The 56,453-nt window shown below is 59.5% G+C and carries 57 protein-coding genes (2 of these 57 running past the window's edge); 33 read left to right on the plus strand and 24 right to left on the minus strand.

What is annotated here, in order from left to right:
* From PQR40_RS19305 to PQR40_RS19340, 8 genes are all read left to right on the plus strand, one after another.
* On the plus strand, positions 1-1,478 hold the 3' portion of the coding sequence (locus tag PQR40_RS19305) for a DUF3383 family protein (protein WP_408509633.1). It extends 337 nt beyond the left edge of the window; only the last 1,478 of its 1,815 coding nucleotides appear in the window; its start codon lies off the left edge, out of view; the stop codon is at positions 1,476-1,478.
* Positions 1,479-1,490: 12 nt separating this feature from the next.
* Complete coding sequence (locus tag PQR40_RS19310; protein WP_408509634.1) at positions 1,491-1,931, plus strand: tail tube family protein; 441 nt, start codon at positions 1,491-1,493, stop codon at positions 1,929-1,931.
* 3 nt (positions 1,932-1,934) lie between these two features.
* Positions 1,935-2,315 (plus strand): phage tail assembly chaperone, encoded by a 381-nt coding sequence (locus PQR40_RS19315; RefSeq protein WP_408509635.1) that lies wholly within the window; start codon positions 1,935-1,937, stop codon positions 2,313-2,315.
* A 71-nt stretch (positions 2,316-2,386) separates the two neighbouring features.
* Complete coding sequence (locus PQR40_RS19320; protein ID WP_408509693.1) at positions 2,387-2,524, plus strand: DUF6889 family protein; 138 nt, start codon at positions 2,387-2,389, stop codon at positions 2,522-2,524.
* Positions 2,521-4,179 (plus strand): hypothetical protein, encoded by a 1,659-nt coding sequence (locus tag PQR40_RS19325; protein WP_408509636.1) that lies wholly within the window; start codon positions 2,521-2,523, stop codon positions 4,177-4,179. The genes PQR40_RS19320 and PQR40_RS19325 overlap by 4 nt, the downstream gene beginning before the upstream one ends.
* Entirely contained in the window at positions 4,176-4,889 is a 714-nt protein-coding gene (locus PQR40_RS19330; RefSeq protein WP_408509637.1) for a phage baseplate protein, read from the plus strand. The genes PQR40_RS19325 and PQR40_RS19330 overlap by 4 nt, the downstream gene beginning before the upstream one ends.
* Positions 4,886-5,200: a phage baseplate plug family protein gene (locus PQR40_RS19335; RefSeq protein ID WP_408509638.1), complete on the plus strand. Its 315-nt coding sequence runs from the start codon at positions 4,886-4,888 to the stop codon at positions 5,198-5,200. The genes PQR40_RS19330 and PQR40_RS19335 overlap by 4 nt, the downstream gene beginning before the upstream one ends.
* Positions 5,197-6,153: a phage protein gene (locus tag PQR40_RS19340; RefSeq protein ID WP_408509639.1), complete on the plus strand. Its 957-nt coding sequence runs from the start codon at positions 5,197-5,199 to the stop codon at positions 6,151-6,153. Before PQR40_RS19335 ends, PQR40_RS19340 begins: the two co-directional genes overlap by 4 nt.
* Here PQR40_RS19340 and PQR40_RS19345 read toward each other — a convergent pair.
* Positions 6,150-6,584, minus strand: a complete 435-nt coding sequence (locus tag PQR40_RS19345; RefSeq protein WP_408509640.1) for a hypothetical protein — start codon at positions 6,582-6,584, stop codon at positions 6,150-6,152. The genes PQR40_RS19340 and PQR40_RS19345 overlap by 4 nt on opposite strands.
* A 10-nt stretch (positions 6,585-6,594) precedes the next feature.
* Between PQR40_RS19345 and PQR40_RS19350 the strand changes: the two genes are divergently transcribed.
* The 7 genes from PQR40_RS19350 (at position 6,595) to PQR40_RS19380 (ending at position 12,757) form a co-directional block, all read left to right on the plus strand.
* Positions 6,595-7,338, plus strand: coding sequence for a Gp138 family membrane-puncturing spike protein (locus PQR40_RS19350; protein ID WP_408509641.1), 744 nt, complete (start codon positions 6,595-6,597; stop codon positions 7,336-7,338).
* A gap of 2 nt (positions 7,339-7,340) precedes the next feature.
* Positions 7,341-7,694: a contractile injection system sheath initiator gene (locus tag PQR40_RS19355; protein ID WP_408509642.1), complete on the plus strand. Its 354-nt coding sequence runs from the start codon at positions 7,341-7,343 to the stop codon at positions 7,692-7,694.
* Entirely contained in the window at positions 7,694-9,130 is a 1,437-nt protein-coding gene (locus PQR40_RS19360) for a baseplate J/gp47 family protein (protein WP_408509643.1), read from the plus strand. The genes PQR40_RS19355 and PQR40_RS19360 overlap by 1 nt, the downstream gene beginning before the upstream one ends.
* 49 nt (positions 9,131-9,179) lie before the next feature.
* Complete coding sequence (locus tag PQR40_RS19365; protein ID WP_408509644.1) at positions 9,180-9,971, plus strand: GIY-YIG nuclease family protein; 792 nt, start codon at positions 9,180-9,182, stop codon at positions 9,969-9,971.
* Complete coding sequence (locus PQR40_RS19370; RefSeq protein ID WP_408509645.1) at positions 9,964-10,686, plus strand: DUF2612 domain-containing protein; 723 nt, start codon at positions 9,964-9,966, stop codon at positions 10,684-10,686. Before PQR40_RS19365 ends, PQR40_RS19370 begins: the two co-directional genes overlap by 8 nt.
* A gap of 63 nt (positions 10,687-10,749) precedes the next feature.
* On the plus strand, positions 10,750-11,496 hold the full coding sequence (locus tag PQR40_RS19375) for a gp53-like domain-containing protein (protein WP_408509646.1): 747 nt from the start codon (positions 10,750-10,752) through the stop codon (positions 11,494-11,496).
* A 505-nt stretch (positions 11,497-12,001) separates the two neighbouring features.
* Positions 12,002-12,757, plus strand: coding sequence for a class I SAM-dependent methyltransferase (locus PQR40_RS19380; RefSeq protein WP_408509694.1), 756 nt, complete (start codon positions 12,002-12,004; stop codon positions 12,755-12,757).
* Between the two features lie 105 nt (positions 12,758-12,862).
* Here the strand turns inward: PQR40_RS19380 and PQR40_RS19385 are convergent, their stop codons facing one another.
* The 4 genes from PQR40_RS19385 to PQR40_RS19400 form a co-directional block, all read right to left on the minus strand.
* Positions 12,863-13,516: a hypothetical protein gene (locus PQR40_RS19385; RefSeq protein ID WP_408509647.1), complete on the minus strand. Its 654-nt coding sequence runs from the start codon at positions 13,514-13,516 to the stop codon at positions 12,863-12,865.
* 107 nt (positions 13,517-13,623) lie between these two features.
* Positions 13,624-14,271: an SGNH/GDSL hydrolase family protein gene (locus PQR40_RS19390; protein WP_408509648.1), complete on the minus strand. Its 648-nt coding sequence runs from the start codon at positions 14,269-14,271 to the stop codon at positions 13,624-13,626.
* Between the two features lie 451 nt (positions 14,272-14,722).
* The gene (locus PQR40_RS19395) at positions 14,723-14,824 is read right to left on the minus strand and encodes a ribbon-helix-helix protein, CopG family (protein ID WP_408509695.1); all 102 of its coding nucleotides are present in this window, start codon (positions 14,822-14,824) and stop codon (positions 14,723-14,725) included.
* Between the two features lie 19 nt (positions 14,825-14,843).
* Positions 14,844-15,275, minus strand: coding sequence for a GIY-YIG nuclease family protein (locus PQR40_RS19400; protein ID WP_408509649.1), 432 nt, complete (start codon positions 15,273-15,275; stop codon positions 14,844-14,846).
* 83 nt (positions 15,276-15,358) lie between these two features.
* Here PQR40_RS19400 and PQR40_RS19405 point away from each other — a divergent pair, with 83 nt between their 5' ends.
* The 5 genes from PQR40_RS19405 (at position 15,359) to PQR40_RS19425 (ending at position 20,958) form a co-directional block, all read left to right on the plus strand.
* The gene (locus PQR40_RS19405) at positions 15,359-17,167 is read left to right on the plus strand and encodes a hypothetical protein (RefSeq protein WP_408509650.1); all 1,809 of its coding nucleotides are present in this window, start codon (positions 15,359-15,361) and stop codon (positions 17,165-17,167) included.
* A 56-nt stretch (positions 17,168-17,223) separates the two neighbouring features.
* Positions 17,224-17,484 (plus strand): hypothetical protein, encoded by a 261-nt coding sequence (locus PQR40_RS19410; RefSeq protein ID WP_408509651.1) that lies wholly within the window; start codon positions 17,224-17,226, stop codon positions 17,482-17,484.
* 8 nt (positions 17,485-17,492) lie between these two features.
* Positions 17,493-17,969: a lysozyme family protein gene (locus PQR40_RS19415; protein WP_408509652.1), complete on the plus strand. Its 477-nt coding sequence runs from the start codon at positions 17,493-17,495 to the stop codon at positions 17,967-17,969.
* 89 nt (positions 17,970-18,058) lie between these two features.
* On the plus strand, positions 18,059-18,484 hold the full coding sequence (locus PQR40_RS19420; protein ID WP_408509653.1) for a hypothetical protein: 426 nt from the start codon (positions 18,059-18,061) through the stop codon (positions 18,482-18,484).
* A 575-nt stretch (positions 18,485-19,059) separates the two neighbouring features.
* A complete protein-coding gene (locus tag PQR40_RS19425) occupies positions 19,060-20,958 on the plus strand; it encodes a hypothetical protein (RefSeq protein ID WP_408509654.1) in 1,899 nt (632 codons plus the stop codon).
* A 3-nt stretch (positions 20,959-20,961) separates the two neighbouring features.
* Here PQR40_RS19425 and PQR40_RS19430 read toward each other — a convergent pair whose 3' ends face one another.
* On the minus strand, positions 20,962-22,128 hold the full coding sequence (locus PQR40_RS19430) for an acyltransferase family protein (protein WP_408509655.1): 1,167 nt from the start codon (positions 22,126-22,128) through the stop codon (positions 20,962-20,964).
* A gap of 177 nt (positions 22,129-22,305) precedes the next feature.
* Here PQR40_RS19430 and PQR40_RS19435 point away from each other — a divergent pair, with 177 nt between their 5' ends.
* Genes PQR40_RS19435 through PQR40_RS19455 form a run of 5 tightly spaced genes read left to right on the plus strand, consistent with a single transcriptional unit; the run spans position 22,306 to position 24,474 of the window.
* Positions 22,306-22,872: a hypothetical protein gene (locus tag PQR40_RS19435; protein ID WP_408509656.1), complete on the plus strand. Its 567-nt coding sequence runs from the start codon at positions 22,306-22,308 to the stop codon at positions 22,870-22,872.
* On the plus strand, positions 22,869-23,072 hold the full coding sequence (locus tag PQR40_RS19440) for a hypothetical protein (protein WP_408509657.1): 204 nt from the start codon (positions 22,869-22,871) through the stop codon (positions 23,070-23,072). The genes PQR40_RS19435 and PQR40_RS19440 overlap by 4 nt, the downstream gene beginning before the upstream one ends.
* A complete protein-coding gene (locus PQR40_RS19445; RefSeq protein ID WP_408509658.1) occupies positions 23,069-23,386 on the plus strand; it encodes a hypothetical protein in 318 nt (105 codons plus the stop codon). Before PQR40_RS19440 ends, PQR40_RS19445 begins: the two co-directional genes overlap by 4 nt.
* 9 nt (positions 23,387-23,395) lie before the next feature.
* Complete coding sequence (locus PQR40_RS19450; protein WP_408509659.1) at positions 23,396-23,863, plus strand: hypothetical protein; 468 nt, start codon at positions 23,396-23,398, stop codon at positions 23,861-23,863.
* Positions 23,860-24,474 carry a lipase family protein gene (locus PQR40_RS19455; RefSeq protein WP_408509660.1) on the plus strand — a complete coding sequence of 205 codons (615 nt, stop codon included), beginning with the start codon at positions 23,860-23,862 and terminating at the stop codon, positions 24,472-24,474. Before PQR40_RS19450 ends, PQR40_RS19455 begins: the two co-directional genes overlap by 4 nt.
* An 86-nt stretch (positions 24,475-24,560) precedes the next feature.
* Here the strand turns inward: PQR40_RS19455 and PQR40_RS19460 are convergent, their stop codons facing one another.
* The 3 genes from PQR40_RS19460 to PQR40_RS19470 form a co-directional block, all read right to left on the minus strand.
* Positions 24,561-24,779, minus strand: a complete 219-nt coding sequence (locus tag PQR40_RS19460) for a hypothetical protein (RefSeq protein ID WP_408509661.1) — start codon at positions 24,777-24,779, stop codon at positions 24,561-24,563.
* A 25-nt stretch (positions 24,780-24,804) separates the two neighbouring features.
* Positions 24,805-25,134, minus strand: coding sequence for a hypothetical protein (locus PQR40_RS19465; RefSeq protein WP_408509662.1), 330 nt, complete (start codon positions 25,132-25,134; stop codon positions 24,805-24,807).
* A gap of 254 nt (positions 25,135-25,388) precedes the next feature.
* Positions 25,389-26,648: an MFS transporter gene (locus PQR40_RS19470; protein WP_408509663.1), complete on the minus strand. Its 1,260-nt coding sequence runs from the start codon at positions 26,646-26,648 to the stop codon at positions 25,389-25,391.
* 236 nt (positions 26,649-26,884) lie between these two features.
* Here PQR40_RS19470 and PQR40_RS19475 point away from each other — a divergent pair, with 236 nt between their 5' ends.
* Positions 26,885-27,250, plus strand: coding sequence for a BON domain-containing protein (locus PQR40_RS19475; RefSeq protein ID WP_408225137.1), 366 nt, complete (start codon positions 26,885-26,887; stop codon positions 27,248-27,250).
* A 164-nt stretch (positions 27,251-27,414) separates the two neighbouring features.
* Here the strand turns inward: PQR40_RS19475 and PQR40_RS19480 are convergent, their stop codons facing one another.
* From PQR40_RS19480 to PQR40_RS19500, 5 genes are all read right to left on the minus strand, one after another.
* On the minus strand, positions 27,415-28,563 hold the full coding sequence (locus PQR40_RS19480) for a DUF1501 domain-containing protein (protein ID WP_408509664.1): 1,149 nt from the start codon (positions 28,561-28,563) through the stop codon (positions 27,415-27,417).
* 5 nt (positions 28,564-28,568) lie between these two features.
* Complete coding sequence (locus PQR40_RS19485; RefSeq protein WP_408509665.1) at positions 28,569-30,131, minus strand: DUF1800 domain-containing protein; 1,563 nt, start codon at positions 30,129-30,131, stop codon at positions 28,569-28,571.
* A 74-nt stretch (positions 30,132-30,205) separates the two neighbouring features.
* On the minus strand, positions 30,206-30,748 hold the full coding sequence (locus PQR40_RS19490; protein WP_408509666.1) for a periplasmic heavy metal sensor: 543 nt from the start codon (positions 30,746-30,748) through the stop codon (positions 30,206-30,208).
* Complete coding sequence (locus tag PQR40_RS19495) at positions 30,745-31,164, minus strand: hypothetical protein (protein ID WP_408509667.1); 420 nt, start codon at positions 31,162-31,164, stop codon at positions 30,745-30,747. The genes PQR40_RS19490 and PQR40_RS19495 overlap by 4 nt, the downstream gene beginning before the upstream one ends.
* A complete protein-coding gene (locus PQR40_RS19500) occupies positions 31,161-31,736 on the minus strand; it encodes an RNA polymerase sigma factor (protein WP_408509668.1) in 576 nt (191 codons plus the stop codon). The genes PQR40_RS19495 and PQR40_RS19500 overlap by 4 nt, the downstream gene beginning before the upstream one ends.
* Positions 31,737-32,110: 374 nt before the next feature.
* On the opposite strand from PQR40_RS19500, the gene PQR40_RS19505 reads away from it, so the two are divergent.
* The 3 genes from PQR40_RS19505 to PQR40_RS19515 all read left to right on the plus strand — a co-directional run bounded on the left by PQR40_RS19505 (position 32,111) and on the right by PQR40_RS19515 (position 36,350).
* Complete coding sequence (locus PQR40_RS19505; protein ID WP_408509669.1) at positions 32,111-33,907, plus strand: phospholipase C; 1,797 nt, start codon at positions 32,111-32,113, stop codon at positions 33,905-33,907.
* A 202-nt stretch (positions 33,908-34,109) separates the two neighbouring features.
* Positions 34,110-35,561: a cytochrome-c peroxidase gene (locus PQR40_RS19510; RefSeq protein ID WP_408509670.1), complete on the plus strand. Its 1,452-nt coding sequence runs from the start codon at positions 34,110-34,112 to the stop codon at positions 35,559-35,561.
* A gap of 96 nt (positions 35,562-35,657) precedes the next feature.
* Positions 35,658-36,350 (plus strand): HAD family hydrolase, encoded by a 693-nt coding sequence (locus PQR40_RS19515; protein WP_408225161.1) that lies wholly within the window; start codon positions 35,658-35,660, stop codon positions 36,348-36,350.
* A 12-nt stretch (positions 36,351-36,362) separates the two neighbouring features.
* On the opposite strand, the gene PQR40_RS19520 is transcribed toward PQR40_RS19515, so the two are convergent.
* The 10 genes from PQR40_RS19520 to PQR40_RS19565 all read right to left on the minus strand — a co-directional run bounded on the left by PQR40_RS19520 (position 36,363) and on the right by PQR40_RS19565 (position 52,873).
* Positions 36,363-36,755, minus strand: a complete 393-nt coding sequence (locus PQR40_RS19520) for a carboxymuconolactone decarboxylase family protein (RefSeq protein WP_408339105.1) — start codon at positions 36,753-36,755, stop codon at positions 36,363-36,365.
* A gap of 155 nt (positions 36,756-36,910) precedes the next feature.
* Complete coding sequence (locus PQR40_RS19525; RefSeq protein WP_408509671.1) at positions 36,911-37,108, minus strand: CysS/YqeB C-terminal domain-containing protein; 198 nt, start codon at positions 37,106-37,108, stop codon at positions 36,911-36,913.
* Between the two features lie 116 nt (positions 37,109-37,224).
* Positions 37,225-38,655 carry a mannose-1-phosphate guanylyltransferase/mannose-6-phosphate isomerase gene (locus tag PQR40_RS19530; RefSeq protein WP_408225173.1) on the minus strand — a complete coding sequence of 477 codons (1,431 nt, stop codon included), beginning with the start codon at positions 38,653-38,655 and terminating at the stop codon, positions 37,225-37,227.
* A 59-nt stretch (positions 38,656-38,714) separates the two neighbouring features.
* Positions 38,715-39,398 (minus strand): GNAT family N-acetyltransferase, encoded by a 684-nt coding sequence (locus PQR40_RS19535; RefSeq protein WP_408225176.1) that lies wholly within the window; start codon positions 39,396-39,398, stop codon positions 38,715-38,717.
* Positions 39,399-39,413: 15 nt separating this feature from the next.
* The gene (locus PQR40_RS19540) at positions 39,414-40,751 is read right to left on the minus strand and encodes an aminotransferase class I/II-fold pyridoxal phosphate-dependent enzyme (protein WP_408225179.1); all 1,338 of its coding nucleotides are present in this window, start codon (positions 40,749-40,751) and stop codon (positions 39,414-39,416) included.
* Positions 40,752-40,793: 42 nt separating this feature from the next.
* Positions 40,794-41,708, minus strand: coding sequence for a UDP-3-O-acyl N-acetylglycosamine deacetylase (locus PQR40_RS19545; protein WP_408509672.1), 915 nt, complete (start codon positions 41,706-41,708; stop codon positions 40,794-40,796).
* Positions 41,708-49,354 (minus strand): SDR family NAD(P)-dependent oxidoreductase, encoded by a 7,647-nt coding sequence (locus tag PQR40_RS19550; protein WP_408509673.1) that lies wholly within the window; start codon positions 49,352-49,354, stop codon positions 41,708-41,710. Before PQR40_RS19550 ends, PQR40_RS19545 begins: the two co-directional genes overlap by 1 nt.
* Positions 49,351-50,886, minus strand: a complete 1,536-nt coding sequence (locus PQR40_RS19555; protein ID WP_408225188.1) for an LTA synthase family protein — start codon at positions 50,884-50,886, stop codon at positions 49,351-49,353. Before PQR40_RS19555 ends, PQR40_RS19550 begins: the two co-directional genes overlap by 4 nt.
* On the minus strand, positions 50,887-51,672 hold the full coding sequence (locus tag PQR40_RS19560; RefSeq protein ID WP_408225191.1) for an SDR family NAD(P)-dependent oxidoreductase: 786 nt from the start codon (positions 51,670-51,672) through the stop codon (positions 50,887-50,889). It lies immediately after the preceding gene.
* Entirely contained in the window at positions 51,665-52,873 is a 1,209-nt protein-coding gene (locus PQR40_RS19565; RefSeq protein WP_408509674.1) for a capsule polysaccharide biogenesis protein, read from the minus strand. The genes PQR40_RS19560 and PQR40_RS19565 overlap by 8 nt, the downstream gene beginning before the upstream one ends.
* 447 nt (positions 52,874-53,320) lie before the next feature.
* Between PQR40_RS19565 and PQR40_RS19570 the strand changes: the two genes are divergently transcribed.
* The 4 genes from PQR40_RS19570 to PQR40_RS19585 form a co-directional block, all read left to right on the plus strand.
* A complete protein-coding gene (locus PQR40_RS19570; RefSeq protein ID WP_408509675.1) occupies positions 53,321-54,487 on the plus strand; it encodes a KpsE/RkpR family capsule polysaccharide export protein in 1,167 nt (388 codons plus the stop codon).
* A gap of 12 nt (positions 54,488-54,499) precedes the next feature.
* Complete coding sequence (locus PQR40_RS19575; RefSeq protein ID WP_408509696.1) at positions 54,500-55,291, plus strand: ABC transporter permease; 792 nt, start codon at positions 54,500-54,502, stop codon at positions 55,289-55,291.
* The gene (locus PQR40_RS19580; protein ID WP_408509676.1) at positions 55,288-55,941 is read left to right on the plus strand and encodes an ABC transporter ATP-binding protein; all 654 of its coding nucleotides are present in this window, start codon (positions 55,288-55,290) and stop codon (positions 55,939-55,941) included. Before PQR40_RS19575 ends, PQR40_RS19580 begins: the two co-directional genes overlap by 4 nt.
* A gap of 118 nt (positions 55,942-56,059) precedes the next feature.
* Positions 56,060-56,453, plus strand: partial view of a glycosyltransferase family 4 protein gene (locus PQR40_RS19585; protein ID WP_408509677.1) — the 5' end (the start) only. It continues 800 nt past the right edge of the window; only the first 394 of its 1,194 coding nucleotides appear in the window; its start codon is at positions 56,060-56,062; its stop codon lies off the right edge, out of view.

Genomic DNA, 56,453 nt, shown 5'->3' on the forward strand with positions numbered 1-56,453 from the left:
CGGTCACGACCCCGGCTTTCACGATCACGATCAATGGCACGCCATACACGATCTCGCCAGCCAGTTTCGCGGGTGCGGTCAACCTCAATGGCGTCGCCGCACTGATCCAGACCGCACTGGCCGCTTCTGTCTCCGGCACAACGTGTGTGTGGAATTCGAGCTTCGCCCAGTTCCAGATCACGGACGGCGTGACCGGATCGACGTCGACGCTCAGCTTTGCGAGCGCGCCGACCGCTTCTGGCTCGATCACGTTCGCTCTGAATCCGAGCGCAGCGGCAACGATCACCATCGGCGGTACAGCGGTCACGTTTGTCACCTCGTTGACGACGGGCAATCAGGTGCTGATTGGCGCGACTCTTGCCGCGACTCTTGCCAACACCGTCACGTTCCTGAATGGGTCGTCTGACGTCAATATCAGCAAGGCTACCTACTCAGTCAATCAGGCTGGAACGGCGCTGCAGATCGTCTACAAGACGGCTGGTACGGCGGGTAACGCGCTCACGATCGCGGCCTCGGTGGCAACCCCTTCTGGCGCAACGCTCGCCGGTGGGTCGGGTACGGACATTTCCGTCCTGCTCGGCATGACCTCAGTTTCGTCGGGCGCGTACGTTGCCAACGGGATCAACGCCGAATCCGCGGTCTCTGCGGCGTCACTATTTGACAACCAGTTCGGCCAGCAGTGGTACGGCTTGACGGTTCCCCAGGCGGCTGATTCGGATCACCTTGCACTCGCCGCATTCATCGAGTCGACGACGAACAAACACTTCTACGGCGTGACGACGCAGGAAGCTGGCGTCCTGACCGCAGTTAGCACGACCGATATCGCTGCCCAGTTGCAGGCGCTTGGTTTCAATAAGACCTGTACGCAGTATTCGAGCAACAGCGCGTATGCAGTGAACTCGCTGCTCGGCCGCCAGTTGACGGTGAACTATGCCGGCAACAACACCGTGATCACGCTGCAATTCAAGCAGGAACCGGGTGTTGCTCCGGAAACGATCAATGCGACGCAGATCAGCGCGCTCGAAGGCAAGAACTGCAATGTGTTCGTCGCCTACAACAACGGCACGGCCATCATCGAGCCGGCGGTTGTTGCCTCGGGGCAGTACATCGACACCATCGTTGGTCTGGATGCATTCGTGATTGATGTGCAGACGGCGCTTTACAACGCGCTTTATACGAGCACGACGAAGATTCCACAGACCGATCCGGGGATGCACATCCTCGCGACAACCATCGAAGGCATCTGCCAACGGTACGTCAATAACGGCCTGTTCGCGCCGGGTACGTGGACGACTGGCGGCTTCGGCACGCTGAATCAGGGCGACTTTCTGCCGAAAGGCTTCTACGTGTACCAGCCCCCCGTCGCATCACAAACGCAGGCCAGCCGTGCCGCTCGCAAGAGCGTGCCGTTCCAGATTGCTGCAAAGCTGGCCGGCGCAGTTCATTCCGCCAACTTCGCAGTGTCGGTCAACCCTTAATCAAGAGCGATTATGAGTACGTACTCGTTTCAGAATTTCGCGCTCACCCTCACGGGGCCGGGCGGCTCGATAACGCTGGGCAATGGCGCAGGCGATGCCAAGGAGGGTGTGACCTTCGAATTTGTCGAAAACGCCAATACGATGGTCATTGGTGCAGGTGGCGAGCCGATGCACAGCCTGAATCCCAGCAAGGGTGGCAAGGCGACGGTGAGGCTGCTTAAGACCTCAACGACCAATGGCAAACTATCGGCCATGTACAACTTCCAGCGCATCTCTTCGGCGAACTGGGGGCAAAACGTGATGGCGGGCTCGGACATCGTCCGCGGCGAGCAGTATTCCTGCCAGCAGGTTGCATTCTCCAAGTTCCCGAACAACGCCTATGCAATGGAAGCGGGGACGATCGAGTGGGTATTCGACATCGGCATCATGGATGCTGCTCTGGCAGCGGTGTAAGCGATGAACGATACCGTTGAAGTGGGCGGCCATCAGTACCGAATTGGCCGCATCGACGCGCGCAAACAGTTTCACGTTGCGCGCCGGCTTGCTCCGTTGCTCGCTGGTATGGGCGGCGCCCCCGACAGGGGCGAGGGATTTGCTGCCTTCCTGGGGCCTCTCTCTGATGCTCTTTCCGGCATGTCCGATGAAGACGTCGACTATGTGCTGGACGCATGTCTAGGCGTTTGTCACCGGATCCAACCGAGCGGCCATCCCGCGCCAGTCATGACGCGCAGCGGCCTCATGTTCGAAGACATCGACATGGGCCAGATGATCCAACTCGCCATAAAAGTCATCCAGGAGAATCTGGGCGGTTTTTTTCCAGGCGCGGCAGCGGCATAAGCGCGAGCCAATCGCAAAACGTCTCGTTGCTCTCGCTGCCTGACGGTGAGGACTGGCTGCTTCAGCCGGTCATGGAAGGCCTGTGCAAGTACGAATCCCTGATAGATGGGACGCTGTGCCTTGAGGATTTGGCGATCCTTAACGATGCTATTGCCGTGCGCGCGGCCAACGAAGAAATACTCAGACAGCAAGCGGAGCGGGATAGATGAGCGATAACGTGCTCCGGGAGTTCCTCGTTAGTCTTGGATTTACCATCGATGAAGTGTCGATGAAGAAATTCACGACTTCGGTCGAGGCAGTTACCAAGTCCGTCAAGACAGTTGGCCTCGAGGTCGCTGCTGCTGCTACCGGCATTGTTGCCGGGGTGAAGATTATCTCCAATCAAATGGAGAATCTTTACTATGCCTCGCAGCGCACGGGTGCGACGGTCGGCAACATCATGGCCTTGCGTTATGCAGCTGGCCAGATCGGTCTGACTGCAGACCAGGCGCAAGGCGCACTCGAGAACTTTGCGCGCACGCTGCGCCTAAATCCTGGCTCCAGTAGCCTGCTAAATTCGCTCGGCGTCACCGGGAAAGACCCGGCAGAGAAGTTCGATAGTTTCATCGCGAAAGCGAGGATGATGCAGCCATACGTGGCGGCTGCATATGCGCAGTTGTTCGGCATCGACCCCGATACCCTGCTGATGCTCGATCAGGGTCAGGACAAGCGGCTTGCTGCGGAACAGCAGTATCGAAGCAATCTCGCGGCGTTCGGAATCGACCCCAATCAGGCGGCGAAGGCCGGAGTCGATTTCAACAATTCGGTCCGGTCTGTCAAGGACACATTTGCCGATCTGTGGATCGTCATTGAGTCCAAGCTTGCGCCGGTACTGGCGCCGCTGGTAGATGAGTTTGAGCAGTTCGCAGAGAACCATGCAGGCGAAGTCGCTCAAGGCATCGCTGATGCTGTGCAAAGCCTCGCGAACTGGATTCAGAGCGTCAACTGGAAGAAGGTTGGCGACGACATTGCCAGCGTCTATCACGCGATCGGCGGCCTGAAAGGCGTCCTTATTGCATTGGCTGCAATTCAGTTGGCGCCCCTGGTAACCGGCATCCTCAATTTGGTGGCTGCGGTGGCGCATCTCGGTGCCGTGGCTGCGGGTGGCGCTATCGCAGGACTGCTGAAGGTTATTGGGCCTGTTGCTCTGATGTTTCACAGCGAAGGACTGAATCAGGGCGAGGATGATTACCTGGCTAAAAGGCGATCGGGCGCACCAACGATCGATACTCCATCATCGCACCCTGATGAGCAATTTGGTCAAATCATAGAACTTCCGGCGCGCAACGCACCCCGCGGCATCCGCAACAACAATCCCGGAAACATCGTCTACGGCGGTTTCGCCAGGCAGATGGGAGCGACAGGTTCAGATGGCCGATTTGCTGTGTTCCAGTCAATGGAGGATGGAATCAAGGCCGCAATCAAACTGCTCGAAGGCTACGTTGCCAAGGGGTATAACACGGTTAGGTCCATCATCAACCGTTGGGCGCCACCCGGTGAGAATAATACTTCAGCCTATGTCGATGCTGTCGCCAAGAAGTTGGGTATCTCCGCGGATGCAAAACTGAACGGCGATCAACTAGGCGGCGTTGCTAACGCGATCTTTCAGCATGAAAACGGCCGCGCCCTTGGCAATGTCAACTCAATGAGTGGCGCGCGTCTTGGTGCTGGCGGTAGTTCGTCTCCGAGCATCAATATCCACCAGCAGAACACGTTCCACATTCCCGGATCATCAGATCCGCAGGGGACGGCTAGAGCAATCGGCGGCGAGCAAAGCCGTGTCAATGGCGACCTTGTAAGAAACTTCGCTGGAGCATTTAGATGAGCGTATTGGGAAACGCGGTTGCAGCAGGCCAGATACTGATTCAACTGCTAACCCAAAAACCTCAGCGTGGCTTTGATGATGGATCTGGTAATTTGTTCGTCCCGGATGCAACAATCGAAGAGGTCCATACAGACGATCTCGAGATAACAGACCATCCCGTAGAACAGGGAACTGCTATTTCAGATCACGCGTTCAAACGCCCGTCAGAATTGATCGTCACGGCCGGCTGGTCGGATAGTCCCAATAACTCCGGATTGGCTAATCAGATCATCGGTGCCGCAGCAAACGCGAGTTCTGCGCTGCAAACCATCATCGGCGCAGCGCGGACCATTGGCGGAATTGTCGACATGTTCGCCAGCAACGGCTCTGGTTCACCGTCCCAGGCTGCTTATCAGCAGTTGCTCGCGATGCAGGAAAATAGGACGCTGTTCACGATCTATACCGGTAAACGGATCTACCGGAACATGCTCGTCAAGTCATTGGCGACCACAACAGATGCAAAGACAGAGAACAGCCTGATCATCCGCATTGGATGTCGGCAGATCCTGATGGCGCAAACGCAGACTGTGACGGTTCCAGACTCGTCGAACATGGCTAATCCAGAGCAGAACGGGGCGACCGTAAATAACGGCGTGAAATATCCGCTACCGTCGCCCAACATCAATACCACTGCGCTGCCGCAGTTCAATTCATCGGGCCAGCAGGTATGACGACTCACTACGAAATACCGCTGTCACCCGAGCCGCAGACGTTCACCATCGCGCTCGCCGGCACGACATACGGCTTCACGGTAGGCTGGAACGCTCCCAATGCATCGTGGATGATCGACATCGCTGATGCCAGCGGTAACCCGATCCTGTCGGGAATCCCGATGGTGACCGGAGCGGACCTGCTCGAACAATATGGCTATCTGTCATTCGGCTTCGCCCTGGTTGCGCAGACCGATAATGCACCCGACGTGGTGCCGACGTTTGCGACGCTGGGTCAGACTAGCCATTTATACGCGATAACAAACCCATGAGTAACCAGTTCGGACGCAAGGCGAGCCTGATCGTCTCGACTGGTACGCAAGGGCTTGACCTGTCGCAGTTTAGGTTCACATTCAGAACAACGAACTCGGACGCCCAGACGCCCAACACGCTGTATGTGAGGGTCTACAATCTTTCGCCGCAGACGGTCGCGAAGATTGGGACCGAGTTCAATACAATTACGCTTCAGGCGGGATACGAAGCTGGAAATTTCGGCATTATATTTCAGGGGTCGATCAAACAGACGGCAACCGGGCGAGAGCGGAATGTCGACTCCTATGTGGATATATGGGGTGCCGACGGCGATGACTGGTTCAATTTCTCAGTCATCAGTCAGTCGCTATCAGCCGGTCAGACACCGCAGCAAGTCATTAGCGCGATCACTGGAGCGGCATCATCAAACGGAACGCCTCCCGTAAAATTAGCCAGCGATGCTGGCGGATTGATTGCGGGCTCTGTGGCAGGAACTGCTCAGGCACTCTCCCGCGGCAAGGTGATGTTCGGGATGAGCCGCGACTATGCGAGAGACTGGTCGAATAAATATGGCTTTCGCTGGTCGATCCAGAATGGCCAGTTTGTGCTTGTTCCTATCACCGGATATCGCCCCGGCGAGGCTGTCGTATTGTCCTCAACTACTGGACTGATTGGCGTTCCAGAGGCTACGCAGGACGGTGTTAGGGTGCGCGCCCTCCTCAATCCACTTATCCGCATTGGCTGCCTGGTGCAGATAGCGCAATCCGATATCAACCAGATAACGACTCAGCAACAAGGCTTGACCTATAACGCCGCAATTGCGACGGTCGTTACTGCCGCGGGATTTTACAGGGCGATGACAGCCGAGTTCAGCGGTGATAGCCGCGGACGGGACTGGTATGTCGACATGATATGCCTCGCGGTCGATGTGTCGGCAAGCAACCAGAGTCAGTCGGTCGCAGCATCCGGTTAGCGATCAATCATGTTCGGCAGTGTGACGCCTGAAAATGGCCGACCATCACTCATTTTCCCGGACACGACAGGGATTCCACCTTGCCATTTGACATTCACTGGCGTTCCTGTCGGAACAAGCCGGCATTGATAGTCGGATGGCTTGGGTTCTGCCCACGGATCGTATCCGTCTTTTAATTTCGTCAGTTGCCGCGCCTGCTCTGGCATATAGCTTCGAGCAACCCTCGCTCGTCCGATCTCCCTGAATAGCCAGTTCGCCTCGTCCAGTGATGGACAAACGATCGCGCCATCATCGACCGGGCTGATGCCTTTGGCTGTCGGTTGTCTGGGCTCCGACCTGGTGCTTTGTCCGGGCATCGTGAATATCTGGTGCTGCCCGAATACGGGTGCAATGCACATCAAAAGAACGACCACACAAGCGATTGTTTTCATCTGATACCTCATGCTCCAATTAGAACGCGTTAATGATGCTCAGGAAGCGCTTCGGCAGGTATTGGGTGGCCATCAAGCACAGGTCTGGACCGCGCTGCCGGGGATTATAGAGAGTTTCAATGCTGGCGCCGTGACGTGCGTCGTGCAGCCGTCGATCAAGGCCCAGGTCAGAGCCTCCGATGGCTCGATGCAATGGGTGGCGCTTCCCCTCCTGTTGGACTGCCCGGTCGTGTTCCCGCGCGGCGGTGGATGCACGCTGACTTTTCCCATCGCACAAGACGACGAATGCCTTGTCGTGTTCGCATCTCGATGCATCGATGCATGGTATTCGGCGGGCGGCGTGCAGGTTCAATCCGAGTTTCGGATGCACGATCTGTCAGACGGATTTGCGCTGCCCGGGCCATTCTCGCAGGCAACAAAGATCGGCAGCATAAGCACGAACAGCGTGCAGCTCCGCAGCAACGATGCAACAACGTATATCGATCTGAACCCGACTAGCCAGAAGGTCAAGATCGTCGCTCCAGGCGGATTCGAAGTGGATGCTCCGACGAATCTGTTCACTGGCGCGGTGACGATTCGGGGACTGCTGACCTGGCTTGCTGGAATGGCTGGCAGCACCGCAAGCGGTGTCGCCGCGACTATTACCGGCGTCATCAACTTCTTCGGTTCGCTTACTTCAAACAGCAAGTCGATAGATAGCACCCATACACATACGGCGCAAGGTGCGACCGCAATTACCACGCCCCCGGATTGAGCATGCGCTATCGAACTCTCGACGCCAACGGTGATTACACGTTTGGCCAGAACGGTGCCAATTTTCTAATCGATTCACCTTCTGCAGTTGCCCAAGCCATCCTCACCCGTCTCAAACTGATTCAGGGAGAGTGGTTTCTCGATCAGACAGCAGGAACGCCATACAACACGCAAATCCTTGGAACTGGCACGGAATCAACCCGCGATCTCGCGGTGCAAACGGTCATTCTCGAGACGCAGGGCGTAACTGAGATTGTCGACTACGCCAGTAATTTCGAGTCGTCCACGCGTACCTTTACGGTCGCCGCGACAGTCAACACGCAATTCGGCCAGACCACTATCACCCAGGCTCTCTGATGGCGACAACTTTTCCGCTTGCGACGTTGGCGTGCACGATCTCGTCGACGGGGATCAGCGCGCCCTCGTACAACGATATTCTTTCGAGCCTCACCGCCAGTTTTCAGAGCATCTATGGATCCGACATCTATATCGATCCAGATTCTCAGGACGGACAGTGGCTTGCAGTGCTGGCTCAGATGGTCAACGACGGTAACCAGGCCGACGTCACCACATATAACGGCTACTCTCCGACGTTTGCCCAAGGCGCCGCACTCTCGAGCCAGGTCAAGATCAACGGCATCCGACGCGATGTATCGAGCAACAGCACGGCAGTCGTCGACATCGGCGGCCAGGCCGGAACGCCTATCAACAATGGCGTGGTCGCTGACCAGAACAGCAACCTGTGGATGCTTCCCGCATCGGTGACGATCCCGATAAGCGGCACGATTGCAGTTACCGCGACTGCCATGGTCCCTGGCACGATAACCGCCATTGCCGGCGCGATCAACCAGATCAATACGCCGACGCGCGGCTGGCAGACTGTATCGAATCCCGCTGCTGCAGTGCCCGGCGCTCCTGTCGAAAGCGATGCCGCGCTTCGCCAGCGTCAGGCTATATCGACCTCTCTGTCAGCGCAAACGCCGCTGCAGGCGATCATTTCTAATGTTGCCAACACGCCTGGCATCGGCCGTAATGCGATCTATCAGAACGACACTTCGGTGACGGATAGCAACGGCATTCCAGACCATTCGATTGCCGTAGTGGTTGAGGCTGGCGATATTGTTACGATCGCCCAGGCTATAGCCGCGAAGAAATCTCCTGGGACCGGGACTTACGGCACGACCGACGAGACCGTATTCGACCCGTCTGGCGTGCCGATCACTATCAAGTTGTTTGATCTGACCGAAATCGGCATCCTGACGCAGATCACCATCGTCCCGTTGACTGGATATGTATCTACGACCGGCGCGCTAATCGTCAATGCTGTTGTGGCGTATCTGTCGGGCTTTGCCATCGGACAGGATTCTCTGCTCGGCAAACTGTTTGGGCCGGCGAACCTTTCTGGCGATGCAGCAACATCCAGTTCGGGTCTCACGCAGGCCCAGCTCGACACGTTGAGCAACACCTATAACCTGCCAGTGACGAACCTGTATCAGGGGCGTTCCGACATGCTGGTGACGGGTGGCCCATACACTGCTGGCGCGAACGTTATCAATATCGCCAACGTGGCAAGTCTTGCAAACGGCAAATCGATCATCGTCAACCAGACGGATGGCTCGCAACTGACCGCGGTCATAACGAACATCACCGGAAACGCCGCGACGTTCACACCCGCGATTGCTGCTGGCAAAACGATCAACGCTGGCGCGCAGGTTCTGGTTAATGGCGATCTGACTCTCGCATTCAATGAAGGCGCGCAATGCGTTGTTGGTGACGTAAATCTGGTGACGTGATGGATGATTCTTATTTCATTGCGTCCCCAACTTCGGCATAATTATTAATATGGAAGCCGAACTAAAAATCTTTTACGTCTATGCCCTATACCGAGAGGATGGCATCACGCCGTTCTATATCGGAAAAGGAAAGGGTGCGCGCTGGACTCATCATGAAAGATGGGCCAAGCGCGGACGCTCGCATAAAGACAACATCATCTGCGAGATTAAAGATCGCGGGGTCTCTGTGCCGCGTGTGAAACTTCACGAAGGCCTGACCGACATGGAAGCGCGTGCATTGGAAATCGAGTTGATTGCAAAGATCGGCCGATATCCTAACGGTCCGCTGACGAATCTGACCGCGGGAGGCGATGGCGTTATCGATCTTCCAAAGGAAGTTAGGCAGCGAGTTGGCGAAATGACGCGCCTGAGACAGCTTGGCGTGCCGTTATCCGTTGAGCATAGAGCAAAGCTTAGCGCCGCTAAAAAGGGAATTCCATTCTCAGAAAAGCATCGCGAGAACCTTAAAGCTGCTCGGGCTCTGGTCGTAATGAGCCCAGAAACAAATATGGCAAGAAGCAAAGCCATAGGTGCAGCACACAAGGGGCGCGTCATGACGGAAGAGCATCGGCGGAAGTTGAGCGAAGCCGCCAAGCGCCGAATGCAGAATCCCTCTGAATTGGAGAAATTCCGCGCAGCCTCCATCGGCAGAAAGCATACGCCAGAGGCTATAGAGAAGAATCGTTTGGCCCATGTTGGGAGGCGACATTCTACTGAGACATTGGCCAAGAAGTCAGAGGCAATGAAGCGAGTATGGGCGGCACGGAAAGGGGTTTCAGTGGATAAGGTGAAAGATGATTGATATCACGACCTACACTAACCTAATAACATCCGAGCATAACCAACGTCCACGTTTCATGGCGATGGTGTCGTTGTTGGCTCAGTGGGCAGTCGATCGGCAGAACATGCTGGCGTCGATCCCGGGGCTGTACGACATTGACGACGCGGTTGGCTCGCAACTCGACGCTATTGGTCTGTGGGTCGGCGCTTCACGCAATCTCGATCTACCACTGACTGACGTCTATTTCAGTTTTGATACGGCCGGCCTGGGGTTTGATCAAGGGACGTGGCTTGGGCCGTTCGATCCTACGAGTGGCCTCGTCGCGCTCCCAGATGCGCAGTACCGCATTCTGTTGTACGCCACCATCGCGGCTAATAGCTGGGACGGGACTGTGCCGGGTGCATACACCGCATGGAATACCATCTTTGCCCCGCTCGGGTATTCGATCCTGATTCAGGATAATCAGGATATGACCATGACGGTGGCGCTACTTGGGCCCACTCCGGATGCCATCACATATGCCCTATTCACTGGCGGCTATCTCAGCCTGAGACCTGCTGGGGTCGGCATTACCGGCTATTACCTACCGACGCTTCCAGGTGTGCCGCTATTCGGCTTCGATGCCGAGAACCCGTCCATTTCCGGCTTTGATGTCGGCTGCTGGGCGACTCTAAACCGATCCCCATCCCAATTGCTTGGCTTCACGTTCATCCTGGGCGAATCAACGCTCGGTTGAAGTAGCCAACGCATTCGCAAATAGAAACCGCCCTATGGCGGTTTTTTGCTTTCTGGAACTTCGATGCCCACTGAAAACGATTTTCTTGCGTTCGCCGTAGGCGGCAGCGCGAACGTTACCTCACAGACAGCCTACGCTGCGAATACGACCCTTACCCAGGGCGGATTTCAATCGGGTATCGCTAACTCCGCAGATCTGAATAAGGTCTGGCGTCAGTCGAGCATCATGAGTGCCGTGCTTGCACAGTTCATCGTCGCTCGCACAGGATCACCCGCGATAGACGACGGTACGACCGCAACGTTGCTGGCCAACCTTGAGTTATCTTCTGCTGCGGTCAATGGTGACTCGACCAAAACATTCAGCGTCGCCCCCGCCACCGCAAGCACGCATGCCGTCCAGTTCGGCCAGGCGACGAACACGACATCCCCATTGGCCCTGGCTACAACGGCTGCCACGGTCGCAAATCAGGCGGTCAACCTGGGGCAGTTGGCCGCCAGCCTAGCAAGCAGCGGATACTTAAAGATTCCAGTCATCTCTGGCGGCGTGACGCGGATATTCATTCTTCAGTGGGTTCGCAACATAACCGCAACCGCAAATGGAAGCGGACAAGCAACCATCAGCGCCGCCTTTCCAATCACATTCCCGAATGCTGTTTTGTCCTATTCCTATACGCCGGACAACGAATTCAGTAGTGTGGGCGCGCAGAGAATCGCGGCGCAATCACCGACCACATCTGGCCAAAACGTGAATATTGATGGCGTTACGGCCAGCGGTCCTTGTGCGATTTCTGGCTTGATAGTGGGGTATTGAGATGACGAAATTTTACTCTGCAGCGCAGAATGCATTTTTTGATGGCGATCTGGAGGCGGAATATCAGTCTGCGGACACGTGGCCAGCGGATGCGGTCGAGGTGAGTGATGCCGTATTTCAGGAGTTTGGATGTAGCAATCCTCCATCTGGTCAGGTGAGGGTTGCCGGGACGTCGGGAGGGCCTTCTTGGGGCGGCCCTCCAGCGCCAACCGCAGCGCAAGCATGGGCATCGTATCAGGCCAGCGCCTTGGCGGCTCTGGTAGAGTCCGACAAGACCATTTTGCGCTGTTATGAGAATACAGTCGCGGTGCCTGCTGCGTGGAGTGTTTATCGGAAAGCGCTACGCACGATTGTGGGCGCTACGTCTGGCGATCCGACTCAGCCACTCCCTGCTCGCCCAGCCTTCCCCTCGGGGACATAAAATGGCACAAAAAATCATGCTCGGAAAGTTTCGGTCGGGTAATATGTGATCCGTCTTTATATGCCGGACGCCTACCTCGTGAACATGAATCGATCTGAAAGACTTCTGTCATATGCCGACATATCAGCAGGTTGCGGTCTTGAAATTGGCCCCCTAGACAAGCCCCTCGTGAAAAGGGTTGCTGGTCGGAAAATATACTATTGCGATTATGCCGACAGGGAAACGCTCAGAGAAAAGTCGTCGGCTGATCCCAATGTATCAATTGATTTTATTCCAGAAATAGACTTCGTAACAACAAAAATCTCAAAGGACGTTTTTCTTGGGATCGAATTTGATTACGTAGTGGCGTCTCATGTCATAGAGCATGTTCCAAATATGATCGGATGGCTTGTGGCTCTGCTTGACATCATAAAGCCTGATGGCAGGATTATTCTCGCGGTTCCTGATCGTCGGTACACTTTCGACTATATTCGGCCACTTAGCACGGTTGGCGAGATTGTCCAGGCGCACCTGGAAAAACGTTCATCGCCCTCGTTCAGTCAAGTTTACGAGGGGTTCAGCAAGGCGGTGCGCGCAGATACTGGAGAATGCTGGAAAGGCACTGTTTATCCTGATCGTCTTGAGCATTACTACACAAAAGAATTGGCAATGCATCTCGCCACTGATGCATTTAACAATGGTAGCCACCACGATTGCCATTGCTGGGTATTCGAGTACGAATCATTCTTGGCTGCCATTTGCGAGATCAAGGAAATAGGCATGCTTGATGTTGAGGTCGTTCGAAGCAGCCCTCCTTTTTACGGGTCCAATGAATTTCATGTCGTTTTGGGGCGCGCATAAAGCGTGACGTCTAAATGGGAAAGCCATCGCATACCATTGGTGTGCGATGGCTTTGGGTCGGGGGCGGCAGAATAGACCTGCCGCCAACACCCGGTCTGCATTGTATCAAAACCGGTATCGCGCCATAAGGACGTGGGAGCCAGTCACCAGTCCGGGAAATGGATTCCATCGCTGGCTGACCTGGTAGTAACGATAGGACAGAGAGAGTGGCCCGCGTTCGATGCTCGCACCGACCACGTAACCGACCTGCGCGACGGTTTTGTGCGAAAGATTATCCCAGTGACCAGCCAGGTCGTAGACCGATTCATGCCAGGTCTGCCAGTAGATCCATGCTCCGGCCTCGGCACCTAAACGCCAGCCGCTATAGGTGTAGCCTACGTCAAGCGTGAGCGGAATACCCTGCACGTGCCCATGTCCGTTGAACGGACTGTAGCGCTCTCCTGCGTAGCCGACGATCTGGTGAGTGTTCGGGTTGTATTGGTCATCCGGAACGCCCATCACTGAGGCGCGCTGCTCGCCGAGGTAGGTATAGGCCAGATGCCAGCGAACGTCCCATCTACCGCTCGACCAGATCGGGCCAGTCGCGCCAGCCAGAAACGCTGGAAACGTCAATTTGACGTGATTGTCGGGCGATCCCTGCTGAATCCATGTGCCGTCGCCAATATCACTGGCTACGCCGAATCCGACGCCGGCCTCGAAATGGATGTAGTCGGAGACGCTATCGGCATGAGCAGATGCTGCCGCACAACCCAGAGTCATAGCGACAGCCGCCGTTCTCCAGGATCGGCATTGACGACGGAATGGTTTTTGAACGGATGAGCGAAGCCCGCGTCGACCGCGCGACGCCTGAATAGTGTTTTGCATGATTATTCCCCGATGACCTGTTGGATGAGCGGCGTAATCACAGCTACCTCGCGCTGTGCCTTGATCTGAAGCAGGTAGGCATCCGGGTATAAGCAGGACGCCATGTGATCTTCCCAGTTCGGCAGACTGCTGACATATGCGTACTGCGTCACGATCGGTACATTGAACTGCACTGCGGCATCGTCCATAGCTTGAACGTAGACTGCCAATTGAGGATGATTGCCATCGCATACCGGGCCGGATTCCTCCAGGACTGGAGTCTTACCGGCAGCCCTCACCGCGACGACCCATGCCGCGAGATATTGCCGATAGTCGTTGATCGTTTCACCGCCGAGCGCGTCATTCAATGTGTGGCTCTCGATGGCGTAGGACGCGCTGGACAACTTGATGCGATCTGCAAAAGGTGCACCGTTTCCGTCCATGCCCAACATTTCATTCATGAGGCTGCTCGATCCGCCGCCAGTCGCGTGATTTGCGACAGTAATGCCGGTATCGCTGAACTGGCTTTGCAGCAGTTCCTGAAGCGTCTGAGGCTCGTTGGGCGCAACGGTTGACCACAACCCCGAATCGCTGACCGTGAATCCCGCGATCCCATCGTCACCATAAACATCAATCAGCACGACCGGCGTCGATACCGGAACAGGTGCCACGACAGGCGTTGATGCAGGCTCAGGACTCGACGCCGCCACCGGTGCAGATGCTACCGGCGCTGGCGTAGTGGGATCGGGTTCAGTCGGTGCAGATGCTGCGACCGGTGCGGACGCGGGAATGGCGACAACTGGCGCGGTCGTTTTGGGCGCCGGACTTGATCCGCCTCCACAAGCCGCGAGACACGCTGTTAGTCCTGCTACTGCTGCCGCTCTCCATCGCGCTCCGCTTCCACGTGTGCGCCCATCTGTCGCATGCGATCGTGGATTTGCTCGATGTTCGCGACGTTTGGCTCTGGAGACCTGCTGAACGGCCCTGCAGGGCGTTATTTCTAGCCCGTCCGATGCTGTGATAAGCTTGTCCATGATTCGGTTTCCCTTCTTAGCGGTTGGGTTTCTGGGTCACTCGCGCCCCACCGGTTGCTGCCGGATGGGGCGTTCCTGTTTCTGCCAATCAAATACCGAGTTTCTTTAAAGCCACTTCGATTGCTCGGCGAACGAACTCAGCCATAGACATGCCTGTCGTTTCCGTTGCCTTCTTGAGACGCGCGAGCATCTCGTCGGTGAAATAGATGTTAGTTCGTTTCACGTTTGAAATCCCTGTAGGCCCTTGATATGTATAGGCTGTTGGGGGACATCCCCTCCGCCTTCGCAGAACTATACGCGGGTTGCCCGGCCCGAATTCGCATCATCGTCCTTTCAAGACGAGTTCCTGGCGCATCAAGAGCCGGTAGGCTTCCCGGCCAGTTCTTTGTCTTATTCAGACGCGGATCGAACTTCTTGATATAGAAACGTTCCAGCTCGTCCAGCTGGCTGGCGTCGTCTATCGCCATGAAATAGACCCTGGTGAACTTCTTCTCCAGCGAATGCACGCCAAGTCTGGAGGCGAAATTGGTGGACTTTCCTATGTACACGATCTCGCCGTCATCGATCAGGAAATAAACACCGTGCACGCCCTTAACCTGGATCGAGCGGCCGATGACTTCTTCTGGTGTCAGTGATTTCATGTCATACATCATTGTGTGTTGATGTATGCCAATATACATCACTTTCCCAAAACCACCAAGCAAAAGTTCAGACCAAACCACCCATGCTCAAACGCCTCCTCCTCTGCTTTCTGCTGCTCCCCGGCATCGCCAATGCCCAATTCACGAATGGCCAGGTACTCACCGCAGCGCAACTCAATAACGCGTTTGCGAATACGCTGCAACTCACTGGGGGCATTCTCACGGGGCCACTGTCGGTTACTTCGCTTTCGGTTACGAGTTCGCCGATTGGGGTGGCTTCGGGGGGCACAAATTGCGCCGCGGCGAGCGGTGCGTGTCTCGACAACATCACGGGGTTTTCGAGCACTGGCTTTCTGGAGCGCACTGGGTCGGGTGCCTATACGTTTGTTGCTGATCCGCTGCCGGTGGCGCATGGCGGGACTGGCTCGACTACGGCGACTGGCGCGCTCAATGCGCTTGGAGCCCTGAGCGCCGCAGGCATTTATGACGCCGTTACCGCTTATAGCGCAGACCCTACCAGCACCACTGATTCCACGACTGCCATCCAGAACGCGACAAACGCGTGCCAAGCTGGCGGCGGCGGCGTCATCTGGCTGCGCGCGGGCAATTATCAGATCGCCGGCACGATCACGAATAGTGGTGCGAACGTCTGCAAATATCAGGGTGCTGGGCCGGGCAATGCCACAGGCGGTACAAGTGGTTCAAGGCTCGTTTCTGCGAGCGCAGCGGCCGACATTCTTGACATTTCATCCAGCGGCGGCACGTATGTCGAAGGAGTCGGCTTCGATAGCTCTGTGACGCGAACAGGTGGCAATTTCCTGTTCCCATCTGGAAGCTCGAATAATGGACTGATCCGAAACGTTGCATTCTCGAATTACTTTCAGGGCCTGAATCTGTCCTGGAACAACGGAACCGTAGACCACGCACTTTTTTATAAGCCTGTCGCGAATACCGGGGTTGGAGTAAATATCGGCGGCAACAATGCGGGCTGCATTGTTCTGAATGACATTGAAATGTTTCCGCCCGGCTCAGGTAGCCAGCCGGCTTACGGGGTCAAAGTCACCAGTAGCCAGTGCCTGCTCATCAGCAATAGCGACGTCATACAGCAGGGAACTGATCTCGCATTGATACCGGGTAATGGGCAGGCCGTTTCGTCAACTTACGTATCCAATAGTTTCTTTGATACGGCAGTCAACGGCGTCATGATAAATGCTACCGGGACAGGCAACGTCATCCGCGCTGTATTTACGAACTCATGGGCCAGCTCTCATTCGAATGTCGGCGTGACCGTAGAGAATAACGGCACAGGCGTCGTGCAGGGCGTGCAGTTCGTCAATCATATTGGGATCAACAATACCAACTACGGATTCCAGATTAACGGCGGGACAGGCAATGCCACAGATATTGGCGTGGCAGACAGCCTATTCGCGAATAATGGATCCCACGGTATTGTTGTTGCGAATGGCTCGACGAGCGTAACTCTCTCAGGCGATCGATCAGGAGCATACGGCGGCGTTGCTGGAAATGGTGGATATGGGGTTTTTGTCGGCTCCAGCGTTACGAATCTGAACATTCTTGGCAATCAATTGGTCGGAAATACGTCTGGATCTATTTCCGACAATACCGCCGGCACAACGAAGACTATTAAGGCAAACACCGGTTATAACCCGCGACCCTCCACGTCGATCACCGTAACAGCGTCCCCGTTCACCTATACGAACAACACCGGCGACACCATCAATGTTTTCGTCACTGGCGGCACAGTGACTAATGTTGCGCTCGGAGGTAATACCGTTGCAGCATTGACAAACACTGTGATCCCCGTACCGCAAGGTGCGAGTGTTGTAGTCACCTATTCGGCCGCGCCGACGATGACCTACATCGGCTACTAACCACCACCGCCACAAACCAAGCCGCCTACGGGCGGTTTTTTATTTCCGGGATTCAGATGGACAACACGGTTCTCTACGTTGGCGGCGCAGTTGCATCTGGCATCGGTGCTGTCGCGTTCTGGATGCTGCGCAGTATGGTTGCGCGCATCGAGGCCGCCGAAAAGGAATTGGCCGCCTACAAACTGCATGTGGCCGAAGCCTATGTCACGAGCAACGAACTCGGCAAAGCGATCGATGCATTCAACAGATCCATTGACGCCATTTTCACGAAGCTCGACCGGATCGAAAGCAAGGTCGATAACAAGGCGGACAAGTGAGGTAAGCCATGGACTCGACCAATCTCGCATTGCTGGAAGCGGAGTTGCGGCGTGATGAAGACGTGCGGTATGTGCCGTACCTGGACACATCCGCTGTGCCAAAACGCACGGTAGGGGTTGGTCACAACATGGATGCATCGCCACTGCCTGCTGGTTGGGTATTCCCACTGACCGATGCGCAAGTAACTCAGTTGCTCGGCATGGACCTGCAAGCCACCTTCTCGGCGCTCGATCGGAACCTTCCGTGGTGGCATCAGATGGACCCGGTTCGTCAGCGCGTGATTTGCAATTGCTGCTTCAACATGGGTATCGGTACGTTGCTGACGTTCCACAACACGCTTGGCGCGATGCAGCGCGGGGCCTATGCCGTCGCGGCTGCTGGGCTTAAGGCAAGTAAGTGGTATGGCCAGGTCGGCGCTCGAGCGCAACGCCTCTGTCGGGCAATGGAGACCGGCGTTATGCCGGTTGCTGCTGGCGTCGCTTGAATATCCGTATCCCGCATATCCGCCGAATACCCGTAATCCGAATAAATCGAATGCCGCCTAGCGGCTTTTTTTACGCCTATAGGATTCTCATGGCTGTCACGACAGACTCTGGCGTTCCGACTTGGAACTTCACCATCAAGCAGAGCGCTGACTGGTCACCATCGCTCGCCTGGACGAATGACAACGGTAGCCCGGTGAATCTCTCTGGCTGCTCGATGAAGTTGATGATCAAGGCTTATGCGACCAGTGCCGTATCGATTCTGACGCTCTCCAGTGCGGCAACGTCCGGGAGCCGGATAGTGCTTGGCGGTACTACGGGGATATACACGCTCGTTTTCGCTCATGCGGATACAGCAGGACTCCCGGTGTCTGGTGCACCCGCGCTCAATCTCCTGCAAAGCGGCCTCCCAGCCGTCGCGCTCGGTGTCTATGACCTTCAATTCATCGACGCCAATGGCGATGTGGGATATCTGTTCAAAGGCAATGTTTCGATTGAGCCATCGGTGACCGAATGAGCGCAACAACGATCACCGTCAATAAGCCGACAGGAACAGTAGTTATTCAGGGATCCGGGCCGACACAAACGGTCAACCTGACGACCGGCGAAACGCAAATCGTCCAACTCGGCTCGCTGAGCGCGGCAGTCAATCAGCAGATCACGCAAGCTGTTTCACAGAGTGCGGCTAGTGCGGCGACGGCTACGCAAGAGGCGGGGATTGCAACGGCAGCCGCGTCTACGGCCACGACTGAAGCTGGCATAGCGACTGCTGCGGCAGCCACTGCTACGACTGAAGCGCAGGCCGCCGCTACGTCCGCCGCAGCCTCGGCGAATGCTTATAGCGCTATTGCGAATGGGACGGCTACAGACGCCGGAGCACTGACGGGCACAGAAACCGTCCCGATTTCGCGCAGCAATGGTCTGCTGCAAACCATATGGAATACTGTCGGCGCGTTTATTGCAAGCACCTATTCATGGGCGCTATCGTCATTTAGCCTGACGACACTGCGCACATTCATGGCACGCGCTTCTGATCCACCGGTTGCAATCGGTGAGTTCTACGCGACCGCGGGTACGACCGATGATCAGGCGTTGAGCGCTGCCCTGGCGAGTTGCGCCACGACAGGCAAGACACTGAGACTGACTCGTCGCGCGACGGCTTACGCCATCACCCAAACCAAGGTGTGGGATCCGACCGCGCACGGCATCGAGTTCGAAGCGGGCGCGACCATCGACGCCACGGGCATTCCAAGTCCTGCGAACTGGGTTGCGCCGACAACGGGTACGTGGGGTGCAGTTGCGCCCGTGCCCGCGATCTGGATTCGCGGCGTCTATAACACAGGAAATCTGAACCCGGTCTGGAGGACGCGCGTCAACGAGTTGTTGCGGCTGCACATCATGGGCGCGAAGAATGCCGGCGTGGTGGGTTTATTCTTCGGCGATCTGCCGGGCAGCACGACCTACGGCGCCGCTCACATCACCACGCATTCGATGAACGTCGAGAATTTCGATATTGGCGTGGGCTTTGGCAGCAATGCATATATCGAAGATTTTCACTCGCCGGAAGTATGGAATTGCAATACGTGCTGGTTCTTTCCAAAAGGAACGACCAACGCAGGCGAGAATATCAATATCCACGGCGGCGCAACGTACGATTCTGGCACGGGCTTCGACGTGTCTACTGCTGAATTTCACCTGTTCGGGCATTCGGTGGATTACTGCGCGAGGCATTACATAGCGCGCGGTGGCGCTAGTATTGACAGTCACGGAGGGCATACAGAAGGCAGCGGCGACGGCAACTACTTTGCGCAATCGATGGACTCCCTGTCGCTCATCTGCCTTCACAATCAGGTGGTATTCGTCACCGGCAACCGAACGCTGGAGCTGTTCAACGGGCAAAACAGTGATGGCGGCGTCTTTTTAACGGGCAAAAGTACAGTCCTCGTCAATGGTGGGCTTACGTATTCTCCTCGTACGTATATCTCAGGCTACGGGGACGCGCCTGATGAGGGATACTTCAATACCACCAGCCTGATCCGTCAAAAGCCTTATGCGCAGGATCGCAACATCCTCGCGGACGGTGGCTTTGAAGACTCGGCAAATCTGACGTACTGCCGCGCAGACTGGCGCATCATAAACACAAGCTACCTTGATTGGTCGCTGGATACGACGCATAAAGATCCTGCTTCCGGCACCAGTTCGCTAAAGATCAATCCCGGCACGGGGCGCGGCGTGACGCTCGTCAAAAGCGTGCCATGCGGGCCCGGGGCAATCGTTCGGCTTTCCGGCATGTTGCAGGGTATATGCTCGAATGCTACAGATAGCCTGAGCATCACTGTGCAATATTTTGACGTGCGCGGGCAGTCGCTTGTTAGTACGTTGTCTGGGCCAACCAATACCATCACTTTCAATCAGGCGAATGTCGCGACTTATGCGTCGTTCGCTGAGTTCGCAGCGACCGCCTTTACACGCGCGCCGGTCGGCACCGCATTTGCGCTCATAACGATCGCAACCAATGCGTCGGCCTATAACGGTTCGTCAACGTGGTGGCTCGATAACCTGATTCTAGAAGTGCTTGGCTCGGGCCCGGGAACGCGCAATGACGTGATCGGTGCAATGTCGACTTTCACGCCGACAATCAACGGCACCACTACCGCTGGTACGGCCTCCTACTCCACGCGGTATGCCAATTCATGGACGATTGGCGACCGCTGTTTTTTTGACGCAGCGATTGCGTGGACCGACGCAACGGGTACTGGCGGCCTGTCGGTTTATGGTCTCCCGCAGTATTCGCAACTTGCCCACGATACTGTGGTGTCTGTGTCTATATCGGGTGTACCGTTCACCGGCCCCGTAGTACAGGCAAGGGTCGGGGCAAGTAGCAAGTCGATCAAGGTCATGCAGGTAACCGCGGCGGGTGTCGAAAGCGCCGTACCCATATCTGCAAGTGGCACGATCTACGTAGCCGGGAATTTCCAGATTCAATATTAGACGCTACGCAGAGCCAACAAGAGCGCGCTCCCGTTGCTTCGAGGGAGCGCGCGAAAACTTGCGCGTAAGATATTGCCTCACCGGTTCATCGACGAATTTGGCGAGCACGGCCGCCGCTAAAAAGGTGACTGCTGCGGAAATCGCGACTGGCCACATAGTCCTCTGTAAGCTCGCCGGCATGAACATAAAAACCAGGCGCCCAATTGGGAAGTGCAGGCAATAAACAGGGTATGACAGCCACCCGAGAAATTTTCCAGCTTTACTGAGAATAGGTTTTTCATTCTGAATTGAAGCCCCCTGGAAAACCAGAAGTGGACCAACAACGAAAATGATAGCCATCGCGTATGCCCCACGTACTGCGAAAGGCGTGAGCACCAGGACGACGAATACTAGGTACATGGAAATGCTGTTTCCGAGCACTTTACTTGCCCCGAATCCCGGTCTGATGTGCGCGGCGAACTTATGTAGATCATGAAGCAGGACGCCCATGGTGAATCCATAGGTCACCCGAAACAAGCCGCTTACGAAATTTGATGTGCCCCATCCACCGCCGAAATATATGGCGGTACCGTGGCGCTCAAAGGCCAGCAGCAACCCGGTTGCTGTGAACGCCGTGCCGCTAATCAGGGCAATCCTGATGAGTGTGCCGCGTCCAAGTCGGGCAATGGAAACAAAAAATAGACTTGCCAATAGCTCGAAGAAGAGCGACCAGGCGGCCGGGTTGGCGGGGAATATTTCTCCCACTGTTGCATCCACTTGCGACGGCGCCACAAGGCTCGCCATATTGTGCGTGGCATAGCCGCCAAAGTATGGCGTGAAGAACAGGTTATAAAGCGAGGCAACCGCAGCGCTTCGACGCGGAAAATCTGAGAGCCCGTAACGTATCGCCAGAAACAATGCTGGAGTTCCAATGACCAGTGAGATCAAAAACATCGGGTAGAGACGAATCAGTCGCTTCCCCATGTAATCGACGGCGCTTAGACCATTGAGCAACCTTTCTTTGTAGGAGTGCGCCAGCACAAATCCGCTCAACATGAAGAAGAAATCGACGGATAGGTACGCGTTTTTGAATATCGGCGTTTGCGTATGCTGTAGATAGTGCATAAACATCACGCTGATAGCGGCCACGCCCCGCAGGCCGTCCAGCACTTCATATCGATTGTTTTGCATCCCCGACGCTTCCCCCCGTTCAATCCGGTCACAGAAGCGATATTTGTGCCAATCGCTCGATGGGTTACTGGTGGCGAGTTTCGCTCCATTGCGCGCAACTGTTCCCCGTAACACCCCACCACGTTACGCCCCGTTACCCCACACAACCGGCTTAGGCCAGTTTTTTCGTTTACGGCCATGACCGACGTTACCCAAATCCACGAAGAGAAAGAAACGATCGCCGTCGATGTGCTCTTGCCGGGCCACGCGCCGCGGAAGGCGACAGCACTTTTCGAGCATTCGCGAAAGCTGCTAATTGCGCGCGAGGATGGCCGCTGCTTTATCTCCGGCATGACAGCCGAGGAACTTGGCGCGCCCCTTGAGGCACATCACCACCCGATCGAGCGTTGTTTCGCAGAAGTCATCGACTGGAGCCACTTCTCAGTCGATTGCAAGGCGGGGAAGTGGGGGCCGCATGCACAGGCTTTTGACTGGGACGGCTTCTTCAAGGGCGCGAAGGTAATGACCGTCGCCGGCGCTACAGAATTGCATCCCGACGTGACGTATCTCGTGCCTGTCGATTCCTACCTGTTCGTCGATGACATGACGGTGAACGGGCTACTGCTCGGAAAGCAATTCCACACAGCAAAAGATGCCGGCATCCACATGCTGCCTTTCCCGATCTGGCTGGTCCAGAAGTACGCAATCGAGGGCTACCAGTTCACCCCCAACGAAGTCATTCATCACGACCCGGAGCACCTATGAACGATCTCATCAAGCCCGTCGCGGTCGGCCTGCTGTTTGTGTTTCTGGCTGTCTGCGACTTCCTGCACATCAACGACCCGATGCTGCGTGATGCGGCGTTCGGAATGATCGGCATCATCACCGGCTGGCATGGCGTGTTGAGCCTGCCTATCAGCATTGGTAAATCCGGCGCTCCGATCGCGCCTGCAGCCCAGCAATGATCCGCTCTCTGCTGTGCCTCTCGGCAGTCTTGCTGGCTGGGTGCGCAGGGGAGGCGACCTACGATGTCCGTCCGTTTTACGACGCCGCGTCAAAGCAGGTTATCTGCTGCGCGGCGAGCATTGCGAACGGGAAAGACATCTCGAGCGTAACCGTTCACGTCCAGAAGACTGCTGACGGGTACCAGCTCGACTTTGCCGAAACCGGTGTTGGTGCAACTGCGCCAATCGCGGCCAACGCAGCCGCTGTCACTGCCGTCGCCGGCGCTGTATCAAACGTCGCCGCGACGGCCGCGAAGTTCTCTCTCAAACCCTGAAGGTAAATCATGAAAAAGCTCGTTGCCGCTTTGGCGGTAGGTATCGTCGCGTCTGTGCTCGCCGCATGCGGCACTCAACCCGTCGTCAAGCTCACGCCGGCCCAGTTCGCAGCCATTGCCTGCCCTCCAGTTGAACAGGCTCTCGCATTGGCTCCGACGTTCGCATTGACCATTCCTGCCGACGTGCAAGCCAAGGTCGCTGACGCAACGCCGATCGTTACCGCATTCTGCGCCGCTGGTGCGACCGTCTCGGTTGCCTCGGTCTCGACGTTCGCCAATACCGTATTGCCGGCTGCAAGCGCGGTCGTGAGCGCTGCTCCTGCCAACGTGCTCGATGCCAATACGAAGGCGCAGATCGAAGGTGGTATCGCGCTCGCACAACTTGGCGGCGCTACGGTCACGGCTATTGCTGAAAATGCCGCGGCGGCACAAGCGGCATCGGCTCCGGTTGCCGCTTCGGCTGCTGCAAGCCAATGAACCTCCTGTCCGTCGATTACGCGCTGATCGCACAGGAGGCTTACTCGGCCAAGCCGGATATCGGTTCAGTGCCAGGGCCGTCCTGTGCGATTGTGCGAAACACGGCTGACGGACTTGTCATTGCGTTTCCGGGAACAGACAGTATCGCCGATCTGCTGACAGACTTCAATGTGACGCCTACCGCAGTTCCTGGACTCGGGCGCATCCATAATGGTTTCTGGCAGGCATGGTCTGCGATTGCGCCACAGGTAGAGAGTGCCGCTGGCGATGCGCCGGTCACGTTCGTTGGGCACTCACTGGGCGCGGCCTTGGCCATCATCGCGGGCGCCTCGCGCGTGGCGGCCGGCAAACCCGTGCAAGCTGTCTACGGGTTTGAGCCGCCACGCGTGAGTCCGGAGCCGACCATCGGTAATGTGCTTGCCAAGACGTCGGTCATCCTGTTCAAAAATGGTAACGACGCCGTGACAGACGTCCCGCCACTCTGGCCGCAGAGCGCGAAGCTGATCGGCATCGGTACGCCGAGATATCCGTGGCCCAATTTGCGAGACCATGCAATCGCGCGGGTGATTACGGCGCTACAAGCCATCGCAGGCTCTGGCGTACCCGCTTAACGCTCTACCCCGTCCGAGGCTTCGGCCTTGGGCGCACCCATCTACTTGGCCATTCGCGCCGCTTCAATCTCCCCTCTTCCACATCATCAAGCGCGCAAAACGGCGCGTGCAAAGTCAATCAGCGACGCCTCCGGAATACTTCCAGTCACATCACACTCGTAGGCGATATTGATGATTTGATCGTCTGTCGGCCTCGGCTCCGCTAGCGCCTTTCGTGCCGTCTCAAGTGCGGACAAAACGTGTTTCTCAAATATGCCACATTCGATCTCAGCGGCAAGAATTGATTGAATCTGGTCGATACTCATTTTCCTATCACTCCCTCGAAATCGGTCAAGCGATTGTCTTTGCCATCGCGGCTGCAGCACGAACAATTGCGCGCCGCGTGGCCGCATCGATGCCACCGTTGTCATCGGCATGTTCTTCGATTTCTCCGAAGTCGAAATGCCTAGCGCGAACCACATTGTTTTCGCCGGTATATGACTCGTTCATGAAGAACGAAATTCCGATTCCCAGCCTGATCGCCAGTCGCATCGCATCACCGTCATCGGCCAGCGGGTTCCAACGGCGACTATTTACGATAATCGAACTGTCTTCAAGAATTCGAAGTTCTCCATACCCCGCTGCCCTCGCCGCACTCTCCAGTAATTCCCTGTAATCCATCCCTTCCTCCAGCCTACTTAGGTAGCGCTATCCAAATTTTGCGGAAAAGACCCATATTTGCGGAAATATTTTGCAGCTTGCAAATCCTTTGAAACATCTGTCGCAGCTAGTCAAACTCCAATTCAATACGCCTAGCAGGCTGCGGAATTATAGTCCGGAGTGACGGCGCGCACGAAATCGGTGCGGGCACCTGGCGAAGACGTGTCTGAGCTGAAGTTGGACGCAGGCTTAAGCAGCTCAACGCAAACAGTGGCTCAGATTTCTTCTTTCGGCGCAGCGACCACCGGGCTGAAAAAATAAACCACCGCGCCGATCGCAAGCGGCACGACGGTCACGGCAAACAACGCCGAGTAGATCCCCGCGTTCGATAGATGCGCCTGTTTTGCCGCACCCGCGATCCAGCCGAAACAACTGCTGGTCAGCGCCACACCGAGAAAAACGAGGCTGTTGAGCAGGCCCAAACCGAGGCCGAGCCGGCGCGGCGCAATGATGGCGCGCGCTTGCGACATCACGAGCGGATGAATCGAGCCGACCGAGAACAACACGCATATCAACGCGACACTGACGAGCCAGTTGCCGTCCGGACTGACGGCGAGCACCAACGCCGCCAGCACGCCGGCGATCAGCCACAGCAGCGAAATAAGCTTGGGCGCGCAGAACCGCACGGCCACAGGAATACAGAAGGACGCGGCGATCCCGATCACGCTGGTGACGGTCATTGCGTTGCCGCGCGCGATGACGTCGAAGCCGTATACGTCGGCAAGATACGGCCCACCCCATGACGTACGGAACGTGCTGCCGACCGAGAGCGCGAGGCAAGCGGGCATCAAGGTCCAGAAACCGGTGCGCCGTTTCACTGCGCTTGCGGCGTGTTGCAATGCAGCGAGACTTTGTTCATGCGCGGCGGCATCGCGCCGACGCACGAAGCATACGACGCCAAGCGTCGCGCATAGCATGGCGAGCGCGGCAGTGACCATGACCGGACGCCAGCCAAAGCTCGCTGTTGCCCGGCTCAGCGGAAACGCGGCCAGCAGTGCCCCCGCCATGCCGATCGCACTCGCCGTCGTGACGGCGCGCACATTGCGCGTGCCGTGGCCGGAATGCAGGACGTAATTGAGCAGCCCCATGAAGATGGGCGCGCAACCCAGTCCGATGCCGGCTTGCGCGACGAGCGCAACGGTTGCGCTCGTCGTCATCGAAAGAATGCCGGCGCACGCGGCGCCGATGCCCATCAGAAGCGCGGTCGGTCCGCGCACGCCGTAGCGGTCGAACATGATGCCGACCGGCAGTTGCGCCATGGCGAACACGAGAAAAAACGAACCGGCGAACCAGCCGAACATTTGCGGCGAGAAATGGAAATCGCCGATCAACTGGGTGGAGATCACAGCGATATAGCTGCGAAAAAACTGGCTGAGCACGTAGCTGAAGGTCAATGCCCACAGGCCGTAATCGATCGACGATGCAGGGGCATCCGTGCGTGGTTCGTGGAGTTGCTGCTGTACGCCGTCAGACATCTGCGGAGCGCCTTTGATGATCGAAGCCGCCATGATAGGTGAATCGTGCACCGGGCGGATGGGTCAGTTTTTTCAACACGGGTGCGTTTGCTGGAGTATTGTTTAAGCGCGCTGGGAGCTTCACACGTCACTCTTCTACAAGACAGGGAACTCCATGTGGGCGGAAAAATGCTTGCAGGCGCGTGGTTTTTTGCATGCAACGATGCGACATCAACTTTTCGAGAAATGGAGAAAACGTGAAAACAGTCAATCTATTGAAGGCGCTCGGCATCGCATTGTGTGTGGCGACTGCGTCCAGCGCCTATGCCCAGTCGAGCGACGCAATGGCGTCGGGCGCCATGGCGGCGCCGGCTCCGAATACAAAGGCGATGAAGAGCACGGACCGCAAGTTGGGTCTGACCGTACGCAAGGCTTTGGCGAAAGCACAGGGTTTTGATGTGTCGAACGTGTTTGTCCGGGCGCGTGGCGGCGCAGTAACGCTGACTGGATCGGTGCCTGATGGTGCGCAGATTCCGCAAGCGGAGGAAGTGGCGAAGGGTGTTGCCGGCGTAAAGTCGGTGAACAACAAGCTGACGCTCGGCACGCAAGGCGGTGGGGGTTAATCGCGCCGGGCGCTTGATGAACGACGACAGGTTGCGATGGGTAGCGCCGCAAAAAACCATTTGTGGCGGTGCCTATCGTCCTCAGATTGTCCTGGTATTTGAAACCATCACCCAGGCACGATTGCGCGCAATCGACGTATTACGTGCCCATGGTGATAATCAGCTTATGCACGCACGAGGCCCGTCACCGGCCGCATTCCCGCGGTCTGGCCGAACAGCGTGCTAGCCGTGCGTTGCGGATCGAGTCCGAGGCTTTCGCTCGCAACGCCGGCGATCAAGGCATCCAGTGACATGGTGGGCTTGAGGTCGCGCGCTTCGTAAAGGTCGCCCGGTTTCAGGCCAGGCCAATCGGCAAGCACGCGTCCGCCCGCCACCGATCCACCCAGCACCATCGCAACCGAGCCGGTGCCATGGTCGGTGCCTCCCGTGCCGTTGGCGGCGGCGGTTCTGCCAAACTCAGTGGCCACCACCACGGTGGTCTTGGTCCACAACGGACCCATGCCGTCGCGCAACGCCGCAAGCATCGTATCGAGCGCTTTCAACTGATTGGCGAGGCGCGCGTTCTGCGCGGTATGCGTGTCCCAACCACCGGTTTCGATCATCGCGATACGCGGACCGTCGTCGCGCGACAGAAAACCGGCGGCGAGCTTGCCGAGGCTCGCCGGGTCCTGACGCGCACCGGCGTCGCCCGCGAGCCCGCGCGCGGTCATTGCCGACTCCCATAGCGGGCGCAATTGCGCATCCTGGTCGTACAGTTGCGCGACCCGCATGAGCAGATCGTCAGGCGCCTGCGGCAAGCCCGAGGGCGCGTACGACGTCACCGCCGCCTTGCCGCGCAGCGCCATCGGCACAGTCGGCGCGAAGGCGATCGCGTTCTCGCGCGTGGTGGGCATCGATGCGGCGAGCCGGTTCAGCCAGCCGTCCTTCATCTGATACGGCGACGTGCCGCCGGTCTCCAGCACGTTCTGCCCGTCGAAGTGCGAGCGATCGCGATACGGCGACGCCACCGCGTGGACGAACAGCGCCTGATGGTCCGCATACATTGCGGCGGTCTGCGTGAGCGAGGGATGCAACGCGAAGGTGCCGTCGAGCCTGGTCGCTTTGGATGGGTCGATCGCGAGCGCACCGCGCAGTGTCGCGTAGGCCGGTTCGGCATACGGTACGACGATATTCAGCCCGTCGGCCGCACCGCGCTGGATCACGAACACGAAACGGCGATCGGTTGCGACGCTGGCAAACGCGATCTGCGGCGACACGAGAATCGCGCCTGCGCCTGCAGCGGCGACGCTCAAAAATTTGCGGCGTGAAAGCATGGCGTTCATCTCCGTTGAAAATCGGGCGAAACCAGCAGCAGCGCAATCGCCGTCGACGCGCTTTCGGCTCGCGACACAGCCTCAGCAGTCGGCGCACTGAGCGAGCCGGCCAGCAAGGTCTGGCCGAGCGAGCGCGCATCGAGCCGGTCGCCGACGCGCGACGCGAAGCGCTGCGCCACTTCGACCCGGCGCACGAGCGCATCGGGCGCCGCCCAGCTCGCGGCGATGTCGTCGTAGCCGGCGGGCGAGCCCGGGCGCCATACCGGCTGACCGAGCTGCGTCAGAATGGGCGCGGTCTGCAGGTTGCCGACGTCCTGCCAGCCGAGCCCGCGCATCGAAGAAATGGTCCATTCCCACGGTGTCTTGAACTTCACGGCGACCGGCGACCACGCTTGCGGCATGTCGAGCAACGTCCGGTACACGGTCGGCAGATCGCCACCGCCGCGCGTGAACGCGTTCGCGAGCCGCTCGCTCACGTCCGGCGGCGGATTGTCCGCGACGAAGTGACGGGCGAGCTTGCCGCCAATGTGCTGTGCCGTCGCGGGTGCGCTCGCGAGGTCGTGCAGGATCGCGAGCGCCTGCTCTTCTCCCGGCTGGTCATAGCGACGGCCCATGATGGTTCTCGAGCCCGGTTCGTGCAGCGCGGTGCGAAACACGAACGTGCCTGGCGCTGCGTTCGGCGGCATACCCTGCCGAAGCGGGTTGCCTGGATTGTTCGGATTGCCAGGGTTGCCAGGGTTGGCGGCGAGACTCCAGCCGGTCAGCGCGCGGGCGAATTCGGTGACGTCGTCCTGGTTATAGCCACTGCGCACGCCGAGCGTATGCAGCTCCATGATTTCGCGCGCCAGATTCTCATTCAGACCACGTTTGACGTCAGGATTGCGCTGCGCGGCGCGCATGGCCGCCATGCTGTCCGGTCCGACGGAACGCGTCTGATCGAGAAACAACTGCATGGCCGGATGACGTTCCACCGCAACCAGCATGTCTTCGAAACGACCGAGCACGTGCGGGCGGATCGCTTCCGCTTCGAACGAGCCGGCCAGTGCCGCGACGCCAGGTTTTTCCGTCGATACTGCGAAGTGATTCGCCCAGAAATGAACCAGCCGTTCGATGAAAGGCGTCTGCGTGGTCAGCGCGCTTGCGACCCGCGCGTTCACCGAGGAACGGTACAGGTCGAGAACTTCACCGCGCAGCGCTTTTCGTTCGGCTTGCTTAGCAGTCTGGGCAGTGGTTTCTGGTGTACTTTGGCCAGTGGTTTGCGCATTGGTTGGTGCATTGCTTGGTGCATTGGCCTGCACATTCGCCTGATTGGCGCTTGCGCCTTCGCTGAGGTTCTGCGGATTCTGCCGGTTTAGCTGGTTCAGTTGCATGCGCTGCTGCGCCAGCTCGGTGGACAGCACCACCGAATCAGGCTGGCTCGCCCACGCGGCAGGCCGCGGCTGATATTGCTCGAACTGCGCGAGCAGCCATCCCTTCGGGTCGGTGGGCGGCGTGTCGTCGGCACGCGCACCAAGGCCGAAGCGGTTCAGCGCAATCGCCGCGGCATTCATGTTCGGTGAGGTAGCCATACCGTCCTCTTCGGCGTTGGATATTTCTTTAAACGACCGCCACGATGAAATCCGTCGCGCTCGCCCAGAATTTTTTATTCGCCGGAAGCTTCACTCGAAGTACCACTCGCAGCCGGCTTCTGCGGCTTCTGCGGCTTGTTCGGATTGGCCGCCGGCTGCGGCTCACGCCACTGACCGCGCAGCTTCAGGCTGTCGGCGAATTCGACGCGTTCCTCGGGCGACAGCGTTGCCGCAAAATCCGCCACACTGCCCTCCACTTGCGCACGCAAGCTGCTGTCGGCCTCACGCGTGCGGGCCAACGCTGCGTCCAGCGCCGCGCGATCGAACTGCGGCGCGGCAAGCAGACGCAATACGTCGTGGCGCCCTTCACGCCCCTCGCGGGCAAACTCCTTGCCCTCACGGCGTGCATTCCTCAAGCCGTCGATAAAGGCTTTCTGACGTTCGGCCGGCAGCGTTTCGGCGGCGAAGCGCAGCGCCGTGCGCTGCTGCGCCAGCACCGGCGTCATCACGCCATGCGCCGCGAACCATTGATAAGCACCACCCACAATCGCGCCCAGCAGAAACACGTTGAGCACCAGCGAAACCGCCAGCACGATTTTCCATGACCGGCCGTTCATTCGCCGCTCCAATCGGCGGAGGACCCACCGAAACTCGAAGTTAAGTAAGAATACTCGTGCGCTTGCGGAACCGCTCCCGTCAATACGAAGAACGACACCGCAAAAGCACCGGCCACGCCACCGAGCAGTCCCACGCCCGCCACGGCCGCGCCCGACCACCACAAGCGCCGGCGCGGCGCGGCCGGCCGCCGTACCGTTGCGCTGCCGATGATGCGCTGCTGCAACGCCGCGCCCGGCGGATCGACCTTGTCGGCCGCCAGCCACGCATCGATGCCGGCCGCGTCCGCCAGCAGCGCATCGGCCTCGACGCGATGCGCCGCGGCCCAGGCCTCTCCCGCTGCGCGTTCCTGTTGCGGCCAGCGGCGCGGATCGGCACCGTAGGCTTCGACGATCTGATGAAATCTTTCGGGCGTCATGACTTGTCCTTGCTAAGGCCGCTGCCGGCCAGTTGGGCGCGCAGATTGCGGCGCGCACGTGCCAGCAGACTTTCCAACGCATCGACCGTGATGCCCATCAGGGCGGCAGCGTCGATGTTCGACATCTCCTGGTAGTAATTGAGCACCAACGCCTCGCGCTGGCGTGCCGGTAATGCGGCGAGCGCCACGCGAACGCGCTCGTCCTGGGCGCGCGCTTCGAGGGTGGCGTCGGGCAACGCGGCAGGGTCGATCTCGTCGGGCATATCTTCGTACGGGACTTCGCGGCGGCCGCGCAAGCGGTCATAGCAAAGATTGAGCGCGACGCGATGCACCCACGTATCGACCTTCGCCTCGCCTTCTCGCCAGCGCGAAGCCTGTTTCCAGATCCGCACGAAGACTTCTTGCGCCACGTCTTCCGCTTCCATGCGATCTCCCAGCATGCGCGTGGCGAGCGCGAGCAGACGCGGCAACTTGCGCGCGACGAGCGAACGGACGGCGGCCGGGTCTTGTCGCGCAACCCCCGCCAGCAGTTCCGCATCGGGATCGCGTTCGCTCAAGGCATGCCGCTCCACATCATGTTGCTTTCTCCCACAAGAGTTGAAGCCCTAAGCGGCTCTGTTTCTTCTTGAACGCAGTAGCCGGAGAAATCCGTCGCTTTGATTGGCATGAGAGAGAAACGTGCCGATGCGTGCCAGTTGTAGCCAACAAAACGACCTTCACATCGCAGGCCAACGAAAGCTTAACGACAGCAAACGTTATTCAAATGAATGGCGACAGATAGGTAGCGTAATGTTCGCGCCCTCAAATCTTAATCAGCGGGTGTTTCAATGCGCGCTGTTTCTTGCGGTAAGACCACTAGCTGTATTTCTAACAATATCCCCAGCGAACATCCACACGTGCATCACTGGAAACGCTGAACGGCGAAGTCGAATCTGGAGCCAGTCACATGTTCCGTAGAACCCTCTTACCCATCCCGTTTGCTGCGATGCTTGCGCTCGCAGCTTGCGGAAACAATAGTGTGAGCTCGACGGCGTCGGCGCCGGCGACTGCATCGACACCGGTAATCACGGTGTCGGCGCAGGACGCTGTCACGACGACCACGCCGATCAAACACGTAGTAGTGATCTTTGGCGAGAACGTCTCGTTCGACCACTACTTCGCGACCTACCCGCAGGCCAGCAACCCGGTTGGCGAGCCGCAATTCACGGCAGCCACAGGCACGCCCGCGGTCAACAACCTCAGCAGCAACAACCTGATCACCGCGAACCCGAACGCGCTCGCGAGCTCGCCGAACACGGCAGGCCGCACGGTCGGCGCCGTGACGATCGCGGGCCTCGGCCTGCCGGCAGCCGATCTGCTGCCGTTCCGTCTCGATCGTTCGCAAGCCAATACCTCGAGCCAGAACCACGCGTATGCCGCGGAACAGCTCGCGTATAACAATGGCGCGATGGACTCGTTCCCGCTGTTCACTGCCTCAGGTTCGACAATTGCCGGCAGTACCGGCGCGTTCGCCACGAAGGGCCAGGTGCTCGGCTACTTCGACGGCAATACGGTCACGGCGATGTGGAACTACGCGCAGAACTTCGCGCTGAACCAGAACGCGTACACGGACACGTACGGTCCGTCGACGCCTGGCGCACTCGAAGTGGTCTCGGGCCAGAACAACGGCGTCGTGGTGACGGGCGGAACCTCGGCCAACGCGATTCCGGATTCGACCGGCGGCTTCACGATGATCGGCGACCTGGATCCGACCGGTGACGTCTGCACGATCGCAGCGGGCAGCGCGCCGACGGGCGCCATGTCGTCGAACAACAAGAACATCGGCGACCTGCTCAACGCGAAGGGTCTGACGTGGGGCGGCTTTATGGGCGGCTTCAATCTGACGACCACGAATGCCAACGGCACGACCGGTTGCGCACGTTCGACATTCTCGCAAGTGCTGAACGCGACCAAGGCCGACTACGTGCAGCATCACGCGTGGTTCCAATACTACCCGACCACGGCTAACCTCGCGCATACGCGTCCTTCGTCGGCGGCTGTGATCGGCGCGACCGATCCGCTCGACAACACCGCAACGCCGGTCCACCACCAGTACGACACCGACGACTTCTTCGCCGCGGTGAAGGCTGGCAACTATCCGTCGGTGAGCTTCCTGAAAGCGCCGGCAATCAGCGACGGTCACCCGGGTAACTCGGACCCGATCGACGAACAGGCTTTCGTCACGAAGGTGATCAACTTCCTGCAGCAACAGCCTGACTGGAAGAATACCGCCGTGATCATCGCCTACGACGATTCGGACGGCTGGTACGACCACCGCTACAAGGCGCCGACGAGCTCATCGTTCGACTCGACCACGGCGCAATCCGCGGGCGGCAAGACGGTGGCGGGCACCGACAACCTGAGCGGCACCGGTGCGTGTACGGCAACGGGTGCGGTTCAACCGCAGGGCGTGAATGGCGGCGCAGTGAATGGCCGTTGCGGCCCGGGTACGCGTACGCCGTTTATCGTGGTGTCGCCGTGGGCGAAGGTTAATTTCGTCGACGATACGCCGATCACCCAGGCGTCGGTTGTCAAGTTCATCGAGGACAACTGGCTCGGCGGTCAACGCCTTGGCAACGGTTCGTTCGATGCAGCGGCGGGCAGCATCATGAACATGTTCAACTTCTCAGGCTCCGGCAACAATCCGACGGTGTATCTGGATCAGAACCTGGGTACGAAGCTGTCCGCGCCGCCGGCCAGCTGATCCCGGCACGCGTGCGGACTGCCCTTCCGGTGCGCTTCCCTTCACGTCATGCACGAGCGCTGTTCGTGCATGACGGCACGAAGCGCGGCGCGGGGAGGAACAGGAAACACACCAAGCTGTAGTTAGGCGTCGAGCCAGTGCAAACGTGCTGGCTCGATTTGCTTTTTGATCACATCCGATCGAATTACTCGTCACCATCGCCATGAATCATCCTTCAGACGCCGTGCTGCCCTCGCATCTGCCTGCCGGCGGTGAGCCGGGTCCCGTCATTACCCGTCGCTCGTGGCTCAGGCTGCTCGCGTGGAGCGCCACCGGCATCGTGCTCGCGCTCGTCGTGGTTTGCGCGTACGCGCTCGTCTACCCGGAACGGATGCCGCCCGCAGTCGGCGCGATCGTCGAAGAAATCACCGGTGCGAATCCTCATCCGGTTCATTTGATGCGTCCGCAAGACGCACCGCTGAGCGCGGTTGCGCTGCTCGGTAAACAGATTTTCTTCGACCAGACCTTGTCGGCCTCGGGTACGCAGTCGTGTGCGTCATGCCACTCGGCGCAGCATTCGTACGCACCGGATAACGCATTCCCGGTTCAACTCGGCGGCGCGCACATGAATCAGGCGGGCTATCGGCCGCCGCCGTCGCTGGCGTATCTGTACCGCCAGGCGCCGTTCAGCATCGGGCCGGATCAGGGCGATACCGATGTGCCTGTGGATATGACGCAACTGGCGTCACAGGCGGCCGGTGTGCAGCGCGCGCAAAAAACGGCGCTGGCCGCGCCCGCCGCTCCGGCGATGGTGCCGCAAGGTGGACTGTTCTGGGACGGCCGCGCCGATACCTTGCAAAACCAGGCAATCGGCCCGCTGATGAATCCGGTGGAGATGGCCAACGCGACAGAAGCGGATGTCGCGCACAAGCTGCTGCAAACGAAGTATGTTGAGCAGTTCAAACAGATATTCGGCCCGGGCATCCTCAACAATCCGAGCCTGCTGATCTCCGAAGCCATGTTCGCCGTGGGACGGTATCAGACCGAAGATCAGTCGTTTCACGCCTTTACCAGCAAGTACGATTACTGGCTCGAAGGTAAAGCACGGCTGACGCATGCTGAATTGCATGGCTTGCAGTTGTTCAACGATAAGGACAAGGCTAACTGCGCGGGTTGCCATTTGAGTCAGCCTAGCAAGGATGGCCTGCCGCCGGTGTTTACCGATACGCAGTACGAGGCGCTCGGCGTGCCGCGTAATCCGGCCATTCCGGCCAACAAGGATCCGAAGTTCTTCGATATGGGCGTGTGCGGCCCGTTCCGCGATGACATGACGAAGGAAACGCAATACTGCGGAATGTTCCTGACACCGACCCTGCGCAACGCTGCCGAGCGTAAGGTGTTCTTCCATAACGGCGTGTATCACGATCTCAAGCAGGTCATGGACTTCTACAACCTGCGCAATACGGCGCCTGAGAAGATCTATCCGCGCGATGCGTCCGGGAAAGTACAGAAGTACAACGATCTACCGGCCCAGTATCACGCCAATGTCGACGTCGCCGATGCGCCGTTCGATCGCAAGTTCGGTGATCAACCGGCCATGACGGATCAGGATATTCAGGACATCATTGCGTTTATGAAAACGCTGAGCGACGGGTATAAGGCTGCGGGGTCCTGACCTCCACAGGAGGCGGTCACATAGCCATTGCGCAGCGTCGCGCGAGCCGGTGAGGTATCCTTGCTGGTTCCGCGACCTCTATCCGTACCCTGCCCGATGGCCGATTTCCCTTTCGACGCCGTACTCTTCGACTGCGACGGCGTGCTCGTCGACTCCGAACCCATTACCAACCGCGTGCTGACCGAGATGCTCGGCGAGCTGGGCTGGCAATTGACCGTTGAAGAGGCAATGCGCATTTTTGTCGGCAAGGCCGTCAAGGATGAAGCCGCACTTATCGAAGCACGCACCGGCTTCGCGATTACGGCGGATTGGCTCATGCAGTTTCGCGCGCGCCGTAATGAAGCGCTTGATCGCGAGTTGATGGCGATTGACGGCGCAGCGTCAGCAGTACGCGCGCTTTACACAACGCTTAACGGACGCATCGCGGTCGCGTCGGGCGCCGATCGCATCAAAGTTGAATTACAACTTGTGAAGGCCGGTATCCTCGACTGCTTCGAAGGACGCATCTTCAGCGGCCATGAAACACCGCGCAACAAGCCGTATCCCGATGTCTACCTCGCCGCGGCCGCGGGGGTCGGCATGGAACCGCAACGATGTGCCGTCGTGGACGATACCGTCACGGGCGTGACTGCAGGCGTGGCCGCCGGCGCTACGGTGTTCGGCTATTGCCCGAAAGAACTGAGCCACAGCAGCGCCACTGCATTGCATGGCGCGGGCGCGGTTCACGTGTTCCGGGACATGGCCGAATTGCCCGCCTTGCTCGCCGGCTGGCGTGGCGTGCAAGGCTGAGGGCACGCGCCGTTACTCGAACGCAGGGTCGATCGGTACGCGATATCCCACCGCGAGGCGGTTAGTCTCATTCGCCATGCCGACCACTGCCAGCAGCTCGCCGAACATCTCGTCGGTCATACCGGCGCGGCGGGCCGCAGCCGTATGGCTCGCGACGCAGTAAGCGCAGTTGTTCGTCACGCTCACGGCAACGTAGAGCAATTCCTTGATCAGCGGATCGAGCGCGCCCGGCGCCATCACGTCCTTCAGACTGTCCCATGTACGAGCGAGCGTAGGCGGATGCTGGGCGATGTATTTCCAGAAGTTATTGACGTCGTCGACCTGGCGGGTCTGCTTGATGTCGTCGTAGACAGCTTTGACTTCGGGCGAAGCTGCGGAATATTCGACGGCTTTAAGCTGGCTCATACGTCCTCCTTTGCTTGCTAACGGGAATCGGCGGGGAATCGGCGATTCGTGCGCGAGTGGCGCGGCGTTGCCTATTGTGCCCAGAATTCCGACGGATCGAGCGAATGCATTGCGCCGTTGGAACGCACGAGCACGGCCGCCACGCCCGGATATCGCTATTGCATCTTATCGAGCCGACGCAGCACCTGCCCACTCGCACTGTCTTCAACGTGCCAGCCCTCGGCTCTTAAATGGTCACGCAGACGGTCGGCCTCGTTCCAGTCTTTAGCGACGCGGGCCTTTTCACGCGCATTGGCGAGAAGCGCGATATCGGCGGGAATCGCAGACACAATATGAGCTAGTGCGTACCGCATCTCGGGTCGCATGTAATTCGTGGCTTGTACCTCTGCCGGGCGTCTCAACAAAAGCCAAAAGGCACACGGCAACTGTCTCTCGTCGCCGTGTGCACTACGATCAGTCGCGACTGCGTTTAAGCCTTCGCTACACGCCCATACGTATCTTCGAACCGTACGATGTCGTCCTCGCCGAGATAGGCGCCGGACTGCACTTCGATCAACTCGAGCGGAATCTTGCCCGGATTCAGCAAGCGATGCGTCACGCCGAGCGGAATGTACGTCGATTGATTTTCGGTCAGGATGATCTCTTTATCGCCGTTGGTAACGAGCGCGGTGCCCTTGACGACAATCCAATGCTCCGCACGATGATGGTGCATCTGCAAGCTCAGTTGCGCGCCGGGGCTGACAACGATGCGCTTGACCTGGAACCGGTCGCCACTGTCGATACCCTCATACGATCCCCACGGCCGCACCACGCGACGGTGTGTGACCGACTCGTGACGTCCCATCGCATTCAACTGCGCAACGATCTTTTTGACGTCCTGCGCCTGGTCGCGATGCGCCACGAGCACAGCATCGGCGGTCTCGACGATAACGACGTTATCCAGCCCGATCGCGGCAACCAGCCGGTGCTCGGCGCGGATGTACGAATTGGTCACGGCATCGGTCAGCACGTCGCCGAGCAGCGCATTGCCCTGCGCGTCGCGCTCCGCAATGTCAGCAAGCGCAGTCCACGAGCCGATGTCGTTCCAGCCGAGATCCGCGACCGCGACCACGGCGGCGCGCTTCGTTTTCTCCATCACGGCATGGTCGACCGAGATGTTGGGACAGGCCGAGAAAGTTTGTGCTTCGAGACGGACGAAATCGTTGTCGCGCTGCGCACCTTCCAGAGAAAGTTCAGCCTGCTTCGCGATTTCAGGTTCGTAGCGGCGCAGCTCCTCCATGTAGGTGGACGCTTTCAGCATGAACATGCCGCTATTCCAGTAGTAGTTGCCGTCCTCGAGAAAGCGCTGCGCTGTCGCTGCATCCGGCTTCTCGACGAACGAGTCGACCGCAAAGGTCGGCTCGCCTTCGACGAGACTCGCACCCGAACGAATGTAGCCGTAACCGGTATGCGGTTCGGTCGGCGTGATGCCGAACGTGACCAGGTAGCCGTCTTTGGCAATCAGGGCGGCGGCTTCGGCCGCTTTGACGAAAACCGCTTCGCCGGTGATCACGTGATCGGACGGCAGAACGAGCAGCAATGCGTCCGGGCTTTCGCGCAGTGCCAGCAACGCCGCGACCGCGATAGCCGGCGCCGTGTTGCGGCTGGCGGGCTCGAGCACGATCGCCGACGACACGACATCGACCTGGCGCAACTGTTCGGCAACCAGAAAGCGCTGTTCATTATTCGTCACGACGATCGGCGATGCGACGTCGGCGATACCGCTCAAGCGCAGTGCGGTTTGCTGAACCAGGGTGTTTTCGCCCGTCAGCTTGAGATATTGCTTCGGATATCCGCCACGCGACATCGGCCACAGCCGGGTGCCGCTCCCACCGCAAAGAATCACTGGATGAATATGCATGGTCTGTTCCTCTCTAGGTATTGTTTGAATTTGCGCGAGCCGATTCCCTCTGCCCCCATTCAAGCCCTGCGCATAAGCTGCATTCGCACCGATTCTAGTTCATGCGGCAAACGGCGCGAAATTGGCGCGCGGCGCGGCAGTTCGACAAAGCCGAGGCGTTGATACAAATCGTACGCGCGCCGATTGCTGACCAGTACGTCCAGGACGATCTGCCGATCCGGTTCGTCGTGCATCAGGCCCGCGCGCAACACGCTGGTAAATAGCGTGCTGAACACACCGGTACTCCGCATCTGTTCACCAGTTGCGCAATGTGCAATCAGTGTCTGCGACGACTTGGGCGCGGGCAATTCGCTCTCCAGCACCAAGCCGCGCAACAGCATGGCAACCGTACGGCGCACGCCAAAAAACATGAGCAGCATCAGCGCGACATGCGGATCGTCAAACCAGGTGTTCCGGCCGTCATGCATGGCAAGCACCGCCGCCACCTTGCCGTCGCCCGTCACGGCGACGTGGTGCCGCCGATAGGAGAAACGGCCGTGTTTCGACGTGAAGGCAAATTCCAGAAACTCGGCACACCGTTTGTCAGATTCACCGAGAAAGAACCCGAACTCCCGTACGCCCGAGGCGAAAATCAACGACGCGCACGCCTCGGCGTCTTCCGCTCGCGCGGGACGGGCCTGCAACGCGCCCGATTCCCGACCCTGCTGCTGCGCGCGAACGCGCTCTGATTGAACGGCGTACATGGCGGGTGTTCCTCTCTAACGAGGCAGGCGCTTGAGCGCCGCAATGGTTCGACTGATCTGTTCCGGCTCATGCGTCGAACAGATGAAAAACCGCAAACGCGCCGCCTTTTCTTCAACAGCGGGATAGAAAATCGGCTGCACGTTGATGCCTTCCGCAAACATCGCGTTGGCCCACTGCGCCGCCTTCAGGGTGCTACCGGTAATAATCGGCACGACCGCATAGCCCGCGCTTTTACCGGTGTCGAGACCGGCGGCCCGCGCCTCGTCGAGAAACTGTTTGCCACGCGCGCGCAGCAGCGCCACCCGCTCCGGTTCGGCAATCAGTCTTTCCAGCGCGGCAAGCGACGCTGCCGCCAGTGCGGGCGCGAGACCCACGCTATACAGAAAGCCGGGCGCAAGATGCCGCAAGATATCGACCAGCGCCTGGGAGCCGGCGATAAACCCGCCGCACCCCGCCAATGTTTTGCTGAGTGTACCCATCCAGATATCGACGTCGCTGCTCGCCACGCCGCAATGCTCACGAACGCCCTTGCCCTGCTCGCCCAGCACGCCGAGCGAGTGGGCTTCGTCGACCATCAGAAACGCGGCATGCCGGCGTTTGATGTCGACGAACTGCGCCAGATCGGGAATGTCTCCGTCCATGCTGTACAGGCCTTCGATCACAATCAGCACACGCCGGTAATCGTGCCGTACGCGTGCGAGCAATGCGTCAAGCGCCTGCCAGTCGTTGTGCGGAAAGCTCAGCCGTTTCGCGCCGCTCAATTGTGCGCCTTGCACGATGCTGTTGTGCGCAAGCGAATCGTGCACGATCAGATCGCCGGGACCGAACAGCGAACCGATCACCGTCACGTTGGTCGCATGGCCGCTCACGAACACGACGCAGTCGTCCACCTCGTACAACGCAGCGAGCGCCGTTTCGAGTTCGCGCTGCACGGGCCGTTCGCCCGCCACCATCCGGCTCGCCGATGCCGACGTGCCATAGCGGTCGATCGCCGCTTTCGCGCGCGCGGAAACGAGCGGATCGCCGGCGAGACCGAGATAGTTATAGTTCGCGTAGTTCAGATACTCCGCGCCGCCGATCTGCGTGGTCGCGCCCGCAATACCTTCGTGCACGCGAAAAAACGGCGACTGCACCTGCAGCTTCTCGCCCATCTGCCGCATTATTTCGACCTGCTGATAACCCGGCATGGTCTCAAAGCGGCACAGCGCAGCGCGCGAAGCGTCCTGAGCCGCGCGCGTGCCGCCGGCAGGCAACGGCGCGCCCGGCGTCTGCGCCTCTTCGGAGACGCGTTCCAGTTGCCGCATCAACGCCTTCGCGGCGAGTTGCTGGCGGATGTGATCACCCAATCCCATGCTATTCAGATAACCCTGTGAGGTGCCGGCCTGATGTCGATATCAAGCCGGAAATTCGGCCCATTCCCACGCGTCGCGCGTCGCGAGCAGTTCGGCAACCAGCCGGTAGTTCATTTCATGACTCGGCCGCAATGCGGTGACCCGACCGAGCAAGGGCGCGCCGGCCATCGCCATGTCGCCGACCAGATCCAGCACGCGGTGCCGCACAAATTCATCGGGCACGCGCATACCGCCCAGCACGCGGTTACCGACAATCGCAGCGGTGCACGATAGACGCGCGCCACGCAGAATCGGCATGCCGCGCACGTAGCCAGCGAGAATTGCGGGGATCGCCCATTTGACCCGTCCATATGAACGCGACGGAGCGATCTCCTCGGCAAAACTTGCTGGCGTTACCGCGCCGTCCCAGCGCAATGCGCCGAAGCCTTTCAGATCGTTGCGCACGGCCATTTCATAGTCGGCCGACGGCTCGATCGAGATACTGCGCTCGTCGCGTGTGCCCTCGCCGTCCGCAATTTTCACCGGACGCAGCACACGAATGAAGCGCTTGGCATGTGGTAATTCGGTGCGCCCGCACGCACGGATCGCGTCGATCCACGGCTGCGCGCTGCCGTCCAGAATCGGTACTTCTTCGGCATCCAGTTCGACGGTCGCGCGATCGATTTCGCAGGTCAGCAACGAGGCCAGCAGATGCTCGACGGTGCGCACGCGGACGCCATCTGCACTTTCGAGCATCGTGCAAAGCGGCTGGCCGCGCCGCAACGCCGGACTCACCGCGAGCTCGGCCAGCACGCCAGCGCCCCGCATCCGCCGGAACACGATGCCGCGCGGGCCATCGGTATCGGCCGGGAGAATTCGCACGTTCACGCGCCGTCCGGTATGCAGGCCGTGACCGCTTAACGCCAGCGGTCGCGCGAGCGTTCCTTCGCGGCGGCTCCAACCTGCGGGCGCGTTCATCAGACGAGCTCCGTCGCGGCTTGTGTCGATATCGGTGTTGTGGTGTCCGCTTGCCCCGACAACGCACCGGCCACATCCGCCAGCGCATGCGTGCCGACGTCGAGCGCATGTTGCGCGGCGAATGTCGCCACCTGAGCCGCGACGCCATTCGGCTCGGCGGCCTCGTTCTGCGTCTGGATCGATTCGACGATCCGTTGCGCCAGCGAATGCACCGTTGCACCTTCGGCCATCGTCATGATCGACAGCTTGACCTGGAAGCTCTCTTCGACAGCCATGCCGAGCTCCATGCCCATCAGCGAATCCATGCCCATGTCGAGAATCGAACGGCCGGTTTCGATTTTTTCCGGCGACATATGCAGGATGCGCGCGATCTGTGCCTGCAAGGTTTCTGCGACCAGTTGCAACGCATCCGCGAATGCCAGTCCGAGAATCTGGTCACGCATCTGCGCGCCGCCCTGACGCGCCGGTTCGTGACTGCCGCGCGCATGCATGTCCGTGTAGCGGCGAGCGCGCGCGGCCGGCATGCCGAGCGAAAGCGCCTGCCAGTCGAGCCGTACCACCGCTTCGCCCACGTTCATGTCGACAATCGCACGTTCCAATGCAGCAAGCGCTTCGGCCGACGTGATCGAGAGGCCGCCGATGCGTGACTGCAGCGCTTCACGAGTCTCCGCATTGCGTGCGAGGAAACCGACGTCGTCCAGCGGGCCCCATGCCATGTAGGTGCCCGGCAAACCGGCCGCGCGGCGTTGGGCAACCAGCGCCTCGAGGAAGGTATTGGCCGCCACATAGCTCGACTGCCCCGGATTGCCGAGGAAAGTCGTTGCCGATGAATAGACCACGAAGAAGTCGAGTGTCATGCCACGCGTGGCGCGGTGCAGGTTCCATGCGCCGGCCAGCTTCGGTGCGAGCACCGCTGCGAAACGGGCGTCGTCCAGGTTACGCACGAGGCCGTCGTCGATCACCATCGCCGAATGGAGCACGCCCTTGAGCGGTGTGCCGCGCGCGGCGATATCGGCGAACACTATGTCGAGCGCGGCTGCGTCGGTGACATCGCAGGCCGCCGTGTACACCTGTGTGCCATTTTCTTCACGCCAAAGCGCGGCCTCTGCGGCGAGTTCTGGTGCGAGCGTGCCTGAACGGCTCGCGAGCGTCAGATGGCGCGCGCCGCACGACATCATCCAGCGCGCGGAGGCGAACCCAAGCCCACCCGTACCGCCGACAATCAGATATGCCGCTTTCGGATCGAGTCGCAGCGCTTCCGCGCCGTCCGCCACGCGCGACGGATTCGGTGTGCCGGCTGGATACGTCACGAGGATCTTGCCGATCTGACGCGCCTGCTGCATATGACGGAATGCTTCTTCGACCCGTTCGGCCGGGAACGCGCGATACGGCAACGGATGCAGCACGCCGTCCGCAAACAGTTGCATAACCTCTTCGAACAGACGCGCGGTCAGATTCGGCAATGCGCTCATCAACTGATCGGCATCGATGCCGAAATAGCTGATGTTGTTGCGGAACGGCCGCAGACCAATACGGCTGTTCTCGTAGAAGTCGCGCTTGCCGAGTTCGAGAAAACGGCCAAACGGACGCAGCGTGTCGATGCTGCGCACCATCGCTTCACCAGCCAGCGAATTGAGCACGATATCGACACCCGCACCTTGCGTGCGTTCGCGGATTTCATCGGCAAATGCAAGGCTGCGCGAATCGAACACGTGGTCGGCACCGAGCAGGCGCACGAATTCGCGCTTCTCGCGGCTACCGGCGGTCGCGAAAACTTCCGCGCCCAGATGGCGCGCAAGCTGGATCGCCGCGATCCCCACGCCGCCCGCCGCGCCATGCACCAGCACGCGCTCGCCGCGGCGCAGTCGCGCCAACTCGCACAGCGCGTAGTACGCCGTGAAGAAGGTGGTCGGCACCGTGGCCGCTTCTTCGAACGTCAGACGTTCGGGCTTGTGAGCAATGGCCTCGGTCTTCGTGCGCACATGGCTCGCGAAGGACGCCGGCGCGAAACCGAGCACCGCATCGCCCGGCGCGAAACGCCGCACGTTACGGCCGACGCGCGCGACGCGCCCCGACAGCTCCATGCCGATCGTCGCGCCGGCAAAGCCGTTTTCGACGGCCTCGTCGGACAGCAAACCCATCGCGTACATCACGTCGCGGAAATTGAGCCCGGTCGCAACCGGCTCGATTTCGACTTCATCGGCGGCGAGTTCGTGTTGCGTGAGCGCGAACCATTCGAGATTGCGCAACGAACCGGGCGATGCAAAACCGAGCACCGCTGCTTCGTTCTGTGGACGTACCGCGGCAGATTCGCTGCGCAGTGCAGCGCTCGCCGCCGGCAACATGCGCGGCACGTAGCGGCCATGTGACGTGAGCAGCACTTCTTCTTCGCCGTCGGACGAAAGCAGTTCGTGCGCCAACTCGGCACCTGCCTCGCGGCACGCCGGAGACAGGTCGATCAAACGGCACGACAGTTCCGGATGCTCGTTGGCCAGCACACGGCCGAGCCCCCACATCGCGGCTTGCTCAGGACGCAGCGTCGCGGCATCGGCAAACGGTGTGGCGACCGGCGCACCGCCGCGTGTCACGATCCACAATTGCGGCTGCATCACGCCGGCAACCGCGGTGAGATCACGCACCAGTTGCGCCAGCGCGAGCGTGGTTTGCTGCTGAACGTGCATCACTTCCGCGCCATCCGCATCGGCGGACAGGGTGTGATCCGGCGCGATGAATACGACGTGATGCGGGCGCCCCGCCGGCGCCTCCAGCTTGCTCATGTCGTGACGCAGCGCCGCGAGCGTACTGCTCGACGTCGTGTGGCCAGCGGCCCGCAAGGCAGCGGTCAGGGTCTCGTCGGCTGCGGTTTCCGCTGCGTACAGTAAGGACCAATGCGCTGACGGCGCCTGCGCTTCGCTCACGTTGCCAGCAGAAGCGCCCGTACGCGGCTCGCGTGCAACGATCAGCGTCGGTGCGCCTTCGAGATCCAGACCCTGCTCCGTATGCCGTGCGACCTGTTCAAAGCCGGCTTCTTCGAGGTGTTTCGTCAACGCGACCGGCGAGAGCCATGCCGCGCGGCGCGCGTTGGCGTGCGCGGCGTCTGCGTCGAGATCGAACACGATATCGGCGAAGCGGCTATTGCGCGGCTCCGCGATCACCACCAGCGCGCCCGGCGCAAGCCAGCCGCGCAGCGCGGCGAGCAGCGCGCGCGGCTCGTTCTGTGCGGCAAGCACGTGGCTCGCCACGACGATGTCGTAACGCTCGCCGGCTTCGATTCCAGACAGACGCGGCGCGTCGCCGAACTCGATGTTCGCGATGCGGATAGACGGATGCTCGCTCGCGTCGAAGCCACTCAACTGCTCATGCGTACCTGCAATCGTGTAGTCGCAGCGTGACACCGGCACGTGAATCGCGAGCGGTTGAAGCACGTCGCTCAAGGGCGAATCGAGTTCGAGCACGCGCAAGCGGCGCGGTTCGCTCCACCCTTCGATCACGCGATGCAGGCAAGCACCGGTCAACGCATTGACATGCGCCCACGTTGGCGAAGCTTCAAAGAAGTGCTCGACCAGGCTGCTGCGCGAAGGCGGCAGGATCTGCGCGCCGCTCACTTCGCCGCGCAACACGGCGGGCAGCGCCGCGCCACAATGCGCGAGCAGGGTCAGTTCCGCCACGTGCGCGGGCGACTGCGCAAGCAGGTCGCGCCACAGTTCGTCGATGCCCGGGAGAGTTGCGCAGGCCGCGGCGTCTCGCACGAGACGCGTACCGTCGCGCTGCGCCAGACCATCTTCAACGACGATCTGCACGAGACGCGCCAGCAATGCCGGGTGTGCACAGTCCGGCAGCGCTGCTTGCGCAAAAATGTTCATCGCGTCGAGCGCGTTCAATGCGTACGCGCTGGCGAGCACGTCGAGCAGCGGCAGCATTTCGGTCAGATGGGCCTGCCGGCGCGGCTGATCTTCCTGCGTTACCAATGCCCCCACGCCGTCTTCGAGCAATGCAGCCGGCTCGGGCAACATGTGTGCGTCGAGGTCGGCGGCAAGTGGCCTGGCTTCGGCGATATACGCATAACGTGCAGGTGCATGCTGACGACGTCCCATCAGATCGACCCGGCGGAAACGGCATGCGCCGAGCCGCGCGATGATCGCGCCATGCGCGTCGGCAAATTCGAACGATGCCACCACCGAATGCGGACTGCGCCGTTCGATCCGGGCGACCACGTAGCGAATCGCGTCGCCGCGCAGATAGTCGATGCGTCCAATTTGCACCGGCACATACGCAGCGTGTTCGATTTCAGCCTGATCCGCTGACGCAAGCAACGCGAACAGCGGATGGAAACCGCTGTCCATCAATGCCGGATGAAGCGCATAGGCGCTCAGTGTGGCTTCGGTTTGCGCGAGTACGGCGGGGACTTCCACTTCGGCAAGCGCAATGTCGGCGTCCGTGTCGACGTGCACTGCGCGCACCCATTGGAATGCGGGGCCATAGCTCAGGCCGATCGCCGTGGTGTTTGCATACAGCGTTGCGCCGGACATGGCCGGCTGCGCGAACAGGTCGGTGAGCGTGGTGGCCGGCAGTGTGCCCGCGCCGCCTTCCGTACCCAGCGCGCAACCGCTCGCCAGCAAGCGGCCGGTGACGTTGAGCGACCACGCTTCGTCGGACATGCGGTCACGTGTTTCAATCGTGAAGCTCGCGGTGCGCACATCGACCGTGAAGCGGAACAGTTTCGAATGCTGCGGCTGGAATACGACCGGCAGACGGATTTCGAGGTTCTCGACCGCGCAGCTTTGCGTGCCGAAATGCACGCGCGCGGCCGCCAGCGCCATTTCGACGTAGCCCGCGCCCGGGAACGCCACGCCGCCATCGACCACGTGATCGGCCAGCATGGGCAGGCCGGCCGGATCGAGCTGATTTTCCCAGGCGAGCGCGTGCTCGCCAAGACGGTAGCCGAGCAGCGGATGTTCGCGGCGACGATTGACCAGGTTATAAGCCTCGGCGGTCGGGCCGACCCAATAACGTTCGTGCTGCCACGGATAGGACGGCAGCGCCACCCGCGCGCTCAACGGCGCGAAACGTTCGGCGTCCACGCGCGCGCCATTCGCGAGCATCGCGTAGATCGCGTGGTGGAGCATCTGCGCGCTGTCGTGATTGCGCTTGAGCGTGGGCAGCGAGCGGCCGCTGACGCGGGCCTCGTCGAGCGTCTGCGTCACATAGCTGCGCAGAATCGAATGCGGGCCGACTTCGAGGAACAGGCGCACGCCCGTCTGGGCGATCTGCGCAACGGCATCGCCGAAACGCACTGGTTCGCGAATATTGCGCCACCAGTAGTGCGCATCGAGTTCGGTGCCCGCGAGTTCGGCGCCTGTGACGGTCGAAACGAAGCTACGTGTTGCGGCATTCGGCGCGAGATCGGCGAGGCCCTGCAGCACGCCCGGCTCGATCGGGTCCATCTGACAGCTATGGAACGCGTAGTCCAGTTCCAGCATCTGGAAGAAACGGCCGCTTTCCTTCACGGCGGCTTCGAGCACCTGCAACGCGCCGAGCGGGCCGGCCAGCGTGACCGCCTGCGGGCTGTTGACACCGGCGACTTCAACCGCGGTGTCCACGCCGAGTTGCGCCATCAGCGCGCGCATGGCGGCTTCGCCGAGCCCGGCGGCGGCCATGCGGCCCGTGCCGCGCGTGCTTGCCTGTGCGCGGCTGCGAATCTTGATCACATGGACGGCCTGCGCCAGCGTCAGCGCACCCGACGCCCACGCCGCGGCGACTTCGCCGACACTGTGGCCGAGGCACACGTCATAGCCGACACCACGTGCTTCAATGACACGCACTACGCCCACCTGGATCGCAAACAACAGCGGCTGCGCGTGCTCGGTGGCTTGCAGCGTGGTGGCGGTAACGCCTTCGCGCAGCACCTCGACCAGCGAGGCACTGCCGTCGGCGCGCCACAACGCGTCGAGTTCGTCGAGCGCGGCACGGAACACCGGCTCCTGTTCGAGCAATTGCTTGCCCATGCCGGCCCACTGCGAGCCGTTGCCGGAGAACACCAGGGCGAGACGGGTATCGTCGCCCGGGGTTTCACCCTGCACGAATACCGGTTCTGTGTGATCCTGCGTCGGGTCGGCTAGCGCGGCAAGCGCGGCGCGCGCCTCGGCTGGCGTCGCCGGCGCGATGATCGCGCGGTGCTTGAGCCATTGGCGGCGGTGCGCCGCGTTCGATGCCAGGGTGCTCCACGGCGTGCCGTTATCGAGCATCGACAGATAGCGTGCGGCCAGCGCGGCCAGCGCGGCTACGGTGCGAGTCGAGAGAATCAGCGGCAACAGTGCCAGTGAGTCGTTTTCGGTTCGCGCGATGGCGCCTGCTGCCGGTGCTTCCCGCAACACGACGTGCGCATTGGTGCCGCCAAAACCGAACGAATTGACGCCGATCACCAACGGCTCCGTGCCACTGTCGAGCGGCGTCAACCGGTCTACAACACGCAAGCGGCCACCCACGAAATCGATCGCCGGATTCGGCGTTTCGAAGTGCAACGTCTTCGGCACAGCACGGTGCTTCAGGCACAGAATCGCCTTCATCAGCCCTGCCATACCCGAAGCCGTTTCGAGGTGGCCAACGTTGGTCTTCACGGAGCCGATCAACAGCGGTTGATCGATCGAACGCCCCGCCGATGCGACTTCCATCAAGGCGCGCGCTTCGATCGGATCGCCGACCGCCGTGCCCGTACCGTGTGCCTCGACATAGGCGAGCGAGCGCGGATCGACACCCGCGCGTTCGTAGACCGTGCGCAGCAATGCCGCTTGCGTCGCCGCGCCCGGCACGCTGATCCCGCCTTGCGAGTAGCCGTCCGAATTGACGCCCGAACCGGCGATCACCGCGTGAATCGTGTCGCCGTCCGCCAGGGCGCGCTCGAGCGTCTTGAGCATCACCAGCGCGCCGCCTTCCGAGCGCACGTAACCGTCGCCAGTCGCGTCGAACGCGCGGCAGCGCCCGCGGGGCGACAGCATCGACGCTTTCGAGAACGTCACGAAGCCGAACGGATGCAGCAGCAGATTGACGCCGCCCGCGAGCGCCACCTCGGCGTCGCCCGATTGCAGCGTCTGACACGCCTGATGCAAGGCGACCAGCGACGACGAACAGGCCGTATCGACCGATACGCTCGGCCCGCGCAGATCGAACAGATAGGACAGACGGTTGGACGCGATGCTGAGCGTATTGCCGGTAGCCGAATACGGGTCCACCGCGTTCAGGTCGTCGACGAAACGATTGCCATAGTCCTGGCTCGCGACGCCGATATAGACCGCGCAATTGCTGCCTTCCATGTCACGCGGGCGCACGCCCGCATCTTCGAAGGTTTCCCATGCGAGTTCGAGCAACAGGCGTTGCTGCGGATCCATCTGCTGTGCTTCGCGCGGCGAAATGCCGAAAAAGGCGGCGTCGAAACCGGCGACATCGTCGAGCACGCCGGCCGAGAACGTGTAGCTCTTGCCCGCTTCGCGTTTGGACGGGTGCTGGTAAAACTCCGTGCCGAAACGGTCTGCCGGTACTTGCGTGACCGCATCTTTTTCGTCGCGCAGCAACGCCCAGAAATCGTCAGGGCTCTCAACATGGCCGGGGAAGCGGCAGGCCATCCCCACAATAGCAATCGGTTTAGTCATCGTTCTGTTGTTGGGTGCAACGTGCGCGCCGGTTCACCGCTCGGCAAACCTGGTTCGAGTGCTCGAATCAGGGCGAGGCCGAGTTGCTCGGCACGCAAAGCTTCATTCGTGGCGGGCGCGTCGCCGTAATTGCGCCAGATAAAGTAGTCGCTGCGAGCCGGCTCACAGCCGAGTTCGCTGAACACGCGCGGCAGTGCCGGCACGTGATCGCCGTAAAAACACAGCACCGTGTCGCGGCGCCGTGCGCGCAGTGCGGCGAGCAGCCGGCCGAGCATCGCGTCGGCGTTGGCAAGGTGGCGCAGATAGGCGGTCAGATCGCGCCAGCGCGCGTCGTCACCCAGGGTGTGGAAGGCAGCGCCCTCGCCTGCCTGCACGAGTTCGAGGTGCAACGGACCGTGGTTTTCCATCGTCATCGCGAAGATGAAGGCGGGCTTGTCGCGCGGTTCGTCTAGCGCCTGGATGATCGACTCGGCCACCGCCATATCGGCGACATAGGGGCCGGCGCGCGGGGCATCGGCGAACGATTTGATGTCGAGAAAGCGGTCGATCTGGAGATGCCTGAAAGCGCGCTCACGACCGAAGAAATCTGCGTAGTACGGGTGAATCGCCCTGGTCTGATAGCCGCTGTGTTTGAACCACGAGGCGAGCGATGCGCAGGCACGGCGCACGAATGCGTACGGGTAGAAGCGCGCATAGCCGAGTTGCGCGCCCTCAATACCGGTCAGGACCGCGAACTCCGTGCGCATTGTATTGGCGCCCCAGGCAGGGACGACCAGTTCGCCGTGCTGGACAGACTCGCGGCGTGCGGTGTCGAAGTGATGCAGGATGGCCGGAGCGATCGATTCAGTGAGGCGACGTGCGTCGAAGAACGATTCGCTCTGGATCAGGATCACGTCGGGCGTTGATCGCGGCGCGCCTGTGGCAAACGGACCAGCGGCCAGCGCGAGGCGTAACTGGCGCGGCGTGGCCGGTTTCATGCCGTTCAGCAGATAAGCGACGAATACCGCAAAGAAACCATGACGCTTCTGATCGTCGGAGGGATTCAGTGTGAGCGGCAAGCGTGCGGCGAGCAGATAGCCGGCGGCCAGGCAGGCGGCCGCAGCAATCGCGATAGCCCCAATTGGCCTGCTGCCCATTGGCGTTTCCGCGACAAAACCGCCGATCACCACCGCGATACCCATGACGATCGCCACGACCGTGCCTACGCTGAGAAACGGCAAGTACAGACGCGGATGCGCGAACAACTGGCTGAACAGGCTCAGATCGGTGAAGACAAACGGCTCGCGTAGCGACGCATATTTGGCGTTACTCACGCCGGCGAGCAGCGCGACCAGCGCGATTGCGACAAATGCGGAAAATCTTACGCGCCCGGTGACCAGCAACAGGCACAGACAAATGAAAACGATTGCGGCGACGTGCAAAGCAAAGGCGATCGGCGAACGTCGCAACGACGCGCGCGGCACCGCGATCGCTTCCGGCAGAAACGCGAGGCCGGCGGCGACCGTGAAGCTGAGCGCGAGGGTCGTTTCCAATCAGCGCTCCTCGCGGGGCAAATAAGACAACCCGCCTAGAATCGCATCGGCCATGACCACCGGCAGCAACGGCAGAAGACGCATGCCGAAAGCAAGCAAACCGGGGAACGCGATTTCGGCGCGGCCCGCTTTCAGTTTGCGCTGGATGTGCTGCGCGGCTTTGTCGGCCGACCAGAGGAACGGTTTATCGCCGGGGAAAACGTCGCTCATTGCCGTCTTCACGAAGCCGGGCAAGACGATCGACATGCGGACGCCGTCGCGCGACAGGATCGGACGGACTGAATCGCCGTAGGCTTTGATGGCCGCCTTGCTGGCGCAGTAAGCCGGCGAAATGGCCATGCCGCGCAAGGCGGCGAGCGAGCTGATCAGCGCGACCTGGCCACTGCGGCGCGGGCGCATGCGGGCGATAACCGGCAGGGCAGCGTGCATCGCGCCGTAGAAATTGGTGTCGACGATGGCGGCTGTACGTTCGAGCTCTTCCCAGTCTTGCGCGGACGCAAGCGTGCTGGCCGCGCCGGCGTTGGCGATCAGAAGGTCGATTGGGTGGGCGTCGTCGAATTGGCGCAGCCAGGATTGCATCGCCAAGGCATCGCGGACGTCGATCAGCCCGGTTTCCACCGTCGCGCCTTTTGCACGGCAGGCGTTGGCCGATTCTTCGAGCCTTTTCTCGTCACGGCCGATGAGACCGAGAACCACGCCGGGCGCCGCATACGCCAGCGCGAGCGCGCGGCCAAGCCCCGCGCTCGCGCCGGTGATGACGATGTGGCGCGGGGCGGCGCTAGGCATACGCCGCCGCCTCGAGACGCTGCACGGCACCGGCTGTTGCCATGGCAATGCCGGAGCGGGTGTAGAAGTCGCCGTTGATCTGCGTGTGGTGGACGACGTAGTCCAGGAAGGCCTGGTATAGATTCATGTCCGGCTGCTCGCCGTGCAGCCAGAAATCGTCGAGCGAGCCTTGCCATGTCAGGCCCGGAATGCTGTAGATCGCCGTGCCGAGTGCGATCAGCGGACGGCGGTGATGCAGCGCCGACAAGCCGACCGTGCTGTTCACCACCACGGCACCGCGTGCGTGATCGAGCAGCGTCGGTAGATGGCCCGCGTCGATGAAACGCAGGCGATCGGCGATACCGAGCTCGCGGGCAAGCTGTTCGGCATGACGGCGGTAGTCGATCAGGCCAGTGTCGAGGGGATGGTTTTTAATCACGAGCCAGCTATCGGCCGGGGCCTGCCGCGCGAATGACTTGATGACTTTTGTTATTGCTTCACGCACACCGTCGAACGGCGAGTGGACGACGATCTGCGCGTCCGAGTTCAATTGCAGCGGGAAGATGTAATACGCATGGCCGGCGTCAAGCAGATCCCGCGTGACATTATCGGAATCGCGATGATGCTGGCGTTGACGCAATGCCCGCGCGGCGAGTCCTGAGTATTCGAAAAAACCGTTTCTCGGACGATGGCTGCGGTAATGCGGGAAGCGCGTAGCAAATAATGTGTTGGCGCTGCGATAACGAATGTCGTGGAAGGCGCGTTCGTAGAGGTTGTAGCCGGTGGGATGCCCTGCCGGGCTCGGCGGTATGACGCGGCGTTGATCCAGATACCACGCGGGATCGCGGGGTAACTGCGAACGGCCATTTACACCGTGTTTTTCCAATGTCAGCCAATGCGGGCGGACGTAGCCTTCTTCGAAGACGTGAACGCGCATCCCATTAGCTTGCGCAACAGGATGCATATGGCGATGAATTTCACGGCAGTCGCCGAACATTATGACATCGGTAAAACCGCCTGCTTTCACTCGATTGACATACCAAACTGTTAATTCGCTCGCTTGGTCGCGGAAATTCCAGGCGTCGCCATTACCGGCGTAAGCCAGATCACCACCACAGAAATTAACTCGACGTACCGCGTGACCACGCTCGCGCAGTGCAGTGGCAAGTCGGCTAAAGAACGGGGAAGCCGTGCCCTGCAGGGCGAGAAAGGAACGGTGCATGTTGGAACGTCGAAAAGCGGCCTGGGCTCTACCTATAGAACGCCGAACCCATGCGCCCTTCCCCCGGAGACCTTGGAATCGTTTGAATAGTTGCTGCTGGTCTTAAGCAAGGAACGAAGAATACAACATTGCGACATAAAAAATAAGTAACGGTAAGAAAAATAAGGAAATTTGTTGGAATGACACGAAGGTGGATGGCGCCTGAATTATCGGGTGGCTATAATCGGCCGCCCTGGTGCATTGACTGGGTATGCGCCACCGTTTTTCCTGTAAGGATTGCAACGCTCATCTTGCATTTGTAAACCCGAAAAAAAACGCCGCGTAAGGATTTGTATTGGCTCACGCAAAACGTTTGCGCCCGTCGTGGCTGCACACTTTTGTGGGTGCTTTCCCTTTTCCTTGGATTCGCCCAATGGGCACCAACGGAATTGAAAGAACTATTCAAAGTTGGATAAGACGTTGGAAACTGCATCTAGCAACAACGCGGCGCTGCCGCCCACGGGGAAGAAGAAAGGTCTGGTTGAGCGCATTAAGGGGGTCAACCGTATTTTTGCGTTGACTGTCGTTGTGCCGACTACGATCGCCGTGGTGTACTTCGGGCCGATTGCGTCAGATATCTATGTCTCGGAGTCGCGCTTTGTGGTGCGGAGCGCGCAAAGGCAGAGTCAGACCAGCGTGGTGGGTGCGCTGCTGCAAGGTACCGGCTTCTCGCGGGCACAAGACGATACGTACCCCGTGATCGACTACATTCAGTCTCGTGATGCGCTCAAAGAATTAAATCAGAGCGACTATATTGCCGATGCCTACGGTAATCACGGTGACTTGCTGAGCCATTTTTCGCGACACCTTGACGGTAGTTTCGAATCGCTGTGGAAATATTACGGCAAACATATCGTCACTGTCGATCTGGACTCCACCTCGGCAATTACGACCCTGCAGGTCCGCGGCTATACCGCCGACGACGCAGAAAAGATCAACGAAAAGCTGCTTGAGATGAGCGAGCGGCTGGTCAACCGCATGAATTCAAGAGCCGCGGCAGACACGGTTCAATTCGCACAGGCCCAGGTGGACATCGCCGCGGCCAAAGCCAAGGACGCTGCGGCAGCGTTGGCAACCTATCGTGATTCGTACACGGTTTTCGATCCAGACCGGCAGTCCGCGCTTCAATTGCAGCAAGTCACTGCGCTGCAAACTCAACTGTTCGCGGCTCAAACGCAACTGATCCAGTTGCAATCGATCGCCCCGCAAAACCCACAGATTCCGGTACTCAAGACCAGCATTACGACGCTTGAAAAGCAGATCGAGGGGACAAATGGCGGTGTGACCGGTGGGAAAAATTCGTTGTCGAATAAGGCGGCGATGTACGCGCGCCTGCAATTGGACTCGCAGTTTTCGGACAAGCAATTGGCTTCAGCCATGGCTGCGCTTGAGAGCGCACGGGCTGAAGCGCAGCGAAAACAACTGTATCTGGAAAGGTTGGTTCAGCCGAATACGCCGGACGTGGCGATTGAGCCGAAGCGGTTGAAGTCGATTTTTGAAGTGTTCGCGCTAGGGATGATCATTTGGGGCGTGTTGAGTCTGCTGCTTGCGGGCGTACGCGAGCACCACGACTAAGGATTGGAAACTGTGCATCACGACACACCCTTCCTGAGATCACTGCACATTCAACTGCGCGTTGTAGGCGCGCTTTTGATGCGTGAGATTTTGACTCGATATGGGCGGCATAACGTCGGCTTTTTGTGGATTTTCTTTGAGCCGATGATGTTTACGCTGGGGGTTCTTGGCCTATGGACAGCTACCAAAGCGACGCACGGGTCAACGCTTCCGATCACCTCTTTTGCGGTCACCGGGTACTCGTCCGTACTGTTGTGGCGTAACTGCGCAAATCGGTGCGCTCTTGCCATTCTGCCAAATCAGGCGCTCCTCTATCATCGCAATGTTCGCGTGATCGATTTATTCATGGCCCGGGTGCTGTTAGAAATAGCAGGGACCACTACGTCCTTCATTTTCTTAACCGTTTTCTTCGTGACCATCGGATTGATGCAACCGCCCCAAGACATCGCCTTGGTTATGGGTGGGTGGATTTATCTAGCCGTTTTCGGCAGTTCGCTGGGATTCGCAGTTGGGGCTCTCAGCGAACGGAGTGAAACGGTGGAGCGCGTCTGGCATACCGTCGCGTACCTACTGTTCCCTCTCTCTGGCGCCCTTTTCATGGTCGACTGGTTGCCAGCCAATTTCCAGAAGATCATTTTGCTACTGCCGATGGTGCATGGCACCGAGATGTTGCGTGGCGGCTATTTCGGCTCGCTGGTTAAGCCGCACTATGATGTCGGCTACATGGTTACGTGCGACTTAGTGTTGATGTTCATCGGTCTTTTTCTCGTAAACGACGCTAGTAAACGAGTCGAACCCGAATGATCGAACTCCAAGAAATTTGCAAGGAATATCACACGCGTCAAGGCCGCCGTCGCGTCCTTGACGGGATCAATCTACGCGTCAGTGCCGGCGAGAAAATCGGCATCCTGGGACGCAATGGTGCTGGCAAGTCCACGATGATTCGCATGATTAGCGGAGCAGAGTTGCCGACGTCGGGAAGGATCCGCCGCAGCATGAGTGTCTCTTGGCCTCTCGCATTCGGGGGCGCCTTTCAGGGCAGTTTGACTGGAATGGACAATCTCCGCTTTATCTGCCGGGTGTATGGGGCCGACGCGAAGGCCGCGGAGCCGTTTGTTCAGGAATTCTCCGAGCTCGGTTACTATCTGCGCGAGCCAGTCAAGAGTTACTCAGCCGGTATGCGCGCGCGCCTCGCCTTTGCCATCTCGATGGCAGTCGAATTCGACTGCTTTTTGATTGATGAAATCGTCGCTGTAGGAGATAGCCGCTTTCACGAGAAATGTCATCGCGAGCTTTTTGAGCGCCGCCGTGACCGCTCACTAATTATCGTTAGTCACGACGCCGGATATATCCGTGAACATTGCGACCGTGCTGCAGTGCTTGTTCAAGGCAAGCTTCATACGTTCAGCCAGGTCCAGGATGCCTATACGTTCTACCAGGAAAGCGTGAATTGAGGGGCATCGCGCCAGAAATCAAGTGCCAAAACTGATTAAGACATTCGCGGCAGTAGCTCTCCAGTTCGCCGCGATCTGGTGGTTACCATACTTCATAAAAGCCGCTAGGCGCGCGGTCATGGCAGTTCAGCCAAATGCCCCCGGCGAAGCGCAACCAGTTCGACAACTACTGGTAGATGTTTCAATCATCGCCTCTCATGATGCAGGCACGGGCATCCAACGCGTCGTTCGATCCTTACTGCTGCAACTTCTTGAAGCGCCTCCGCCCGGATTCGAGATTCGTCCGGTACGCGCAACGAGAAAGCAACCCTACCGCTACGCCAATATCTATCTCGCCTCGTTGACCTCGTCCGCGCTGCCCCACCAAGACGACGACGTTCGGGTATTTAACGGCGATATTTTCCTAGGGCTGGACTTAACCAGCCGCATTACACCTCGGCGACAGCTCGAACTTCTTAAGTGGCGAGCAAAAGGCGTGCGCTGCGCGTTCGTGGTCTACGATCTCTTGCCCC

The organism is Paraburkholderia sediminicola (assembly GCF_046026855.1).
Classification (GTDB): domain Bacteria; phylum Pseudomonadota; class Gammaproteobacteria; order Burkholderiales; family Burkholderiaceae; genus Paraburkholderia; species Paraburkholderia sediminicola_A.

What these genes read in the sequence shown, in the direction of transcription:
- PQR40_RS19345 (WP_408509640.1), bottom strand. Translation starts at nt 6,584, where the DNA reads ATGAAAACAATCGCTTGTGTGGTCGTTCTTTTGATGTGCATTGCACCC.
- PQR40_RS19540 (WP_408225179.1), bottom strand. Translation starts at nt 40,751, where the DNA reads ATGGGATTGGGTGATCACATCCGCCAGCAACTCGCCGCGAAGGCGTTG.
- PQR40_RS19315 (WP_408509635.1), top strand. Translation starts at nt 1,935, where the DNA reads ATGAACGATACCGTTGAAGTGGGCGGCCATCAGTACCGAATTGGCCGC.
- PQR40_RS19375 (WP_408509646.1), top strand. Translation starts at nt 10,750, where the DNA reads ATGCCCACTGAAAACGATTTTCTTGCGTTCGCCGTAGGCGGCAGCGCG.
- PQR40_RS19560 (WP_408225191.1), bottom strand. Translation starts at nt 51,672, where the DNA reads ATGCCTAGCGCCGCCCCGCGCCACATCGTCATCACCGGCGCGAGCGCG.
- PQR40_RS19455 (WP_408509660.1), top strand. Translation starts at nt 23,860, where the DNA reads ATGAACCTCCTGTCCGTCGATTACGCGCTGATCGCACAGGAGGCTTAC.
- PQR40_RS19460 (WP_408509661.1), bottom strand. Translation starts at nt 24,779, where the DNA reads ATGAGTATCGACCAGATTCAATCAATTCTTGCCGCTGAGATCGAATGT.
- PQR40_RS19465 (WP_408509662.1), bottom strand. Translation starts at nt 25,134, where the DNA reads ATGGATTACAGGGAATTACTGGAGAGTGCGGCGAGGGCAGCGGGGTAT.
- PQR40_RS19510 (WP_408509670.1), top strand. Translation starts at nt 34,110, where the DNA reads ATGAATCATCCTTCAGACGCCGTGCTGCCCTCGCATCTGCCTGCCGGC.
- PQR40_RS19495 (WP_408509667.1), bottom strand. Translation starts at nt 31,164, where the DNA reads ATGACGCCCGAAAGATTTCATCAGATCGTCGAAGCCTACGGTGCCGAT.
- PQR40_RS19470 (WP_408509663.1), bottom strand. Translation starts at nt 26,648, where the DNA reads ATGTCTGACGGCGTACAGCAGCAACTCCACGAACCACGCACGGATGCC.
- PQR40_RS19380 (WP_408509694.1), top strand. Translation starts at nt 12,002, where the DNA reads ATGAATCGATCTGAAAGACTTCTGTCATATGCCGACATATCAGCAGGT.
- PQR40_RS19490 (WP_408509666.1), bottom strand. Translation starts at nt 30,748, where the DNA reads ATGAACGGCCGGTCATGGAAAATCGTGCTGGCGGTTTCGCTGGTGCTC.
- PQR40_RS19550 (WP_408509673.1), bottom strand. Translation starts at nt 49,354, where the DNA reads ATGACTAAACCGATTGCTATTGTGGGGATGGCCTGCCGCTTCCCCGGC.
- PQR40_RS19565 (WP_408509674.1), bottom strand. Translation starts at nt 52,873, where the DNA reads ATGCACCGTTCCTTTCTCGCCCTGCAGGGCACGGCTTCCCCGTTCTTT.
- PQR40_RS19405 (WP_408509650.1), top strand. Translation starts at nt 15,359, where the DNA reads ATGCTCAAACGCCTCCTCCTCTGCTTTCTGCTGCTCCCCGGCATCGCC.
- PQR40_RS19400 (WP_408509649.1), bottom strand. Translation starts at nt 15,275, where the DNA reads ATGAAATCACTGACACCAGAAGAAGTCATCGGCCGCTCGATCCAGGTT.
- PQR40_RS19445 (WP_408509658.1), top strand. Translation starts at nt 23,069, where the DNA reads ATGATCCGCTCTCTGCTGTGCCTCTCGGCAGTCTTGCTGGCTGGGTGC.
- PQR40_RS19355 (WP_408509642.1), top strand. Translation starts at nt 7,341, where the DNA reads ATGCGCTATCGAACTCTCGACGCCAACGGTGATTACACGTTTGGCCAG.
- PQR40_RS19415 (WP_408509652.1), top strand. Translation starts at nt 17,493, where the DNA reads ATGGACTCGACCAATCTCGCATTGCTGGAAGCGGAGTTGCGGCGTGAT.
- PQR40_RS19580 (WP_408509676.1), top strand. Translation starts at nt 55,288, where the DNA reads ATGATCGAACTCCAAGAAATTTGCAAGGAATATCACACGCGTCAAGGC.
- PQR40_RS19350 (WP_408509641.1), top strand. Translation starts at nt 6,595, where the DNA reads ATGCTCCAATTAGAACGCGTTAATGATGCTCAGGAAGCGCTTCGGCAG.
- PQR40_RS19310 (WP_408509634.1), top strand. Translation starts at nt 1,491, where the DNA reads ATGAGTACGTACTCGTTTCAGAATTTCGCGCTCACCCTCACGGGGCCG.
- PQR40_RS19535 (WP_408225176.1), bottom strand. Translation starts at nt 39,398, where the DNA reads ATGTACGCCGTTCAATCAGAGCGCGTTCGCGCGCAGCAGCAGGGTCGG.
- PQR40_RS19320 (WP_408509693.1), top strand. Translation starts at nt 2,387, where the DNA reads ATGGAAGGCCTGTGCAAGTACGAATCCCTGATAGATGGGACGCTGTGC.
- PQR40_RS19440 (WP_408509657.1), top strand. Translation starts at nt 22,869, where the DNA reads ATGAACGATCTCATCAAGCCCGTCGCGGTCGGCCTGCTGTTTGTGTTT.
- PQR40_RS19430 (WP_408509655.1), bottom strand. Translation starts at nt 22,128, where the DNA reads ATGCAAAACAATCGATATGAAGTGCTGGACGGCCTGCGGGGCGTGGCC.
- PQR40_RS19520 (WP_408339105.1), bottom strand. Translation starts at nt 36,755, where the DNA reads ATGAGCCAGCTTAAAGCCGTCGAATATTCCGCAGCTTCGCCCGAAGTC.
- PQR40_RS19330 (WP_408509637.1), top strand. Translation starts at nt 4,176, where the DNA reads ATGAGCGTATTGGGAAACGCGGTTGCAGCAGGCCAGATACTGATTCAA.
- PQR40_RS19545 (WP_408509672.1), bottom strand. Translation starts at nt 41,708, where the DNA reads ATGAACGCGCCCGCAGGTTGGAGCCGCCGCGAAGGAACGCTCGCGCGA.
- PQR40_RS19325 (WP_408509636.1), top strand. Translation starts at nt 2,521, where the DNA reads ATGAGCGATAACGTGCTCCGGGAGTTCCTCGTTAGTCTTGGATTTACC.
- PQR40_RS19450 (WP_408509659.1), top strand. Translation starts at nt 23,396, where the DNA reads ATGAAAAAGCTCGTTGCCGCTTTGGCGGTAGGTATCGTCGCGTCTGTG.
- PQR40_RS19505 (WP_408509669.1), top strand. Translation starts at nt 32,111, where the DNA reads ATGTTCCGTAGAACCCTCTTACCCATCCCGTTTGCTGCGATGCTTGCG.
- PQR40_RS19525 (WP_408509671.1), bottom strand. Translation starts at nt 37,108, where the DNA reads ATGCGGTACGCACTAGCTCATATTGTGTCTGCGATTCCCGCCGATATC.
- PQR40_RS19385 (WP_408509647.1), bottom strand. Translation starts at nt 13,516, where the DNA reads ATGACTCTGGGTTGTGCGGCAGCATCTGCTCATGCCGATAGCGTCTCC.
- PQR40_RS19485 (WP_408509665.1), bottom strand. Translation starts at nt 30,131, where the DNA reads ATGGCTACCTCACCGAACATGAATGCCGCGGCGATTGCGCTGAACCGC.
- PQR40_RS19435 (WP_408509656.1), top strand. Translation starts at nt 22,306, where the DNA reads ATGACCGACGTTACCCAAATCCACGAAGAGAAAGAAACGATCGCCGTC.
- PQR40_RS19410 (WP_408509651.1), top strand. Translation starts at nt 17,224, where the DNA reads ATGGACAACACGGTTCTCTACGTTGGCGGCGCAGTTGCATCTGGCATC.
- PQR40_RS19335 (WP_408509638.1), top strand. Translation starts at nt 4,886, where the DNA reads ATGACGACTCACTACGAAATACCGCTGTCACCCGAGCCGCAGACGTTC.
- PQR40_RS19340 (WP_408509639.1), top strand. Translation starts at nt 5,197, where the DNA reads ATGAGTAACCAGTTCGGACGCAAGGCGAGCCTGATCGTCTCGACTGGT.
- PQR40_RS19420 (WP_408509653.1), top strand. Translation starts at nt 18,059, where the DNA reads ATGGCTGTCACGACAGACTCTGGCGTTCCGACTTGGAACTTCACCATC.
- PQR40_RS19530 (WP_408225173.1), bottom strand. Translation starts at nt 38,655, where the DNA reads ATGCATATTCATCCAGTGATTCTTTGCGGTGGGAGCGGCACCCGGCTG.
- PQR40_RS19515 (WP_408225161.1), top strand. Translation starts at nt 35,658, where the DNA reads ATGGCCGATTTCCCTTTCGACGCCGTACTCTTCGACTGCGACGGCGTG.
- PQR40_RS19365 (WP_408509644.1), top strand. Translation starts at nt 9,180, where the DNA reads ATGGAAGCCGAACTAAAAATCTTTTACGTCTATGCCCTATACCGAGAG.
- PQR40_RS19395 (WP_408509695.1), bottom strand. Translation starts at nt 14,824, where the DNA reads ATGCTCGCGCGTCTCAAGAAGGCAACGGAAACGACAGGCATGTCTATG.
- PQR40_RS19370 (WP_408509645.1), top strand. Translation starts at nt 9,964, where the DNA reads ATGATTGATATCACGACCTACACTAACCTAATAACATCCGAGCATAAC.
- PQR40_RS19360 (WP_408509643.1), top strand. Translation starts at nt 7,694, where the DNA reads ATGGCGACAACTTTTCCGCTTGCGACGTTGGCGTGCACGATCTCGTCG.
- PQR40_RS19480 (WP_408509664.1), bottom strand. Translation starts at nt 28,563, where the DNA reads ATGCTTTCACGCCGCAAATTTTTGAGCGTCGCCGCTGCAGGCGCAGGC.